This is a genomic window from Mycolicibacterium vinylchloridicum (assembly GCF_013404075.1).
Classification (GTDB): domain Bacteria; phylum Actinomycetota; class Actinomycetes; order Mycobacteriales; family Mycobacteriaceae; genus Mycobacterium; species Mycobacterium vinylchloridicum.
Genome location: NZ_JACBJQ010000019.1, coordinates 53746 through 109246 on the forward strand (window position 1 = coordinate 53746; position 55501 = coordinate 109246).

The 55501-nt window shown below is 66.4% G+C and carries 61 protein-coding genes (2 of these 61 running past the window's edge); 30 read left to right on the plus strand and 31 right to left on the minus strand.

What is annotated here, in order from left to right; all coding sequences use genetic code 11:
- Both HPC46_RS17360 and HPC46_RS17365 read right to left on the minus strand, forming a co-directional pair.
- Window positions 1–267 carry the beginning of an SDR family NAD(P)-dependent oxidoreductase gene (locus tag HPC46_RS17360; protein WP_179472065.1) on the minus strand. 453 nt of this gene lie to the left of the window's left edge, so 267 of the gene's 720 nt are visible here — the first part of the coding sequence; its start codon is at window positions 265–267; its stop codon lies off the left edge, out of view.
- A 60-nt stretch (window positions 268–327) separates the two neighbouring features.
- Window positions 328–912 carry a TetR/AcrR family transcriptional regulator gene (locus HPC46_RS17365; protein WP_179472067.1) on the minus strand — a complete coding sequence of 195 codons (585 nt, stop codon included), beginning with the start codon at window positions 910–912 and terminating at the stop codon, window positions 328–330.
- Window positions 913–1055: 143 nt separating this feature from the next.
- Here HPC46_RS17365 and HPC46_RS17370 point away from each other — a divergent pair, with 143 nt between their 5' ends.
- Window positions 1056–2306, plus strand: coding sequence for a cytochrome P450 (locus tag HPC46_RS17370; protein ID WP_179472207.1), 1251 nt, complete (start codon window positions 1056–1058; stop codon window positions 2304–2306).
- Window positions 2303–2494 carry a ferredoxin gene (locus tag HPC46_RS17375; RefSeq protein ID WP_179472069.1) on the plus strand — a complete coding sequence of 64 codons (192 nt, stop codon included), beginning with the start codon at window positions 2303–2305 and terminating at the stop codon, window positions 2492–2494. Before HPC46_RS17370 ends, HPC46_RS17375 begins: the two co-directional genes overlap by 4 nt.
- Here HPC46_RS17375 and HPC46_RS17380 read toward each other — a convergent pair.
- Window positions 2488–2775, minus strand: a complete 288-nt coding sequence (locus tag HPC46_RS17380; RefSeq protein ID WP_179472071.1) for a hypothetical protein — start codon at window positions 2773–2775, stop codon at window positions 2488–2490. The genes HPC46_RS17375 and HPC46_RS17380 overlap by 7 nt on opposite strands.
- Before the next feature lie 50 nt (window positions 2776–2825).
- On the opposite strand from HPC46_RS17380, the gene HPC46_RS17385 reads away from it, so the two are divergent.
- The 5 genes from HPC46_RS17385 (at window position 2826) to HPC46_RS17405 (ending at window position 7019) form a co-directional block, all read left to right on the plus strand.
- Complete coding sequence (locus HPC46_RS17385; protein ID WP_179472073.1) at window positions 2826–3632, plus strand: helix-turn-helix domain-containing protein; 807 nt, start codon at window positions 2826–2828, stop codon at window positions 3630–3632.
- 106 nt (window positions 3633–3738) lie between these two features.
- Complete coding sequence (locus HPC46_RS17390; RefSeq protein ID WP_179472075.1) at window positions 3739–4986, plus strand: cytochrome P450; 1248 nt, start codon at window positions 3739–3741, stop codon at window positions 4984–4986.
- Window positions 4987–5015: 29 nt separating this feature from the next.
- A complete protein-coding gene (locus HPC46_RS17395) occupies window positions 5016–5561 on the plus strand; it encodes a YceI family protein (protein WP_179472077.1) in 546 nt (181 codons plus the stop codon).
- Between the two features lie 52 nt (window positions 5562–5613).
- The gene (locus HPC46_RS17400; protein ID WP_179472079.1) at window positions 5614–6336 is read left to right on the plus strand and encodes a FadR/GntR family transcriptional regulator; all 723 of its coding nucleotides are present in this window, start codon (window positions 5614–5616) and stop codon (window positions 6334–6336) included.
- Window positions 6333–7019 (plus strand): sterol desaturase family protein, encoded by a 687-nt coding sequence (locus HPC46_RS17405; RefSeq protein ID WP_179472081.1) that lies wholly within the window; start codon window positions 6333–6335, stop codon window positions 7017–7019. Before HPC46_RS17400 ends, HPC46_RS17405 begins: the two co-directional genes overlap by 4 nt.
- Here the strand turns inward: HPC46_RS17405 and HPC46_RS17410 are convergent.
- From HPC46_RS17410 to HPC46_RS17440, 7 genes are all read right to left on the minus strand, one after another.
- On the minus strand, window positions 7009–7764 hold the full coding sequence (locus HPC46_RS17410) for a L,D-transpeptidase (RefSeq protein WP_179472083.1): 756 nt from the start codon (window positions 7762–7764) through the stop codon (window positions 7009–7011). The genes HPC46_RS17405 and HPC46_RS17410 overlap by 11 nt on opposite strands.
- Window positions 7765–7912: 148 nt before the next feature.
- Window positions 7913–9109 (minus strand): DUF7159 family protein, encoded by a 1197-nt coding sequence (locus HPC46_RS17415; protein ID WP_179472085.1) that lies wholly within the window; start codon window positions 9107–9109, stop codon window positions 7913–7915.
- A gap of 246 nt (window positions 9110–9355) precedes the next feature.
- Window positions 9356–9700, minus strand: coding sequence for a ferredoxin (gene fdxA / locus HPC46_RS17420; RefSeq protein WP_179472087.1), 345 nt, complete (start codon window positions 9698–9700; stop codon window positions 9356–9358).
- 97 nt (window positions 9701–9797) lie between these two features.
- A complete protein-coding gene (locus tag HPC46_RS17425) occupies window positions 9798–10367 on the minus strand; it encodes a lipoprotein LppJ family protein (RefSeq protein ID WP_179472089.1) in 570 nt (189 codons plus the stop codon).
- Between the two features lie 3 nt (window positions 10368–10370).
- Window positions 10371–10898 carry a hypothetical protein gene (locus tag HPC46_RS17430; RefSeq protein WP_179472090.1) on the minus strand — a complete coding sequence of 176 codons (528 nt, stop codon included), beginning with the start codon at window positions 10896–10898 and terminating at the stop codon, window positions 10371–10373.
- 210 nt (window positions 10899–11108) lie between these two features.
- Window positions 11109–11963 carry a cyclopropane mycolic acid synthase family methyltransferase gene (locus tag HPC46_RS17435; protein WP_179472092.1) on the minus strand — a complete coding sequence of 285 codons (855 nt, stop codon included), beginning with the start codon at window positions 11961–11963 and terminating at the stop codon, window positions 11109–11111.
- A 183-nt stretch (window positions 11964–12146) separates the two neighbouring features.
- On the minus strand, window positions 12147–12398 hold the full coding sequence (locus tag HPC46_RS17440) for a hypothetical protein (protein WP_179472094.1): 252 nt from the start codon (window positions 12396–12398) through the stop codon (window positions 12147–12149).
- Between the two features lie 187 nt (window positions 12399–12585).
- Here HPC46_RS17440 and HPC46_RS17445 point away from each other — a divergent pair, with 187 nt between their 5' ends.
- Entirely contained in the window at window positions 12586–13659 is a 1074-nt protein-coding gene (locus HPC46_RS17445; RefSeq protein ID WP_179472096.1) for a S1C family serine protease, read from the plus strand.
- Here the strand turns inward: HPC46_RS17445 and HPC46_RS17450 are convergent.
- On the minus strand, window positions 13637–14488 hold the full coding sequence (locus tag HPC46_RS17450; protein WP_218894300.1) for a class I SAM-dependent methyltransferase: 852 nt from the start codon (window positions 14486–14488) through the stop codon (window positions 13637–13639). The genes HPC46_RS17445 and HPC46_RS17450 overlap by 23 nt on opposite strands.
- On the opposite strand from HPC46_RS17450, the gene HPC46_RS17455 reads away from it, so the two are divergent.
- Window positions 14487–15056: a chorismate mutase gene (locus tag HPC46_RS17455; RefSeq protein ID WP_179472098.1), complete on the plus strand. Its 570-nt coding sequence runs from the start codon at window positions 14487–14489 to the stop codon at window positions 15054–15056. The genes HPC46_RS17450 and HPC46_RS17455 overlap by 2 nt on opposite strands.
- Here the strand turns inward: HPC46_RS17455 and HPC46_RS17460 are convergent.
- Together HPC46_RS17460 and HPC46_RS17465 are read right to left on the minus strand one after the other, a co-directional pair.
- Window positions 15053–16063 (minus strand): DUF4331 family protein, encoded by a 1011-nt coding sequence (locus HPC46_RS17460; protein WP_179472100.1) that lies wholly within the window; start codon window positions 16061–16063, stop codon window positions 15053–15055. The genes HPC46_RS17455 and HPC46_RS17460 overlap by 4 nt on opposite strands.
- An 18-nt stretch (window positions 16064–16081) precedes the next feature.
- Window positions 16082–16957: a TIGR03854 family LLM class F420-dependent oxidoreductase gene (locus tag HPC46_RS17465; RefSeq protein WP_179472211.1), complete on the minus strand. Its 876-nt coding sequence runs from the start codon at window positions 16955–16957 to the stop codon at window positions 16082–16084.
- Window positions 16958–17087: 130 nt separating this feature from the next.
- Between HPC46_RS17465 and HPC46_RS17470 the strand changes: the two genes are divergently transcribed.
- From HPC46_RS17470 to HPC46_RS17480, 3 genes are read left to right on the plus strand one after another with little or no spacing between them, the layout of a single operon-like run.
- The gene (locus HPC46_RS17470) at window positions 17088–17915 is read left to right on the plus strand and encodes a polysaccharide deacetylase family protein (RefSeq protein ID WP_179472102.1); all 828 of its coding nucleotides are present in this window, start codon (window positions 17088–17090) and stop codon (window positions 17913–17915) included.
- A 10-nt stretch (window positions 17916–17925) separates the two neighbouring features.
- Window positions 17926–18381 carry an SRPBCC family protein gene (locus HPC46_RS17475; RefSeq protein WP_179472104.1) on the plus strand — a complete coding sequence of 152 codons (456 nt, stop codon included), beginning with the start codon at window positions 17926–17928 and terminating at the stop codon, window positions 18379–18381.
- Window positions 18382–18422: 41 nt separating this feature from the next.
- Complete coding sequence (locus tag HPC46_RS17480) at window positions 18423–18926, plus strand: nuclear transport factor 2 family protein (protein WP_179472106.1); 504 nt, start codon at window positions 18423–18425, stop codon at window positions 18924–18926.
- A 12-nt stretch (window positions 18927–18938) separates the two neighbouring features.
- On the opposite strand, the gene HPC46_RS17485 is transcribed toward HPC46_RS17480, so the two are convergent.
- Window positions 18939–20018, minus strand: a complete 1080-nt coding sequence (locus HPC46_RS17485) for a pyridoxal-phosphate dependent enzyme (RefSeq protein WP_179472213.1) — start codon at window positions 20016–20018, stop codon at window positions 18939–18941.
- Between the two features lie 2 nt (window positions 20019–20020).
- Window positions 20021–20689, minus strand: coding sequence for a YoaK family protein (locus HPC46_RS17490; RefSeq protein WP_179472108.1), 669 nt, complete (start codon window positions 20687–20689; stop codon window positions 20021–20023).
- Window positions 20690–20760: 71 nt separating this feature from the next.
- On the opposite strand from HPC46_RS17490, the gene HPC46_RS17495 reads away from it, so the two are divergent.
- Together HPC46_RS17495 and HPC46_RS17500 are read left to right on the plus strand one after the other, a co-directional pair.
- Window positions 20761–22041 (plus strand): cytochrome P450, encoded by a 1281-nt coding sequence (locus HPC46_RS17495; RefSeq protein WP_179472110.1) that lies wholly within the window; start codon window positions 20761–20763, stop codon window positions 22039–22041.
- Window positions 22042–22082: 41 nt separating this feature from the next.
- On the plus strand, window positions 22083–23393 hold the full coding sequence (locus tag HPC46_RS17500; RefSeq protein WP_179472112.1) for a cytochrome P450: 1311 nt from the start codon (window positions 22083–22085) through the stop codon (window positions 23391–23393).
- On the opposite strand, the gene HPC46_RS17505 is transcribed toward HPC46_RS17500, so the two are convergent.
- Entirely contained in the window at window positions 23346–23759 is a 414-nt protein-coding gene (locus HPC46_RS17505) for a hypothetical protein (protein ID WP_179472114.1), read from the minus strand. The genes HPC46_RS17500 and HPC46_RS17505 overlap by 48 nt on opposite strands.
- A 40-nt stretch (window positions 23760–23799) precedes the next feature.
- Window positions 23800–24936: a glycosyltransferase gene (locus HPC46_RS17510; protein WP_179472215.1), complete on the minus strand. Its 1137-nt coding sequence runs from the start codon at window positions 24934–24936 to the stop codon at window positions 23800–23802.
- A 101-nt stretch (window positions 24937–25037) separates the two neighbouring features.
- Between HPC46_RS17510 and HPC46_RS17515 the strand changes: the two genes are divergently transcribed.
- Window positions 25038–25388 carry a hypothetical protein gene (locus tag HPC46_RS17515; protein WP_179472116.1) on the plus strand — a complete coding sequence of 117 codons (351 nt, stop codon included), beginning with the start codon at window positions 25038–25040 and terminating at the stop codon, window positions 25386–25388.
- Here the strand turns inward: HPC46_RS17515 and HPC46_RS17520 are convergent.
- Entirely contained in the window at window positions 25385–26296 is a 912-nt protein-coding gene (locus HPC46_RS17520; protein ID WP_179472118.1) for a dienelactone hydrolase family protein, read from the minus strand. The two genes, HPC46_RS17515 and HPC46_RS17520, sit on opposite strands and share 4 nt — an antisense overlap.
- 67 nt (window positions 26297–26363) lie before the next feature.
- Between HPC46_RS17520 and HPC46_RS17525 the strand changes: the two genes are divergently transcribed.
- From HPC46_RS17525 to HPC46_RS17540, 4 genes are all read left to right on the plus strand, one after another.
- The gene (locus tag HPC46_RS17525) at window positions 26364–26876 is read left to right on the plus strand and encodes a flavin reductase family protein (protein WP_179472120.1); all 513 of its coding nucleotides are present in this window, start codon (window positions 26364–26366) and stop codon (window positions 26874–26876) included.
- On the plus strand, window positions 26866–27783 hold the full coding sequence (locus HPC46_RS17530; RefSeq protein WP_179472122.1) for an SDR family oxidoreductase: 918 nt from the start codon (window positions 26866–26868) through the stop codon (window positions 27781–27783). The genes HPC46_RS17525 and HPC46_RS17530 overlap by 11 nt, the downstream gene beginning before the upstream one ends.
- A 66-nt stretch (window positions 27784–27849) precedes the next feature.
- Window positions 27850–29643: an N-acyl-D-amino-acid deacylase family protein gene (locus HPC46_RS17535; RefSeq protein WP_179472124.1), complete on the plus strand. Its 1794-nt coding sequence runs from the start codon at window positions 27850–27852 to the stop codon at window positions 29641–29643.
- Window positions 29633–30103 carry a nuclear transport factor 2 family protein gene (locus tag HPC46_RS17540; protein WP_179472126.1) on the plus strand — a complete coding sequence of 157 codons (471 nt, stop codon included), beginning with the start codon at window positions 29633–29635 and terminating at the stop codon, window positions 30101–30103. The genes HPC46_RS17535 and HPC46_RS17540 overlap by 11 nt, the downstream gene beginning before the upstream one ends.
- Window positions 30104–30161: 58 nt before the next feature.
- On the opposite strand, the gene HPC46_RS17545 is transcribed toward HPC46_RS17540, so the two are convergent.
- On the minus strand, window positions 30162–31190 hold the full coding sequence (locus HPC46_RS17545; protein WP_179472128.1) for a hypothetical protein: 1029 nt from the start codon (window positions 31188–31190) through the stop codon (window positions 30162–30164).
- Between the two features lie 559 nt (window positions 31191–31749).
- Here HPC46_RS17545 and HPC46_RS17550 point away from each other — a divergent pair.
- Complete coding sequence (locus tag HPC46_RS17550; protein WP_179472130.1) at window positions 31750–32148, plus strand: hypothetical protein; 399 nt, start codon at window positions 31750–31752, stop codon at window positions 32146–32148.
- A gap of 3 nt (window positions 32149–32151) precedes the next feature.
- Here the strand turns inward: HPC46_RS17550 and HPC46_RS17555 are convergent, their stop codons facing one another.
- Genes HPC46_RS17555 through HPC46_RS17565 form a run of 3 tightly spaced genes read right to left on the minus strand, consistent with a single transcriptional unit; the run spans window position 32152 to window position 34994 of the window.
- The gene (locus HPC46_RS17555; RefSeq protein WP_179472132.1) at window positions 32152–32529 is read right to left on the minus strand and encodes a YidH family protein; all 378 of its coding nucleotides are present in this window, start codon (window positions 32527–32529) and stop codon (window positions 32152–32154) included.
- Window positions 32530–32555: 26 nt separating this feature from the next.
- Complete coding sequence (locus tag HPC46_RS17560) at window positions 32556–33662, minus strand: amidohydrolase family protein (protein WP_179472133.1); 1107 nt, start codon at window positions 33660–33662, stop codon at window positions 32556–32558.
- A complete protein-coding gene (locus HPC46_RS17565) occupies window positions 33663–34994 on the minus strand; it encodes a type I glutamate--ammonia ligase (RefSeq protein ID WP_179472135.1) in 1332 nt (443 codons plus the stop codon). It lies immediately after the preceding gene.
- Between the two features lie 153 nt (window positions 34995–35147).
- On the opposite strand from HPC46_RS17565, the gene HPC46_RS17570 reads away from it, so the two are divergent.
- Window positions 35148–40043, plus strand: coding sequence for a beta strand repeat-containing protein (locus HPC46_RS17570; RefSeq protein WP_179472137.1), 4896 nt, complete (start codon window positions 35148–35150; stop codon window positions 40041–40043).
- Window positions 40044–40195: 152 nt separating this feature from the next.
- Here HPC46_RS17570 and HPC46_RS17575 read toward each other — a convergent pair whose 3' ends face one another.
- Window positions 40196–40693, minus strand: a complete 498-nt coding sequence (locus tag HPC46_RS17575) for a carboxymuconolactone decarboxylase family protein (protein WP_005148022.1) — start codon at window positions 40691–40693, stop codon at window positions 40196–40198.
- Window positions 40694–40837: 144 nt separating this feature from the next.
- On the opposite strand from HPC46_RS17575, the gene HPC46_RS17580 reads away from it, so the two are divergent.
- Window positions 40838–41686 carry an FkbM family methyltransferase gene (locus tag HPC46_RS17580; RefSeq protein WP_179472139.1) on the plus strand — a complete coding sequence of 283 codons (849 nt, stop codon included), beginning with the start codon at window positions 40838–40840 and terminating at the stop codon, window positions 41684–41686.
- A 13-nt stretch (window positions 41687–41699) separates the two neighbouring features.
- Here HPC46_RS17580 and bfr read toward each other — a convergent pair whose 3' ends face one another.
- A complete protein-coding gene (bfr, locus tag HPC46_RS17585; RefSeq protein ID WP_005148020.1) occupies window positions 41700–42179 on the minus strand; it encodes a bacterioferritin in 480 nt (159 codons plus the stop codon).
- A 156-nt stretch (window positions 42180–42335) separates the two neighbouring features.
- Here bfr and HPC46_RS17590 point away from each other — a divergent pair, with 156 nt between their 5' ends.
- Entirely contained in the window at window positions 42336–42593 is a 258-nt protein-coding gene (locus HPC46_RS17590) for a (2Fe-2S)-binding protein (protein ID WP_179472141.1), read from the plus strand.
- Between the two features lies 1 nt (window position 42594).
- On the opposite strand, the gene HPC46_RS17595 is transcribed toward HPC46_RS17590, so the two are convergent.
- The 5 genes from HPC46_RS17595 to HPC46_RS17615 all read right to left on the minus strand — a co-directional run bounded on the left by HPC46_RS17595 (window position 42595) and on the right by HPC46_RS17615 (window position 46630).
- Window positions 42595–43350 carry an enoyl-CoA hydratase/isomerase family protein gene (locus tag HPC46_RS17595; RefSeq protein WP_179472143.1) on the minus strand — a complete coding sequence of 252 codons (756 nt, stop codon included), beginning with the start codon at window positions 43348–43350 and terminating at the stop codon, window positions 42595–42597.
- Window positions 43351–43428: 78 nt separating this feature from the next.
- Window positions 43429–44799: an HNH endonuclease signature motif containing protein gene (locus tag HPC46_RS17600; RefSeq protein WP_179472145.1), complete on the minus strand. Its 1371-nt coding sequence runs from the start codon at window positions 44797–44799 to the stop codon at window positions 43429–43431.
- A 36-nt stretch (window positions 44800–44835) separates the two neighbouring features.
- Window positions 44836–45279 (minus strand): TIGR03618 family F420-dependent PPOX class oxidoreductase, encoded by a 444-nt coding sequence (locus HPC46_RS17605; protein ID WP_179472147.1) that lies wholly within the window; start codon window positions 45277–45279, stop codon window positions 44836–44838.
- The gene (locus HPC46_RS17610) at window positions 45276–45986 is read right to left on the minus strand and encodes an EthD domain-containing protein (RefSeq protein ID WP_179472149.1); all 711 of its coding nucleotides are present in this window, start codon (window positions 45984–45986) and stop codon (window positions 45276–45278) included. Before HPC46_RS17610 ends, HPC46_RS17605 begins: the two co-directional genes overlap by 4 nt.
- A gap of 20 nt (window positions 45987–46006) precedes the next feature.
- Window positions 46007–46630 carry a PaaI family thioesterase gene (locus HPC46_RS17615; protein ID WP_179472151.1) on the minus strand — a complete coding sequence of 208 codons (624 nt, stop codon included), beginning with the start codon at window positions 46628–46630 and terminating at the stop codon, window positions 46007–46009.
- A gap of 154 nt (window positions 46631–46784) precedes the next feature.
- Here HPC46_RS17615 and HPC46_RS17620 point away from each other — a divergent pair, with 154 nt between their 5' ends.
- The gene (locus tag HPC46_RS17620; protein WP_179472153.1) at window positions 46785–48371 is read left to right on the plus strand and encodes a SulP family inorganic anion transporter; all 1587 of its coding nucleotides are present in this window, start codon (window positions 46785–46787) and stop codon (window positions 48369–48371) included.
- Window positions 48372–48448: 77 nt separating this feature from the next.
- On the opposite strand, the gene HPC46_RS17625 is transcribed toward HPC46_RS17620, so the two are convergent.
- Complete coding sequence (locus HPC46_RS17625; protein ID WP_179472155.1) at window positions 48449–48832, minus strand: cupin domain-containing protein; 384 nt, start codon at window positions 48830–48832, stop codon at window positions 48449–48451.
- Window positions 48833–48902: 70 nt separating this feature from the next.
- Here HPC46_RS17625 and HPC46_RS17630 point away from each other — a divergent pair, with 70 nt between their 5' ends.
- Genes HPC46_RS17630 through HPC46_RS17645 form a run of 4 tightly spaced genes read left to right on the plus strand, consistent with a single transcriptional unit; the run spans window position 48903 to window position 53114 of the window.
- Window positions 48903–50591, plus strand: a complete 1689-nt coding sequence (locus HPC46_RS17630; RefSeq protein WP_179472157.1) for a tetratricopeptide repeat protein — start codon at window positions 48903–48905, stop codon at window positions 50589–50591.
- 17 nt (window positions 50592–50608) lie between these two features.
- On the plus strand, window positions 50609–51316 hold the full coding sequence (locus HPC46_RS17635) for a rhomboid-like protein (RefSeq protein ID WP_179472159.1): 708 nt from the start codon (window positions 50609–50611) through the stop codon (window positions 51314–51316).
- Between the two features lie 11 nt (window positions 51317–51327).
- Window positions 51328–51807: a nucleoside deaminase gene (locus tag HPC46_RS17640; protein ID WP_179472161.1), complete on the plus strand. Its 480-nt coding sequence runs from the start codon at window positions 51328–51330 to the stop codon at window positions 51805–51807.
- The gene (locus tag HPC46_RS17645) at window positions 51804–53114 is read left to right on the plus strand and encodes an alpha-amylase family glycosyl hydrolase (RefSeq protein ID WP_179472163.1); all 1311 of its coding nucleotides are present in this window, start codon (window positions 51804–51806) and stop codon (window positions 53112–53114) included. The genes HPC46_RS17640 and HPC46_RS17645 overlap by 4 nt, the downstream gene beginning before the upstream one ends.
- Here HPC46_RS17645 and HPC46_RS17650 read toward each other — a convergent pair.
- Window positions 53109–53528, minus strand: a complete 420-nt coding sequence (locus tag HPC46_RS17650) for a DUF1810 domain-containing protein (protein ID WP_179472165.1) — start codon at window positions 53526–53528, stop codon at window positions 53109–53111. The two genes, HPC46_RS17645 and HPC46_RS17650, sit on opposite strands and share 6 nt — an antisense overlap.
- Before the next feature lie 226 nt (window positions 53529–53754).
- Here HPC46_RS17650 and HPC46_RS17655 point away from each other — a divergent pair, with 226 nt between their 5' ends.
- Window positions 53755–54753, plus strand: a complete 999-nt coding sequence (locus HPC46_RS17655; RefSeq protein ID WP_102806490.1) for an esterase family protein — start codon at window positions 53755–53757, stop codon at window positions 54751–54753.
- A gap of 132 nt (window positions 54754–54885) precedes the next feature.
- On the plus strand, window positions 54886–55501 hold the 5' portion of the coding sequence (gene lon, locus HPC46_RS17660) for an endopeptidase La (protein ID WP_179472167.1). Its footprint extends 1742 nt past the window's final position; 616 of the gene's 2358 nt are visible here — the first part of the coding sequence; it begins with the start codon at window positions 54886–54888; its stop codon lies off the right edge, out of view.

Genomic DNA, 55501 nt, shown 5'->3' on the forward strand with positions numbered 1-55501 from the left:
GAAGGTGAGGTCGAGGAATCGGCGAAAGCTGTCCTTGCCCGCGGCGTTGACCAGGATGGTAACCGGCCCCAGCGCGGCATGGATTTCGGCCAGTGCGGCGTCGATCTGCGCGCGGTCGGTGACATCGGCGACGTAGGAAAAGTCCGAGTCCGTCGGATTCAGGTCGACGATGGCCACGTTGTAGCCGTCGGCCCGCAGCCGGGCGGCGATTGCCGCACCGATCCCCGAACCGCCACCGGTCACCAATGCCGTCTTCGTGGTGGACACAAGCGTCCCCTTTCCGGCGGCCGGACCGCCTGCTGAACCTGAACCAAAAGTGTTGTGGAGCTATGACGTTCGCCGAGGCGTTCGCAATCCCAGCGCACGCCGGCCCGCGTCGAGGAGTTGGCCGTGCAGCCACTCGTCGTCGGTCTCGCGTTTGGGATCGGCCGAACCGGCGATCCCGGCGAATACGAATTGCGCCCGGACGAACCCTTCGGGGCCGGGATGCACGTCGGCCAGAAGCGCCATCTGGCGCGAGATGATGTGCGTCCACTCGCGGTTGGCCTTCAACACGGTGTGCACGCTCGGGTCGGACGCCAGCACCGAAACCAGCATCGGACTCTGGACCGCCAGCCGGGCATAGCCGTCGATCATGCGTTCGGCGCGGGCGTGGACACCGCGCTGCTGTTCGGCGTCCTCGACCACCGCGGCGACCTTGTCGATGATCGGCTCCAGGATCGCCGTCAATAGCTGCTCTCGGGTCCGAAAGTGGTGGTAGATAGCAGCTTTGGTGAAGCCGAGCTCGTCGGCGATCATCTGCAGCGACGTGCCCGCGAAGCTGTGCCGGATGAACAGTGCGATGGCCGCGTCGATGAGCCGCTGCCGGGTATCGGGGGCCGGGCCCGTACTGACCACCGCGACTGCGCTCATCGCCGCCTCCCTTCGCCCAACTTTACGATCGGCTAGTAATCTACCATACGATCGGCTAGCATTCTCCTAGTCGATCGTATGGCAGCGTTGTGACGCTATGAAGGGATTCCTCAGTGACTGATGTCGATAGCGTGAACTTCTTCATGGATCGCGACGTGGTGGCCGATCCATATCCCTATCTGGAAGCGCTGCAGGCCCGCTGCCCGGTGTCCCGGGAGCCGCACAAGGGCGTGTGGATGGTCACCGGCTGGGAAGAGTGCACCGAGGTTGCCGGTGACGCCGACCGCTTCTCGTCCTGCATCGCGGTGACCGGCCCTTTCCCCGGCTTCCCGGTCCCGGTCGAAGGTCGCGACGACGTCGCCGAACTCATTGCCGCACACCGCGATGAGCTGCCGTTCAATGATCAGCTGCCGGCGCTGGATCCCCCGGTGCACACCGATCACCGCGCTCTGCTGATGCGGCTGATCACGCCCAAGCGTCTCAAGGAGAACGAGGACGCGATGGAGACGATGGTCGACCGCGCGCTCGACGACTACCTCGTCGGCTCAGGCGGGGAGCTGATCGCAGGCTTCGCTCAGCCGTTCACACTGATGATCATCGCCGACCTGCTCGGTGTACCCGACAAGGACCGTGACGAGTTCGTCAAGGAGATGGCCAGCGGCGCGCACCACGGTGGCGGCATCGGCAGCGTCAAGGGCGAGAGCCTGGCCAAGTCCCCGCTCGAGTATCTCTATGACAAGTTCAGCGCCTACATCGAGGACCGTCGCGCCAACCCCCGCGGGGATGTGCTGTCCGAGATGGCGGCGGCGACCTTCCCTGACGGCTCGGTGCCCGATCCCGGCGACGTCGCCCGCGTCGCCGCCAATCTGTACTCGGCGGGTCAGGAGACGACCGTGCGGTTGCTCAGTGCCGCGCTGCAGATTCTCGGCGACAATCCCGAATTCCAAGCGCAACTGCGGGCGGATCGGGCAGGAGTGAGCAACTTCATCGAGGAGGCGCTGCGCTTCGAGAGCCCGGTCAAAGGCGACTTCCGGCTTTCCAAAGAACCGGTCACCCTCGGCGGTGTCGAGGTGCCGGCCGGGGCCACACTGATGGTCGTGCAGGCCGCCGCCAACCGCGACCCGCGCCGGTTCACCGATCCCAACACCTTCGATCCGTTGCGCTCGAACGCCCGCCAGCACATCGCGTTCGGCCGTGGTGTCCACACCTGCCCGGGTGCTCCCCTCGCGCGTGCCGAGGCGCGGGTCGCGCTGGAACGGCTGCTGGATCGCACCACCGACATCCGGATCAGCGAGCACCATCACGGGCCCGCCGGCGCGCGCAGGTACACCTACGTGCCCACCTACATCCTGCGTGGGCTCACCGAATTGCATCTGGAGTTTGATCTCGCATGAAAGCCAGCATCGACGACGGCCGCTGCCGCGGCCACGGCGTCTGCACCACGATCTGTCCGGAGGTCTTCGCCATGACCGACGACGGATATGCCGAGGCCATCCTTGACGAAGTGCCCGACGGACTGCAGGACAGCGCGCGTGAAGCCGCTGAGGCCTGCCCGGAGAACGCCGTCGTCCTGCATCAGTAGTTCACGATCGAGCGCCAATAGTCCTCTGGTATCTCGGTATTCGAGCGCAGGACCATCGCGAGTCCCGTGGCCATCGCAACACCGAGCAGTCCCAGCCACAGCCCGGAAAGCCCGACGAGTACCCACACGGCCACGGTCAGCGTGGGCCACGGGTTGACCAGGAGCAGCAGCGGCGCGAGGAAGAAGCCGGAGCCGACGAACCACGCCGAGCCGGCGCGGTCGGACTTGAGCACGAAGCGAAGCCAACTCGGGACCGGGGACGGGTCGCTGTTCGTCGTCATGCTGTCCACGGTCCTCCGCGGCAGTAAGTGAAGCAATTACCTGTCAGGTAATGGCATCGCGGCTCTTCGTGAGAGATGCTGGCGGAGTGGGCGACACGGCGTTCGGCGAGCTGTTGCGGGATTGGCGGCGCCGGCGCCGGTTCAGTCAGCTCGACCTGGCCCTGGAGGCCGATGTGTCGGCCCGGCACGTCAGCTTCGTCGAGAGCGGGCGTTCGGCCCCGAGTCGCGCGATGGTGCTGCGACTGGCCGAGGCCCTGGAGGTTCCGCCCCGTCAGCAGAATCAGCTGCTGCTCGCCGCGGGACTGGCGCCGGCGTATGCCGAACGGGCCGTGACGGATCCGGGAATGGCGGCGGTGCGCGCCGGCATCGACCGGGTGCTCGGCGCCTACGACCCATACCCGTGTCTGGCGGTGAATCGCAACTGGGATGTGCTGCAGGCAAATTCGGGCACGGCCGTGCTGCTCGACGGAGTCTCGGCTGATCTACTCCACACGCCCAACGCGCTGCGCATCGCGCTGCACCCCGACGGGCTGGCGCCGCGGATCCGCAACCTCGCCCAATGGCGGCATCACCTGCTGAGCCGCCTGCGCCGCGAGGCGGGTTCAGGTGGGTCGGCGCAACTGCTGGCCGAGATCGAGTCCTACCCCGGCGGCGAGGACTCCTCGACCGATCTCGGCGGGGTCGCGGTTCCGTTGGAGCTCTACCGGCTCGACGGGGTGTTGCTGACGTTCATCTCGATGGTGACGACGTTCGGAACCGCGCTCGACCTGACGGCCGCGGAGCTCAGCATCGAGGCGTTCCTGCCTGCCGACGACGCCACCGTCCAGGCGTTACGACCGGCGTCCGCGCCGGTGTAGAACACGTTTCAGTTATCAGTTTCCCAAAGCTCTACCGAGGCCTCCGTGCGTGGTGTAGGCATGGATCACCGGGCACTAGATGACTTCGTATGGAGGTGCGCTTTTTATGCCCAGTCCCAACCTGCCCCCTGGTTTCGACTTCACCGATCCCGATCTGAACAACGAGCGGCTGCCCGTCGAGGAACTCGCCGAGCTCCGCCGGGTCGCGCCGATCTGGTGGAACGAGCAGCCACGCAACGTCGGTGGTTTCGACGACGAGGGTTACTGGGTCGTCAGCAAGCACAAGGACGTCAAGGAGATCTCGCGGCGCAGCGACGTCTTCTCCAGCCTGGAGAACACCGCCCTGCCCCGCTATCCGGACAACGCGGCGGTGTCACACAAGGACACCGGCCAGTTCATCCTGCTGAACATGGATGCGCCGCGGCACACCCATCTGCGCCAGATCGTCTCCCGCGCGTTCACGCCGCGGGCCGTCGAGACGTTGCGGGAGAACTTGAGGGAGCGCGCCCAGGCGATCGCCAAGGCCGCCGCGGCAGAGGGTTCGGGCGACTTCGTCGAACAGGTGTCCTGCGAGCTGCCGCTGCAGGCCATCGCCGACCTGATGGGTGTTCCGCAGGACGAACGAAAGAAGCTGTTCGACTGGTCCAACCAGATGGTCGGTGAAGCGGACCCCGAGTTCGCCCGTAACGACCCGCAGGGGGCCGCCGGCGAGTTGATCATGTACGGGATGCAGATGGCCGCCGACCGGACGGCCAACCCCGGCGACGATCTGGTGACCAAGCTGGTGCAGGCCGATGTCGACGGGCACAAGCTCTCCGACGACGAATTCGGCTTCTTCGTGATCCTGTTGGCGGTGGCCGGCAACGAGACCACCCGCAACTCGATCACCCACGGCATGACGGCCTTCGCCGATTTCCCCGATCAGTGGGAGCTGTACAAAGCGCAGCGCCCGGTGACCGCGGTCGACGAGATCGTCCGGTGGGCAACCCCGGTGACGTCGTTCCAGCGGACTGCCACCGAAGACGTCGTACTGTCGGGTGTGCAGATCAAGAAGGGTCAGCGGGTGGTGATGTCCTACCGCTCGGCCAACTTCGACGAAGAGGTCTTCGACGATCCGCTGCGCTTCAACATCCTTCGTGACCCCAATCCGCATGTCGGCTTCGGCGGTACCGGCGCGCACTACTGCCTCGGCGCCAATCTGGCCAGGATGACGATCGATCTGATGTTCAACGCGATCGCCGACCACATGCCGGATCTGACTCCGCTGGCCAAGCCGGAGCGGTTGCGGTCGGGCTGGCTCAACGGCATCAAGCACTGGCAGGTCGACTACACCGGAGCCGGCGCCGGTAAGTAGCTTGTGGCACAGGCCGATACAGTCGAGGCGTGACTGAGACAGCCTGGACACTGACCGCGGCCGAAGGCGAACTGCAGATATTGACCGGCGTGACCGGTCCGGCCGCCAAGATGGGCCACCGGCTGACCATTGCAATGGCGTCCTGGCGCGCCGACGTCCAGTGGCGCGATAAGCGGCCGGTCGCCGCCGAGCTCGTGGTCGACGTCGATTCGCTGCAGGTCGTCAAGGGTGAAGGTGGCGTCACGCCACTGACGGGACCGGAGAAGGGGGTGGTCCGGTCCAACGCGCTCAAGGCACTGGACGCCAAGAAATATCCGACCGTCACGTTCAGCGCCGACGACATCACCACGACCGAGGACGGCTACCGGCTCGCGGGCGAGGTCGAGATTCACGGCACGTCACGGCCGAAGACTGTCGACCTGGCGGTCGAGGATTCCGGTGATGTCTGGGTGATGTCGGCCGAGGTTCGGTTGCTGCAGACGCAATTCGGCGTCAAGCCGTACTCGCTGTTCGTCGGGTCATTGAAGGTTGCCGACGAGGTGACGCTGACGTTCACCGCGCGCCACCCCAAGTAGGCAACTGGTCTGACCACTTGACCTCTGGCCTCTTGGTGGGCATGCTGGGGGCATGGTGTTGCAGCCCGTGAATCGGCGGTCGGTCCCCGAGGACGTCTTCGAGCAGATCCTGTCCGACGTTCTCAGCGGCGAAATGCAGCCCGGCGAGCCACTTCCCTCGGAACGGCGGCTGGCCGAGGTGCTCGGGGTGTCCCGTCCGGCGGTCCGCGAAGCCCTCAAACGCGTCGCCGCCGCGGGCCTGGTCGAAGTCCGCCAGGGTGATGCCACGACGGTGCGCGATTTCCGCCGTCACGCCGGACTCGACCTGCTCCCCCAATTGCTGCTGCGCAACGGCGAACTCGACGTGTCAGTGGCCCGCAGCATCCTCGAAGCCCGCCTGCACAACGGGCCGAAGGTGGCTGAGCTGGCTGCGGCGCGGCGCCCGGCGGGGTTGGCCGACCTGCTGGCGGAATCGATCGCAGCGCTGGAGTCGGCCGACGATCCGCTCGAGCAGCAACGCCACGCCCTGGCCTTCTGGGATCACGTCGTCGACGGCGCCGACTCGATCGCATTTCGGTTGATGTTCAACACATTACGAGCCGCTTACGAACCCGCACTGCCCGCGCTGGCCACCCTGATGGCCGCCGAGGTCGGGCAGACCCAGGCGTACCGCGCCGTCGCCGCCGCCATCGCGGCGGGCAAGCCGGCCGCCGCATCGGCCGCCGCCCGTGAACTTCTGGAGCCCGCGACCGCCGCGCTGATCGCGGCATTGACCGCATTGGAGGACCGGCGGTGAGCACACCGACGAACACCCGCCGCAGCTTGACACTCGCCGAGGCCGGCCGGCAGTTCTGGCGGCATCCCACACCATGGCTGTTCACCGCCGCGTTGGCCGCCGCGGTCATCGCCCGGATCATCGTCGGCGATTGGCAGCTCACCGACGCGGTGGTACCGTTCGCGATCGCCGCTGGATTTCCCTTCTTGGAGTGGACCATCCACGTGTTCGTATTGCATTGGCGGCCGCGCCGCATCGGCAGGATCACGCTGGACACGTTGCTCGCCCGCAAGCATCGCGAGCACCATGTCTCCCCGCGCGATGTGGACCTGGTGTTCATCCCGTTGCAGTCCGCAATCGGCGCGGTGGCCGCCGCGGTTGCGATCGCCCTTCTGGCGTTCCCCCGAACCGGTATGGGGCTCACGTTCTTGGTGGTGATGCTGACCTTCGGCCTGCTCTACGAGTGGTGCCACTATCTGATTCACACCGACTACAAGCCGAAAACGGCTGTCTACCGGGTGATCTGGCGCGACCACCGGCTGCACCACTTCCGCAGCGAGCACTACTGGTTCGGCGTCACGACACCCGGCACCGCCGACCGGGTCTTGCGAACCTATCCCGATCCCGCCACGGTGCCCGCCTCACCGACCGCCAAGAACCTGCACGCTGGCGATACCAAACCCGTTGGGGCGCCTAGGCGTTGATCACGATCGGGTCGCCGATGTGGACCTGGTCGAAATACCACGAGGCGTTGTCGGGGCTCAGATTGATGCAGCCGTGGCTGACGTTGGCGTAGCCCTGTGAACCGACCGACCACGGTGCGGAGTGCACATACACCCCACCCCAGGTGACCCGGACGGCGTCATTCACGGTGAGCTTGTAGCCCTCCGGGTCGCTCAACGGGATGCCGATCGTGCGCGAGTCCATGACCACCACAGACTGCTTCTCGAGGGCGGTGAAACTGCCCACCGGTGTCGGATGTCGGGGCTTGCCCATCGACGCGGGCATCTGACGCGCCACCTGGCCGTCGATGCTGACGGTGAACGTATGCGCCGAGATATCGCCGACACCCAGCACGATGGCGCCGGTGCCGAAGGTCCGCGGCATACCACCGGCCATCATCGTGATCTCGGAATGCGCAGGCCAGTACTGGGCCGGTACGAACTGAACCGTCTTGTCGTCGAGCCAGTCGTAGCGGCCGGCCACATTGGCCGGCGAGGTGACCCTGATTGATTGCTGGGCCGCCCAACGGTCGATCACCGGTTTGGTGAACGTCACGGTGATCGGCATTGCCACACCCACGACCTGGCCATTGGTGGGCTGGACGGAGGCGACGGTCCCGCCGTCAAACGATGGCGCGACCGCGGCCACGCCGGTCTGCACCGAAGTCGCCATCGCCAGCACCGCGATCCCTGCGGCGGCTAATGCTCGTCGAACTGCTCTGGCCATGGCTCCCGTCCTCATGTGGGCGATCAGCAAAGGCCCAGTCTAAAGGGTTGGCGTCGATGCGCCCGCCAAACATGCGGGGACGTGCCGCAACTGCGCCGGGGTGGCCGCCCGTGGGGTGCCAAGACGGACTGTCAGCGAAACTCGGCGGCTATCCGCCGTTGATCCCCTGCAGCCGCTCCCGCAGACGGGTCCGCAGCGACGGCTTCTCCGGGACCGGCGGCGGCGCGATGACGGGCGGCGGTGCCGCGGGCGCCATCGCTTCGACCGGGGCCCCGGGGACAGGGGCGAGCGGCACATCGGCCGGCGGGGCCTCGGGTGGTGGCATGTTCATCGTCATTGCGACGACCGGAGCGGCGTCGAACGTGGGCTCGGCTTCCGGTAGCGGAGCCGGCCGGGATTGTGCTTCTTCAGGTGCTGCGAGTGCCGCAGTGGCTGGGGACGGTGCCTCGGGAGCGCTGTCGGGCCGCAGGGCGGGCGTCTCGGCGGTGTTCACCACGTCGCGATGCTCGGGACGCGGGCCGTGGTCGGGCAGCAGTTCCAGGCCCACCGCAACCGACGCCGACACCACGAACGCCACCACACCGCCGGCCAGCAGCGCCGTCGCGGCGCGCATGGACTTGGACTCCCGGCGTGACGCGACCGGAGGGGCCGGGAAGGTGAACAGCGGGTCGTCGAACGCGGCGATGCTGTTCACCGAGGCCAGAGCCGCGCCGCGGGCCAACGCGAGTTCCGCCTCGGCCGGTGCGAACACCGGGATGCCCTGGATCTCCTCGAGACGGCGGGCGATCGAGTCAAAGTCGTCCCCGGAGCCCAGCAGCACCAGCCCGTCGGGCTGCCATTCGCTGGCGCTCAGGATGCCGGACAACCAGCTGATCAGGTCCTGGTCGGTTTGCAGGTCATAGCTGATGGCGGTCTGCACCGCACCTTCCTGGGCGTCCACCACCAGCGTGACGACGGCTTCGGGCTCGACTACACACACCGCGGTGACGTCGGAGCCGATCACCTCGCCGATACCGCGGGCGAAGGCTTCGGTGGCCTCCGGCAGACGGATCGGGATCACGTTGTCGAATCCGGAGTCGGCGAGCGAGTCGAGCAACAGCGAGGCCTCGACCGAGGCGTCATCGCTCCAGGTCACGCCAATGGACTGCAGGCGCTGACCCCCGGCGATGGCCTGGGTGCGCGACAGCGCCTCGGCGACGAACTCCGACGTCGTGACCGGGCTGAACCCGCCGCGGCGCACCTCGAACGTGTCGTGCCCCTTCGTGGCGCCGTCGACTCCGTCACCTTGGACAAGGACGAGTCCGACGGTGGTCGGGGTCATCGACAGTCCCAGGACCGTGTCCAACTGAAGCACTCCTCTCCGGTCCTGTCTTCGCCGGCTTCACACAGCAGGCGCAGCGGCACCGAACATCTGGTGCGGTACGTCGCGCTGGAAGCGCCGGAAGCGAACCGGGACAGCGTGGTCGTCTTCGATCTCCGTGGAGCCTACCCGCAGTCGCGTATACCGGCGAATGAGCGCTGTGCGGTCCCGCTACGGAGACGATCCGATAACGGCCGAGACCCGGAATTCACTGACGAGGAGTGGCTGGCATCAGTCCTGGTGGTGCGGCAGGGCGGCCACCATCGGGGTGTCCACGCCGACCGGGCCGAGTTCGCAGGCTCCGCCCGGGTTCCCGATCGGGGCATCGCGGCCGGGCAGGATGTCGGTGAAGAAAGCGGCGTTGTCGGCCAGGAACTTCTTCTCCTCCTCGGGCAGGTCGCTCTCGAAATAGATGGCGTCGACCTCGCACAGGATCCGGCAGGCGCCGCATTCCACGCATTCGGTGGGATTGATGTACATGGTCCGGTCGCCCTCGTAGATGCAGTCGACCGGGCATTCCTTCATGCAGGCCTTGTGTTTGATGTCGACACACGCACTGCTGATCACGTAGGTCATGGGCCGAAGCCTATCTGTGACTCGCCGTACCACACATGCGCTGGAGGACCCGTTCCGCAGGGACCAAAGTCCCGAATCTGCCGGTGAGCTCAACCCGTCAGCGGGGCAATGCGGCGGTGACGTCGACCCATCCGGTCGGATCCGCCCGATGGTCGGTGGTGTTACGGCATTCGCCATAAATCTGCATGGTGGCGCGGTTGTCGGAGTCGGTATTGCGGAAGAAGATGACCGTCACGCCGTTGCGGGTGAAGGTCCGGCCGCCGGGGTGCCGGCCCGGCGGCATCGCCTCGGTCCACCCGTTGGCCGCCATGGCCGCCGCGATCGACGCGAAGTACTGCGGGGTGTCCATGACGCCGGGCACGTCGAAGTTGAGGTAGACCGCGCCCTGATAAGGCGGTTCGTCGGCGTTCGTGCACGACATGAGCAGATAGCTCGCGCTGACGCCCTTCAGCTTTCCGGTACCGGCGATCTCCCGTGCCGGCTCGAGAACCTGGAGCTTGGCTTGCTCGTCGGTCAGCGGGTGCGCGACCGGATCGACCGCCGCGCCGCGCATATCTCGGAAATAATGCAGCGCAACAAAACTCACGCCCAACACCAGACCGACGAGCAATGCGGCCGCAATCAGCAGCTTTGCGGGTTTGGAGCGAAGGCCGGTCGCGGCAGGCATACGTCAGGACAACGGTGTGCAGCTGTAGGGCTTCTGGTCGAAGAAGTGCACTGCGGGCATGCCGTCGACGTAGGTGTATTGCACGCCGGGCCCCCAGGTCGTCCCGGGAACCACCCACGGCGGGACGCCGGCCGGGTAGGCGACGGTGAAATCGGTGAAGAACGCCGCGTTGTCCGGGCAGCCGGGCGCGCCGGCAACAGGGTTCCACGCGTGCACCACGATCGGGTTGTACAGGTGCGGCCCCTGCGCGCAATTCGGTTGGCAGGCAACGGCATTGTCGGTGCCGGTGCCCCTGGCGCCGTCGGCGCCCCACGAACTCCACGTCATGTTCTCCATGACGCTGGTGGAGTCACACCCGTAGACCACCCGCTCGGGCTGTTCCAGCAGGGGCTGGCTCGGGTCGTAGCAGCTGCCGAACATGTAGACGGTCGCGCCCGGGTCGGCCAGGGCGTCGGGCGCACCGAGAGTGCATGCCACGCCGGACAGCATCATGACCAGGGCCGCGCCACCACGTGCCACTGCGCGGACCATTGCATCTCCTCATCGACACCGACTGCGCGCGCATGCTAACACCCGGCTGAGGACCAATGGCCCTACGAGGTGTGGGCCTTCGACTCGCGACGCCGCCGGCGCAGAGCCCATAACGTCGATGACGACATCGAGAATATGGCGCACACCGGGGGATGCGTCGAGGTGTGCCCGTTCACCTGGCTAGGTGAGGCGAAGGGCTGGCGGTCGCCGTCAGCCCTTGGCCAGGGTGAACTGGCAGATATCGGTGTAGCCGTCGCGGAACAGCTCGGCGCAGCCGGTCAGGTACCGCATATAACGGTCGTAGACCTCGCGAGACTGCAAGGCCACGGCCTCTTCTTCGTTGGCCTCCAGCGCCGCCGCCCACAGGTCCAGGGTCCGGGCATAGTGCAGCCGCAGCGGGTGGACGCGGTTGACGGTGAACCCGGCGCGGGTGGCGTGGTCTTGGACGTCGGTCACTTTGGGCAGCCGGCCGCCCGGGAAGATTTCGTCCATGATGAATTTGAAGAACTTCAAATGCCGCATGGTGATTGGCATTTCGCGCGCAGCAAAATCTTCGTCACTCGGCAGAACGATGGTGTGCAGCAACATCACGCCGTCGGCGGGCAGCGCCTCGTAGGCCATCTTGAAGAATGCGTTGTAGCGGTCGGATCCGAAATGTTCGAATGCGCCGATGGACACGATCCGGTCGACCGGCTCGTCGAACTGCTCCCACCCTTCCAGGAGGACCCGCCGGGACCGCGGGCTGTCGGATGCGTCGAACAACTCCTGGACGTGCAGCGCCTGATTCTTGCTCAGGGTCAGACCGACGACGTTGACGTCGTAGCGCTCGAGCGCGCGCATCATCGTGGCGCCCCAGCCGCAACCGATGTCGAGCAACGTCATGCCGGGCTGCAGGCCCAGCTTGCCGAGCGACAGATCGATCTTTGCGAGCTGCGCTTCTTCCAGCGTCAGGTCGTCGGGCTCGAAGTAGGCGCAGCTGTAGGTCTGCGTCCTATCCAGGAACAGCCGGTAGAAGTCGTCAGACAGGTCGTAATGGTGCTGCACGTCGTCGAAACGTGGCTCCATGAGATCGACCTCTTCTGCGTGTGCGGGTGAATTGAGCAACGAGATTTCCTGTTCTTGCGTCTGCACTCCGGCCAACCCCGCTTGACCGGTCACACTCCCCTGGTGACGTAACCCCGGTAGCCTACGCGACCAAACCGGTTCGTCCCCACTCGAGCAAACTGTGAAGCAGCTAGGTGTCGGCTGTTATGACGAATGTCCGGCATCGTCGTCCTTGCCGTAAATGGGCCGTCCTTCGTCGTCGAGCCACTCGTTCACCGCGGTTCCGGTGACGGTGTTGTCCGATCCTGGCAACACCGCGGTGGGCCGGTCCTCGTACGCCCTCATCATGTCTCTCGCCTTGGTCTTCGCATCCTCGCTCACCACCGGTTTCCCGGTCCGGTCTTGCCGCTCGGAGCCCTGGTCAGCGAGGCTTTCGGCAGGGTCTGGAGTGCTCACGTCGGGATTCCCTTCTTCTCCGCTGCTGGTGTTGAGACGGGCTGGCCGATGCGGGGAGTCGACGCTGTGGAAGGGACTGCCCAAATGTGTGGTCCGCCAAACCGTGACGTTTCGCTCAGCAACAACACGAGCGGCCAGAACGTGGTCTCCAGTGCCATGCGGGCCGCTTTTCAGGCAAAGTTGAGCTATGGACGCAAAGCTTCCGCTTCGCCACGGCCGCCGGCTGATGACCCTGCTGGCGGCCCTTCTTCTCGTGCCGGGTCTTCTCGCGGGTCCCGTGCACGCGGCGCCGGCGCCGGCGCGCCCGGTCCCCCTGGCGCCGCTCGACCAGTCCGCGGTACTCGGGCAGGTCACCCCGGGACTCGTCGATATCAATACGACGCTGAATTATCAGAGCGCGGTCGGTGCGGGCACCGGCATCGTGCTCGACCCCAGCGGTGAGGTGCTGACCAACAACCACGTGATCGAGGGCGCCACCGGGATCACGGCCACCAGCCTGGCCAACGGACGCACCTACCCTGTCGACGTCATCGGCTATGACCGGGCCAATGACATCGCCCTGGTCCGCTTGCGTGGCGCCGGCGACCTTCCCGTCGCGACACTGGGCACCTCGTCCGGCATCGCGGTCGGTGACCCGATCGCGGCGATCGGCAACGCCGGCGGGGCAGGCGGTGCCCCGAGCTTCTCACCGGGCACTATCACCGAACTCGGCGCATCGGTGCGCGCCTCCGACGAATCCGGTGGCGGGACAAGGGAACTCAGCGATCTGATCCGGGTGGCTGCCGACGTCCGGCCCGGTGATTCCGGTGGCCCGTTGGTCAACGCGGCCGGCCAGGTGATCGGGGTCAACGTCGCCGCCACCCTCACCTACCGGATGGGCAACGTCCGCGGCGGCGAGGGTTTCGCCATCCCGATCGACCGTGCGCTCGGCATCGCCAATGCCATCCGGTCGGGCGGCGGACCTGGCGTGCATATGGGTGACACCGCCTTCATCGGTGTCGGCATCGCCGACGCGGACGGCGGCGGTCCAGCCGGAGCGGTTGTGCGCCAAGTACTTCCCGATACCCCGGCCCGCGGCATCGGCATCGCCAGCGGTGACGTCATCGTGGCGGTGGACGGCATCACCGTCAACACCGCCACGGACCTGTCCAACATCATGGATGCCCACCACCCCGGTGACACCATCACGCTGAGCTGGATCGACCGCGAAGGCAATCCGCGCACCGCGCCGGTGGTGCTCAGCGCTGGGCCGGTCGGCTGACCGCACTGGTGTGCAGCTCGGCCCGCAGTTGCATGAACCGGAACAACCCGGGCCGGCCGACCACCGGCTCGTAGGCGCCCACCAAGTCGTCGACGAACTCGGCACGCTCGGGCTCGGGGATGTGGTCGGTCCAGGCCGTGCAGCCGACCGTGCACCATGCCGTGAACTGCTCGGTGGTCCCGAAATCCCACTCGCGATCGCGCACCGTCACCGAATCCACCTGAAGCCCGCTGCGCTGCGCCAGCTCACCGAATCCCGCCGGGTCGGGATGGGTGAACGGCGCGCTGAAACCGGTGAAGTACGGCGCCCACCGCGCAGCGCCCGCCACCTGCATCGCGGTGGATTCGATGCTCGGACGCGGACTGCCGCAGACCATCTGAATCAGGGCCCGTCCGCCGGGGCGCAGTACCGTGGCGATACCGGCCAGCGCCTCGCCGAGCCGCGGCACCCAGTGCAGGGCGTTGAACGAGACCACCATGTCGAAGGTGCCGGCGAAGGGCAGCCGTCGAGCGTCGGCGCAGACGAACACCGGACCGGCGGCCGCCGAGGCTCCGCCTTCCCCGGCGGCGGTCACCATTCTCGGCGAGGCGTCCACGCCGACGATGTAGCCGCCGGTGAGTCGATCGGCGATCTGCCGGGTGAGGAAGCCGTCGCCGCAACCGATGTCGAGCACCCGCTCGGTGCCGTCGACGACGAGTCCGGCCAGGGTCTCGGCGGCCACGGAGCGTTGCAGGCTGCTGACCCGGGCATAGTCCCTGCCGCTCCAGTCCGCCACCGACACAGTTAACGTCAAGGCCGATATCGGCGGCAATAGGAGGATGGAACTCATGGCCACTGCCCTGGCGCGCGGCGCCGCAGCGATGATCACGATGCTGGCTGTCGCGGCCGCCGCTCCGGCGTCGGCTGATTCGCCCGAACCGCTGTACAACCTGGTCGATGCCGCGGCGCAGCGCCTGCAGACCGCCGATCAGGTGGCTGCCAATAAATGGCTGACCGGTGGTCCGATCACGGACCCGGCCCGGGTCAAGGTGGTACTGGACGCAGTCGCAAAGGATGCCGAATCACGCGGTGTGGCAACGGATTACGTCACGCAAGCGTTCACCAACCAGATCAATGCCACCGAGGCGATCGAGTACGCCAGGTTCGCCGGCTGGAAATTCGACCCGGCAGGCGCACCGAGCGCAGCGCCGGATCTGTCGGCGTCGCGCGCGGTCATCGACGGGCTCAATCACCAGATCGTCGAACAGTTCTCGGTGCAGTGGCCGCTGCTGAACTCCCCCGGCTGCCGGCCGGCGCTGGACGCGGCCAAGAACATCGTCGCCGGCGAGCGGCAGTTCGACGATCTCTACCGGACCGCGCTGGATGTCGCGACCAGGTCCTACTGTCCCGCAGGCTAGCTCGCCGGGTGCGGGTTGCCCAGATACGGAAAGACGTCGAGGGTGTCGGTGTGTGGAGCCAGCCCGCTGGGCGGGCAGTCGCCCTTGGTCAGGAACGCCAGTCGGTAGTCGATGACATCGTCGGTGAACACCCGGCCGTTGGGGTATTTCGCCGGCTTGCTCGGGTCGAAATGCAACATGTCGGGAAGCGTGCCCTCGCGGTCGATCTCCGCCTCGGCCTCCTCCTCGGTGTAGCTGCCGGTGTGCCCCATCAAGTGGACGAACTGCGCGGTCCAGCGCGCCCGGTCGTTGACCGGCACGCTGGCGTTGTACTCCAGCTTGGTGTCGTCGGTGTTGAAGAAGCTGCTCACCGAGGGATGGCCGGCGCGGTCGACATGCACCAGTTCGCCGTCCTGCTTGACGCTGCACCGCCCCCAGATCCGGATGTCGGGGTCGGCGCCCAGTTCGGCGGTCGGCAGCTCGATGGCGATGGAGAACACGTTGGCCGTCAGGTTGGAGTCAACCCCGGTCCACGGTGACGTGTCGCCCAGATGCAGGTCGGTGAAGTTGCGCTTACCGCTGGTGTCGAACAGGTTCTTGATGCCGTCGAAATCGAAGAAGAACGCGTCACTGCGCGCGCCCGCGGCGAACGTATAGTGCCCGGACGTATGCACGTTGGCGGTCGGACCGAACGACACCTCCACGGCGTCGAAGATCTTTTCTCCCAACGGAAGTGGTGATTCCGCCTCGTCGCCGACGGCCATGAACACGTCGACGGTCTGGCGCCCGTCCGTGGGCTCGGAGAAGACGAAACTGAACGCGATGTCGTTGAGCAGATCCCCGTCGTTGTCCACCGCCAACCGGTAGATGGCGTCGGGGTGCAGCGCGTCGGCGTTCGGGTTGGCGTTGAGGATCAGCACCGTGCGCGACGGGTCGGCCGGCGAGACGAACGCATACAGGTCGCACAGATCCAGCCGCTGATCACCGAGTGGCGGCCCCAGGCTCAGGCCGGTGAAATGATTCGACACCAACGAAACCTTGCCGGATCAGTTCTGCCGGGGCAACAGTTCGGTGATGAAACGGTCGATGAACTCGTCGGAGGGGGTGTCGCCGACAGGCCGGATGACGAACTTGCTCAGCCCTGCGGCGATGAGACCATCGAGCTGCCGATGCAATTGGGACCAGTCCCCCGCGACCAGATCGGCCGGATCCGCATCGGGCCTGCGGGAGCGGATGGCGGCGGCGATCTCGTGACCCAGGCCCCCGTCCGCGACGCCGAGACTGAGGCCGAAGTGGTCGGGTTCGATCGTGCGGCCGGCCTGGGCGGCTGCGCGCTCGATGCTGTCGCGGGCGACCCTGGCCTCGTCCGGGGTGAGGAAGCTGCCCAGCCAGCCGTCGGCGAGGCGGCCGATGCGGCGAAACGCCGCCGGTGCCGACCCGCCGAGCCAGATGTCGACCGGCGCCGGCGGGCGGATGCCCAGTGACGCGGCGGTGAGCTGAAAGAACGTGCCGTCGAAGCTCACCTCGTCGCCCGTCAGCAGTGCGCGCACGACCTGCAGGGCTTCGTCGAAGACCGCGGCGCGTTTCCCGTCGGGCACGGCAAACAGGTCCCATTCCGCCGGCGATGCCGGGCGCAGCCCGAACGCGGGCAGAACCCGCTTGGGGCCGAGTGCGGCCAGTGATGCCAGTGCCTTGGCGACCAGGACCGGGTTGCGGCCGGGCAGCACCGCAACCGACGTGCCGACCTTGAGGCGATCGGTGCGACCGAGCGTGTAGGCCATCCCGGCGAACGGGTCGACCGCCGGGGTGTACACCAACTCCGAGAACCACAGTGAGTCGACGCCGGCCGACTCCAATCGGTCGATGACCCGGGGCAGCTCCTCAACCCTGTTGCCCAGACTGACTCCGAACCGAAGCTTCACCTCGTCCACCCCGCCACGGTAACCCGCGCGAATACGGCGACACAGGCGCGGATGTGCGTCGTTTCGGGGGGCGCCGACCTTACCCTGAGGGTGTGACGGATGTGACGGATGTGGCTTCTGGGACCGGCACGTGGCCGAGGTAACCCGACGCCAGTTCGTCATCGGGCTGCTTGCTTCGGCCGGCCTCGTCGGGACGTCCAGTGCGATCGCGATGTCGCAGACCACTGCGCCGCTGGCGGCAACCAAGGCTCCCCCGCCGCCGATCGGCGCGGCACCGTTGCTGCCGCCGCCGGCCACGGCGGCCCGCGTTCCGCTGCCGGGTGGTGGCGAGCTGACCAAGCTGCCGGGCAAGGGCGACCTGCTGGCGATCACCGTCGACGACGGGGTGAATTCCGAAGTGGTACGTCTCTATACGCAGCTGGCCAAGGACACCGGGATTCGCCTGACGTTCTTCGTCAACGGCGTCTACGACTCCTGGCGCGACAACGCCGCCCTGCTGCGCCCCTTGGTGGACTCCGGGCAGATCCAGCTCGGCAACCACACCTGGTCGCATCCCGACCTGACCACGCTGCCGAAAGAGCAGGTCGCCGATCAGTTGCAGCGCAACGACCGCTTCCTGCGCGCCACGTTCGGTGCCGACGCCACACCGTATTTCCGCCCGCCCTACGGCAGCCACAACGACGACGTCGATGCCGTCGCAGCGGATCTGGGCTACCGGGTTCCGACGCTGTGGTCGGGATCGCTCGCCGACTCCACGCCGGTGGCCGAGGACTACATCGTGAAGATGGCCGACCAGTACTTCATCCAGCAGAACATCGTCATCGGCCACCTCAACCATCTGCCCGTCACGCATGTCTACCCCGCGCTGGTGGACATCGTCCGCTCGCGCAATCTGCGCACGGTCACGCTCAACGACGTTTTCCTGCAGCCGGACATACCGCACGTCACGTCTGCTTAGGATCACGGTCATGGAAGGCTCCGTGACCGTGCGCATGGCCGCACCGGCCGACAAGATCTGGAATCTCATCACCGACATCACCAGGACCGGTGAGTTCTCGCCCGAGGTGTTCGAGTCCGAATGGCTCGACGGCGCTACCGGACCGGCGCTGGGCGCCAAATTCCGGGGCCACGTCCGCCGCAACGAGATCGGGCCGGTGTACTGGACCACCTGCAAAGTCACGGCGTGCGAGCCGGGACGCGAATTCGGGTTCGCCGTCCTGGCCGGCGACCGTGCGCTCAACAACTGGCACTACCGTCTCGAGCCCAGCGGTGACGGCACCGACGTGACCGAGTCTTTCTGGATGCCGAAGTCCGCGCTGATGCAGGTGTTCCGGGTGTTCGGCGGATTTCTGCGCGAGCGGCGCAACAAGCGAGACATGCGCACCACGTTGGAACGAATCCAGAAAGTCGTTGAGAACGACTGAATTTCGGTCGCGCCCGCCGATCGGTTTGATACAACCGGTGCATGGGTCAATGGTCACGCGACGAAATCGAGACGGCGTTCGATGAACACCGGCAGGTGGTTGTGGGTATCGCCGACAGCTGGGACTGGGGTCGGTTCGCCGACCAATTCACCGAGGACGCGATCTACGTCGAACACTCCTACGGGACGTTCCGCGGGCGCGAAGCGATCCGCAATTGGATCGTCGGCACCATGAACACATTTCCGGGCACCGAGATGCCGTTCTTCCCTGCGACCTGGTACTCCATCGATGTCGACAAGGGTTGGGTGATCTGCGAATTCCAGAACCGGATGCGCGATCCCGGCGACGGCAGCATCCACGAGGAGCCCAATCTGTCGGTGCTCAAGTACGCCGGAAACGGGCTGTGGAGCTATGAGGAAGACGCCTACAACCCGATGAACTTCATGCCGATGGTGAAGGGCTACATCGAGGCGTCGAAGAAGCTCGGAACCATCTCCGACGACGCGGTGGCATTCGCCAAGAACATGGGCTGGGATCTGGGCTGAGACACCGAAGTCTCACTCACCGGGATGTTTGAGTCCCGCACCGCATAGCGGGATGACGACATCGTCGTTGGCCAGCAGCTCCCGCACGAGCGACCAGCCCGGCCCGGTGCGGTTCGCCGCGCCTGCCGCCGCGGCGTAACAGACTGCCGCGGTGGGCTCCACGAACAGACCCTCGCGCTGTGCCAGCGCCCGGCGCCCGGCGACCACCGCGTCGTCGTCTATCGCCACGATGGTGCCACCGGAAGCGCGCACGGCAGCCAGGATCTGGGCGGCCCGCGGCGGTGCGGTGATCGCGATGCCCTCTGCCACCGTCGGTGCGGGCGGGTATTCGTGGCCCTGCCATTGCGCTGCCAGCGGCGCGCAACCCGCAGCCTGCACGGCCAGCAGCGCAGGCATCCGGTCGGCAAGGCCGGCCGCGACCAGCTCGCTGAACGCCAGATAGCAGCCCAGCAGCAGAGTCCCATTGCCGACCGGGACCAGTACCGCCGAGGGCAGGCTGTCGTTGTTCTGCCGCCAGATCTCGTAGCCGTAGGTCTTCACGCCGTGCATGAAGTACGGGTGATGGACGTGGCTGGCGTAGAACACACCGGGGCGGGCAGCGATTTCGGCGGCCGCGGCTGCCGTGTCGGCGCGGCTGCCCGGCACCAGGGTGAGTCCGGCGCCGTGTGCAGCGATCTGGGCGAGCTTCTCCGGCGACGTCGACGCCGGTACCAGCACCTGGCAGTCGATGCCGGCCCTGGCGAAATAGGCGGCCGCCGCTGTCCCGGCATTGCCGCTGCTGTCGACCACCGCCGTGCCCACCCCAAGGTGGGCGGCCAGTGACGCCAGCACCACTGCCCCGCGGTCCTTGAAAGACAATGTCGGACTGAAGAATTCGAGCTTGAAGCGGGCCGCGGGCAGAGTCTTCGACCGCACCAGCGGGGTGTTGCCCTCGCCCAGGGTGATCGAGTCGGCGACCGGGATGGGCAGCACCGCATCCCGAGTCGGCCGCCACCGTCCGCTGACGTCCAACAAACCGCCGCAGGGGCAGCGCCACACCAGATCCGCGACGTCGAATTCCCGTCCACACGAGGCACATTCCAGCGGTGGCATCCTCACGGCTCGACGCCTTTGCGCTCGTCGACGATGAACAGGAGCAGTGTGACGAACAGGACGCCGGCCGGTATCCAGATCGCATGCACGTGCCAGGCGTGGGTGGCGAAGGCGCCGGCCAACGCGCCGCCGGTGAAGAACAGCGTGAGCGCGCCGTAGGTGGTGAACGCCCGCCGTGCCGTTGCGTCGTGGTCCACGAACCCGGTATAGCCGGATTCGACCAGTCGCATCAAATTTCCGGTGGTGGCCACCGGCAGGTACACCAGATCCCCGATATTGCGGAACAGCCCGATCTGCATGGCCGCGACGAACGAGATCGGCACCGTCGCATAGGTGTGGGCCACGGTTGTCGGCACGAAACCGATCACGAAAAAGACGATCCCCTGCGCCAGCATGGTCCAGCGCAACGGATGCTTCAGATAGCGCTCCGCCCGACCCGACTTCAGATAGGAGGCCAGCCCGACGCCGGCGATGAACGCCAGCAGTGGCCAGACGTGGGCCAGCGCGCTGACGACTTTGCCCTGACTCATGTTGAGCGCGAAGAAGATGACGTTGGCGGTCTGCACGTTGGCGAACACCCCGCCGCGGGCGATGTAGGTGTAGGCGTCCAGGAAGCCGTTGGCCGTCGTGAGCAGCAGGCCGAATCGCAGTGTCGTCGAGGTGCGAGTCATCGTGGGAGCAAGCTTGCCTGAATCGGGAAACGATCACGACCGTTGGTGGTCAGACTCTACTGTCGTCTCCCATGGGCATAGCCACACGAGTGAATGGTCAAGCGCCTCCCGAGATGGCGCTCGAGGACATCAATCTGGGCACGTTCGAGTTCTGGATGCTCGACGATGCCGTCCGTGACGGTGCGTTCGCAACATTGCGCCGGCAGGCTCCGATCACGTTCTTCCGCGAAGTGGAGTACGAGGGTGTGCCCGCAGGCCCGGGACATTGGGCGCTGACCAAACTCGACGACGTCTTCTACGCCAGCCGTCACCCCGAGATCTTCAGCTCGTACCCCAACATCACCATCGGCGACCAGGTCCCCGAGGTCGCCGAATATTTCGGCTCGATGATCGCGCTGGACGATCCGCGGCACTCGCGGCTGCGCAACATCGTGCGCAGCGCCTTCACCCCGAAGGTCGTCGCCCGCACCGAGGCCTCGGTGCGCGACCGCGCGCAGCAATTGGTGTCGGCCATGCTGGCCAATCATCCCGACGGCAACGCCGAACTGGTGACCGAGCTGTCCGGACCGCTGCCCCTGCAGGTCATCTGCGACATGATGGGCATCCCTGAGGAAGACCACGACCGGATCTTCAGCTGGACCAACATCATCCTGGGCTTCGGCGATCCGGACCTGACCACCGACTTCAACGAATTCCTCCAAGTCGCACTGGACATCGGTGCCTACGCGACGGCACTGGCCGAGGACCGGCGGGAGAACCCTCGCGAGGATCTCACCACCGCGCTGGTGGCGGCCGAGGTCGACGGGGAGCGTCTCACGTCCGCAGAGATCGCCTCGTTCTTCATCCTGCTGGCGGTCGCCGGCAACGAAACCACCCGCAACGCGATCAGCCACGGTGTGCTGGCCCTGACTCGCTATCCCGAGCAGCGCCGCGTCTGGTGGGACGATTTCGAAGCCGTCACCGACACCGCCGTCGAGGAGGTGGTGCGGTGGGCGTCACCGGTGATTTACATGCGCCGCACCCTCACTCGCGATATCGAGCTGTCCGGAGTCAAGATGGCCGAGGGTGACAAGGTCACCATGTGGTACGCCTCGGCCAACCGCGATGAGGACAAATTCACCGATCCGTGGATGTTCGATGTGAAGCGCACGCCGAACCACCATGTCGGATTCGGCGGCGGCGGCGCGCACTTCTGCCTGGGCGCCAATCTGGCCCGCCGCGAGATCGCGGTGGTGTTCGAAGAGCTGCATCGCCGCATCCCGGACATCGCCGTCACCGAGGAACCGGCCATGCTGCTGTCGGCGTTCATCCACGGCATCAAACGTCTGCCGGTCAGCTGGGCGCCTGCCTGAGGTGGTGGCGCGCACGCTCGAGCACTCGTAGCGTGATGAGCATGAAGCAGCGGGTGCACTGGTTGGTGATGCACGGCGTGATCCGAGCGGTCGCCAGGGTGGCAGCCCGGCGCGGTGATCCGCAGGCCCGGATGGCGTTCGACCCGGCGGTGCGCGCCGACCCGGTCTCGTTCTTCGACGAGATGCGCGATCGCGGGCCGATGATCCCCACCCGAGTGGGTTTCCTCACCCTCGATCACGCCGTCGCCCACGAGCTACTGCGGTCCGACGACTTCCGCGTGATCATCCTGGGCGGCAACCTCCCCAAACCGCTGCAATGGGTGGAACGGCGCACCCGTGACGACCTGTTGCACCCGCTGCGCCCGCCGTCACTGCTGGCCGTCGAGCCCCCTGAGCACACCCGGTACCGCAAGACGGTCTCCTCGGTGTTCACCTCGCGGGCGGTGACGGCGCTGCGCGACCGGGTCGAGGACAGTGCTGCCGCACTGCTCGACGGGCTATCCGAGGGGCCCGGCGTCGTCGACATCGTCGAGCGGTACTGCTCGCAGTTGCCCGTCGCGGTGATCGGCGACATTCTCGGTGTGCCCGACACCGACCGGCCGCGGATCCTGGAGTTCGGTGAGCTCGCCGCACCCAGCCTCGACGTCGGCTTGTCCTGGCCGCAGTACCAGCGGGTGCAGAAGGGCCTCGCCGGCTTCAACGAGTGGCTGTCCGCGCACCTGCAGCATCTGCGCGAGCACCCGGGCGACGACCTGATGAGCCAGTTGATCGCGGCATCGGACGACGGCAGGCACCTCGACGAGGCCGAGCTGCAGGGCGTGGCGGGGCTGGTGCTCGCCGCCGGGTTCGAGACCACAGTGAACCTGCTGGGCAACGGAATCCGGCTACTGCTGAACTCCCCCGACCAGCTTGCGAGGCTGCAGGAGGACCCGACGCTGTGGCCGAACGCGGTCGAGGAGATCTTGCGGCTGGAATCGCCGGTGCAGTTGTCGGCACGCATTGCGTTGCGAGACACCGAGGTTGCCGGCGCCACCGTGCGAGCCGGTGAGATGGTGGCGATCTATCTGGCCGCCGCCAACCGCGATCCCGCCGTCTTCGCGGACCCGCACCGATTCGACATCGGGCGAGCCAATGCCGGTAAGCACCTTGCCTTTTCGGGCGGTAGGCACTTTTGTTTGGGCGCGGCGCTGGCGCGAGCCGAAGGCGAGGTCGGGCTACGCAGCTTCTTCACGTACTTTCCGGAAGTGCAGCTGGCCGGCCTCGGCAGCCGGCGCGACACCCGGGTGCTGCGCGGTTGGGCCGAGTTACCGGTCAGCCTCGGCGCGCCCGGTCTGATCTCCTCGCGGGACTGAACCAGCGCGATCGTCGTCGCTGACCCGCGGGTCGAGATCGTCAGCGTGTGACCACTTCTCGTCGAGCTCTTCGCGGTGAGTGGCCGCCTCGGTGCGGTGCTTTTCCGCGTTCTCCTGCAGGCGGGCCGCCTCGGCCGCCTTGGCTTCGGCTTCGGCTTGCGCCGCACGAGCTTTCGCGGCGGTCTCCTCGGCCAGTGCCTCGCGGCGCTGCACCTTGACGTGATCCTGGCGCACTCCCTCGCGGATCTCCTCGGCCTGCGCGACTCGGCGGCTGAGCTGACGTTTGCGTCCAACCCACACCAGGGCGGCGACAACGATCAGCGCTGCGACCACGGCGACGACAATCCACACGGTATTCGAGGCCATCTCGGGCTCCTTCATCGAGCGGGCCGCGGATACGGCACCGTCAAATAGCGGCGTTCCCGTCACGGCCATGCGCCAAACCGCTCAGTGCGGTCAGCATTCCCGCGGCCGCGCGCGGCCAGGTGAAGGTTTCGGCCCTTCGTCGTGCACAGAACCGTCGTTGTTGTTCGGGACGGTCGATGACAGCGGCGACGGCCGCGGCGATGGCCTGGGGATCGTTGTCGGCACACGCACCGCTGTCGGAGGTCAGGATCTCGGTCAGCGCGGACGTACGTGACACGACCGCCGGTGTGCCGCACGCCAGCGCTTCCAGTGCGGCCAGCCCGAACGTTTCGTGCGGGCCGGGCGCCAGCGCGACATCTGCGGTGGCCAGTAGCGTCGCCACCGCGTCGCGCGATTCGATGAAGCCGGTGAAGTCGACCGGCAACCGTTGGGCCTGCCTCTGCAGTCGTGCCCGCATCGGTCCATCGCCTGCCACCACCAGCCGGGCGTCTACTCCCGAATCACGCAGCGCGGCAAGGGCATCGATGCTGCGGTCGGCCCGCTTCTCCACCGACAACCGGCCACAGTGCACGAGCAGCACCTGCTGCGGAGCGGCCCAGCGGTTGCGGGTGAGCGGGCAGAACCGGTTGGGGTGAAACATGTCGAGGTCCACCCCCAGCGGCACCGTCATCACGTTGGCGGCGCCGATCCGGTCGAACTCTTCGCGGGCAAAGCTGGTGGTACACAGCACGGTGTCGTAATTGGCCGCGGTTCGGCGATTGGCAATGTCGGCGATGCGGCGCGCCAGCCGCTTGGGCATGATCTGGCCGGTCAACCGGTCCAGTCGCTCGTGAGAGATCATCACCGTCGTGACACCGTGGCGCGCTCCCCAGCGGCCCAGGGAACGTAGCGTGAACCGGTCGGACACTTCGACGGCGTCGGGAGCCAGCTCCTCCAACAGTGCGGTCACCGGCGCCGGCAGGACCGCGCGGTATCCCCCGGTGAACGGAATCTGCTTGGCGGGAACGGTTATTCGGGTGACCCCGGTGGCCAGCATGGTGTGGGCCGCATCGGCTCCCGGAACGATGAGGAAGACTTCGTGCCCGGCGGCGCAGTATTCGGCGCCGAGCCGATCGACCGCGGTGCGCAACCCGCCCGACCGGGGGCCGTAGAAGTTCGCGACCTGCGCGACCCTGATCATGGCCCAAGCTGAACCCGCTGCGGTGTGCGCATGGCGACCGCCGCCCTTCGGTGTCCTGAACACGCGGTGAACAGCCACAATTGGGTACCGTTCATCACGTGCAGATTTCGGGCGTGTTCCAGGCGGCAGCGCGCGTCGTGAACCGAAGTGCCACCGCCTTGATCACCTCACCGCGTTGGGGCCGCATCGTCGGACTGGGGCTGACCACAATCCGGTACACCGGCCGGCGCAGTGGGCGCATCGTCGAGCTGCCGGTCGGCTACCGCCGCAAGGGCGAGGACATCCTGATCGGGGTGGCGATGCCCGACGGTAAGAAGTGGTGGCGGAACTTCACTGGTGAGGGCGGTCCGCTCACCATTCTGCTGGGCGGCATCGAGCGACCCGGCCATGCCGTGGCCACCAGGGACGCCCGCGGCCGGGTCACGGTCACCGTCCGGTTGGACAACTAGAGGTTGCGAGCGAACCAGTCCTGCAAGCGAGTCCACGCATCGGCGGCGGCGACGGCGTTGTAGCGCGGCCCCGAGTCGTTGAAGAACGCGTGGTCGGCGTCGGGCTCGACGACGAGCTCGTTGACCACACCGGCCTGATCCAGCGCCGCCTTGGCGGCCGGTTCCGACGAGGTGACGCGTTGATCCAACGCCCCGTAGAGACCGAGCACCGCCGCGTTCTTCGACCCGGAGAAATCCGGATTGTCCGGCAGCGGCCCGTAGAACGGCACCGCCGCGGCCAGCCGTGGCTCACCGGAGGCCAACAGCCGCCACACCAGTCCCCCGCCGAAGCAAAAGCCGACGGCCGCGAGTTTTTGACCCGGTGACCGGCGGGCCACCTCGTCGAGGCCGGAGCGGAGATCGGCGATGAACCGGTCGGGCGCGATATTGCCCAACGCCGCGGTCGCGGCGGCCGGGTCGGTGAACGTGCCGGTGCCGCCTTCCTCGGAGAGCAGGTCGATGGCCAGTGCGGAGTAGCCGATTCCGGCCAGCCGGCCGGCGACCGAGCGGACCCAGTCGTTGAGGCCTTTGTTCTCGTGGATGACGAGGACCGCTCCGCGCGGGTTGGCGGCCTGCGCCCAACTGCCCTGCAGCTGCCCGTTCGGACCCGGCCAGGTGATGGGTGTGGTCGCCACGGCGCTCGCCATCCCCGGCGCCGGCACCGCAGACGTCGGTGCGGGCGATGACGGCGCGGACGAAGCCGGCTCGGTCGTCGTTTTGTCGGTGGCGCAGGCGGTGATCAATGCACTGGCGGCGGCGGTACCCACACCCAGCAGCGCCAGGCGCCGCAGGGCTTCACGGCGGCTCAGCAGGCCGTCGACGTGATCGGTGGCGATCTCTTCGGCGATGTAGCGCTGTAGTGGAGTCACCCACGCGAGTATGCGCCCAGTGGGTAAGCGTGGGCTGTAAGCATGATCGGCGACGGAGGTGGCAAACATGGCCGAACACGAAGTACTACCCGGTGCGGAGGCATTCGAACGGGTGGTGGGGCTGCTGGATTACCCGATGTTCGTCGTGACGACCCGTGTCGGGGACCAACGCGCGGGCTGCCTGGTGGGATTCAGCAGTCAGGTCTCGATACATCCGCCGCGCTATCTGGTCGGCCTGTCCAAGAAGAACCACACCTACCGCGTCACCGAACAGGGCGCGACGCACCTGGCGGTACATCTGCTGGCCGAAGAACACCGGGACTTGGCGCGACTGTTCGGCAGTGAGACCGGTGACCGGATCGACAAGTTCAGTCGGTGCCGGTGGTGGGACGGCCCGGAGGGGTTGCCGATCCTCACCGACGCCGCTGCGTGGTTCGCCGGGGCCATCCTCGATCGGTTCGACCTCGGTGATCACGTGGGGCACCTGACCGAGCCGGTGGCCGGCGCCGCACCCGACCGGTTCGGGGACCTGGTGACGTTCGCCGACGTCAAGGACTTGGAGCCGGGCCATGAGGCCTGACCGGTTGACGGATCGGATCGCGGTGGTTGCCGGCGCGACCAGGGGCGCCGGCCGGGGAGTCGCGGCCGCCTTGGGTGAGGCGGGAGCGACCGTCATCTGCACCGGTCGCAGCAGCAACAGGGGCCGTGGCGGATCCGACTATGACCGGCCGGAGACGATCGAGGGCACCGCCGGACTCGTCGACGAGGTGGGCGGCAGCGGCGTGGCCGTGCAGGTCGACCACCTCGACCCTGAGCAGGTAGCCGGGCTTGCCGATCGAATCCGCGCCGATTACGGCCGGATCGACGTGCTGGTCAACGACATCTGGGGTGCGGAGATCCTCAAGGGCGGTCCAACCAGCTGGAACCGCCCGATCTGGGAACACGACATCGACGACGGGTTGCGCATTCTGCGTCTGGGGATCGACACCCACTTGATTACCGCACACGCACTGCTGCCGCTGCTGGTTGCGCAACCCGGTGGCCTGCTCGTCGAAATCACTGATGGCACCGCCGAATACAACGCCGGGAATTACCGGCTGTCGGCGTTCTACGACGCGGTGAAATGCGCGGTCAACCGGATGGCCTTCGCCATCGGACACGAACTGACGCCCTACGGCGCGACCGCCGTCGCCATCACGCCGGGGTGGCTGCGCTCGGAGATGATGCTCGACAACTACCGCGTCAGCGAGGACACCTGGCGGCAGGCGCTGGAGTCCGATCGCGCCGACGGCGGCCCGACCGCGCCGCCCGGCTTCGCCGAATCGGAGTCGCCGCGCTATGTCGGCCGGGCCGTTGCGGCCGTCGCCGCCGACCAGCAACGATCGCGCTGGCACCAGCGCTCGGTGACCGCTGCCGAGCTGGCTCGCGAGTACGGTTTCACCGATATCGACGGCCGGCAGCCGGACGCCTGGTCACAGCATCAGTAAACACATCTAAAAAAGTGTCCACTAAATCGTTGACACTCGTCCTGGCAAACGGTTCTATTGACGCTCGTGACATACGACACGATCATCCGTAACGGTCGCTGGTTCGACGGGACGGGTGCGCCATCCGGGATCAGGGACATCGGCATCCGGGACGGCCGGGTCGAAACGATCAGCCTGCGCCCGCTCGACGTGACCGGCTGCGAGGACGTCGTCGATGCTGCCGGCAAATGGGTGATGCCCGGCATGGTCGACGTCCACACCCACTACGACGTCGAGGTGTTGGGCGGCCCGGGCCTGCCGGAGTCGGTGCGCCACGGCGTCACCACGGTCCTGCTCGGTTCCTGTTCACTGTCGACGATCCATGTCGGTGGCAGCGACGCCGGCGACCTTTTCGGACGGGTCGAGGCGATCCCGCGCGAGCACGTCATCGCTGCCATCGATGGCGCCAAGACATGGCAGAGCGCCGAGCAATACGTTCAGGCGCTGGAGTCCCGGCCGCTCGGCCCCAACATCGCGGCGTTCATCGGCCATTCCGATATGCGGACCGCCGTCATGGGATTGGACCGCGCAACCCGAAAAGATGTGCGGCCCAACGCCGGCCAGCAGCGCGAGATGGAGCGCATGCTCGCTGAAGCGCTGGACGCCGGATTCGTCGGGCTATCCTCGCAGCAGCTGCTGTTCGACAAGATCGACGGCGAGACCTGCCGGTCCCGGACGCTGCCGTCCACCTACGCCAAGCCGCGCGAGTTGCGCCGGCTCAAGACACTGCTGCGCAAGCGTGGCCGGGTGCTGCAGTCCGGGCCGGACATCCAGAATCCGTTGAACCTCATCTCCCAAGTGGCGCAATCGCTTCCGGTGCTGCGCGACAAGCTCAAGACCAGCCTGCTTTCGGCCGCCGACGTCAAGGCCAACCCGTTCGCGATCCTGATCATGGGCCCGCTGGCCAGGGTGGCCAACAAGTTCGGCGGTGACTTCCGCTGGCAGCACCTTCCGGTTCCGTTCGAGGTCTACGCCGACGGTATCGACCTGGTGGTGTTCGAGGAATTCGGATCGGGTGCGGCCGCGCTGCATCTGCGTGACGAGGTCGAGCGCAATGCACTGCTGAGCGACGAGAACTACCGCCGCCAGTTCCGCAAGGACTACGACAACAAGTTCGGGGTGCGGGTCTGGCACCGCGATTTCTTCGACGCCGAGATCGTCGACTGTCCTGACGAATCCGTGGTGGGCAAGTCCTTCGGCCAGGTCGGCAAGGACCGCGGCGGGTTGCATCCGGTCGACGCGTTCCTGGACCTGGTGGTAGAGCACGGCGCCAAGCTGCGCTGGCGCACGACCATCTCCAACCACCGCCCCGAAGTGCTCAAGAAGCTGGCCAAGGATCCCGGCATCCAGATGGGCTTCTCCGATGCCGGTGCGCACCTGCGCAACATGGCGTTCTACAACTACGGCCTGCGGCTGCTGCGACACGTGCGCGACGCCGACCGCAGCGGGCGTCCGTTCATGTCGGTCGAGCAGGCCGTGCACCGGATGACCGGCGAACTGGCCGACTGGTATCAGATCGACGCCGGCCACCTGCGCGTAGGTGATCGCGCCGACCTCGTCATCGTGAACCCCGGTCAGCTGGACAGCCGCCTCGACGATTACGCCGAGAGCCCCGTCGAGCAGTACGGCGGATTGGCCCGGATGGTCAACCGCAACGACGACGCCGTCGAGCTGGTGCTGATCGGTGGGCGCGCGGTGGTCCGCAACGGCGAACCGACCGACGTGCTCGGCGCCCAGCGCACCGGAAGCTTCCTACGGGTGGGCCGGCCGACGCCCGCACCCCGAACGACAACGGAATCGGAGCTGGCCCATGTCAATTGACACCTCGGCGGTACCCACTGAAATCGCTCATACCGTGCTGGGCATGTGGAAGGCGTTGTCCAACCGGGACTGGGAGACACTCAAGACATACCTGGCCGACGACTGCATCTACGTCGACATGCCGGTCGGGCCGATCGCGGCCGCGCGCGGTCCCGAGGACATCGTCAAGCGACTGAAGATCGGCCTGGAGCCGTTGGCCGGCTACGAAAACCACGACGGCGTCCTGGTGAGCAACGGCGTTGACACGATGTACGAGCACTCCGAGACGTGGACGTTCAAGACGGGCGAGCAGGGTGTGCTGCGCTTTGTCACCGTGCACAAAGTCGAGGGCGGCAAGATCACGCTGTGGAAGGACTACTGGGACATGAACGGGCTGACGGGTTTCGCCCCGCCGACCTGGCTCGAGGACCTGGCTTCTGCTGACATGTCGTGGATGTTCGACGCCACCGGACTGATCTGATCTGAGCTCACGGTGGCCGTCACGGTCCTGTGACGGCCACCGCGAACACCCCCGAACGTCAGGCTGCGCCGTGATGGCGCGCCGAACCGCCCTTACCGCTGGCCTTTTCGCCGTGCGTGGTCGAAGAGCCGGTGGCCTTCTTGCCGCTGCTGGCCGCCTTGCCGCCGGACGTCGCCGGGCTGTGCGCCCTTGACGACCTCGCTGTGGTGACCGACGACGTTGCGCCAGTTGAGCTTTCGTCCGTCTTCGTGGACGTTGTCGTCGCCTCGGCGGGCGCGGCGACCTTCGCCGACAGCGTCTTGGCGGCCGACGCGGGAGGCGTCGGCGCAGTGATGGCGTCGGCAATGGCGTCGCGCAACTTCAGCAGTGCCGCGATCGCACCGCCCCCGCCGACCCCGTCCAGCGGGGTAAGCAGACCGGGCGTCATCTCGTCACCATTGAGGAAGGCGTTCACGAGTTGCGCCGGCGCGTTGATGAGTGCGCTTGCCGCCGTGACGAAGTCGCCCGCCTTGACCGCGTCGACCACCGCCTGTGCCGAGTTGCCGAACTGGGTGATGGTGGCATAGATCGGTGAGATCACCGCGATTCCGGTCAGCAGCAGATTGACCCCGCCCAGTGCTCCGATCACATTGGCGACGTTCTGCACCGCGTTCTGAACGATCGGGATCGCCGCGCTGATCGGGATGATCGCCAGGAATGCGGGTGGCAGAAGCACATTGCCCCAGATCGTCTGCACGGCGTCTGCCACCTGTCCGGCGGCGAGCTGTTGAGCGGCGGTGAAGAACGCCTGCGGCATGGCGGTGAAGGTTGCGACCGCTTGGCCGAACGTCTGCGATGCGGTGTCGACGATGGTGTTGGCGTTGGCGAGCAGGTTGGCGGCCAGCTTGCTCAGGATGGGCGTCGGGTCGGTCTGCACCTGGGTTCCGAGCGCGCTGAGGTTGGTGAAGCTCGTCCCGATGACCTGGACCCATTCCTCGATCGGGTTCACGAAGGCCGCCATCTGGACGTCGGCCGACCGAAGAGACGGTAGCTGCACGGCAGGCGAATACGCCACGACCGGAGTCAGGGCGATGGCGCTCGCGCCCACGAGGGCAACTCCCGTGGTGACTGTTCTATTGAGGGCTGACTGCATTGTGTGCTCCTTCATCTGATCCACAAGGCCCCCGGATTCGGAACCTACCCGCGAGTAAGTACGCGAGTTATGTCTTTTGTGAAAATGGTCGCTCGTGTCAGTGAAGTTTTTACATCGTGAATACGGCCGGGAGTATGTCCTCAAATAGCCTGTACGCCAACCTGATTGAATGCTGTGAATGGCTGACGCACGCGCAAATTAATTGACAGCAAGTTTCCAGGAATTTACTTGATCCCGCGAGTAATTAGCTAAACGAATAGATCTGTTGACGGAATCGACAGTTTCGATTGACGGACGCGACGGTCGCCGGGCACGGCTCGTTCGCCCCCACCACCTGCCCTTTCAACTGTCCGGTTGGCTCGTTCCATTCGATCGTCGACAGTGGCGCAGTCGTGACGAACGGAAGTTTGCCAACTCCGTAGCTCGGTGGTCTGGACAAAGCCAGGCCGACAGACCCGCCGCAGCGCTACGCTGAGCGAGCCGGAACGGCCGGCCCGAACGTCAGGAGGCAGAGATGCACGGGATCGTCATTGCGCCGCTGATCGCGGGCACCTTCGTGGCCGCGACGATCTCGCTCGCCGGCCCGTCATCGGCCACTTCGTGTCACTCGGCGAGCTGCGTGCCGAATGTGGCTCAGAACGTCGTCGGCGGCACACCCTGCACGCCGAGCCCGTCATTCGTGTTCGGGATGGATGCCCAGAACGGGACGCTCATCTGCGCGGCCAGCGGCGTGTGGATGCCGACCGGCCCGCTCGTCGGCGAGGCTCAGAACGCCCTGCCCTGCACGACGCCGGGTACCACCGCGCAACAACGGATGGCCGGTGACGAGTGGGAGGTCAAGGTGCCAGGGGTGCCCCTGATCTGCAGCGGGCCGGCCGACATCGCCCGCTGGATTCACTTCCCGCCCGCCTAGGGGTCACAACCGCCAGAGCACCACGACGAGCGCGACGAGGCCGAGCACCGCGATCAGGCCTGCCATCACGCCCGCGATCGAAAATGGCATGGGCCCCAACAACTGTCGGAGTGCCTTCATTTCCTGGTGGTGCTGAATCCAGGCCAGCGTCAGCGCGATCAGGCCGAGCAGGATCAATGTCAGTCCCACGACCCAGGGGCTGACGATCGGGCTTCGGCGGTGCTCCTGTTCGGCCAGATATTGGAAGAACTTGAAAATCGTGAAGCCGAACGCGATCAGCGAGGTGCTGGTGCGGATCCACGCCATCAGCGTTCGCTCCTGCGCCAGGCGCGTGCGTTCGGCAGCCAGTCGGGTTGAGGTGTCCAACTCGCGGTCCGGCATCGGTCCCCCTGACATTCCGTCGTGCATTACAGCCGGTAGATCCGTCTGGCGTTGTCGCGCCCGATCAGGTCGACCACCCGGATCGCGTCGGCCTGCGCCCACTGCCCCCGTGCGACGAATCCGGTCAACACCGCGGCCATCCCGGTACGCCACAAGGCCGAACCCAGGTAATGCAACTCCGCGGGCCCGAAGGCATCCGAGGAGTAGAGGATCTTGCGAAACGGCGCCAACTCCAGGGTCCGCGCGATGAACGCTTCGGCGCGCGCACCCAGATGGTTGATGCTCAGGCCGACATCGAGATACACGTTGTTGAACGCCTGGGCCAGATAGCCGGCCTCACGCTCGTACGGATAGCAGTGCAACAGCACGATCGGCGTCGCGCCCGACTGACGTAGGAAGTCCAGCAGCAGCATCGGATTGGTCCGGTGCAGATCGCAGTCGCGGTCGCCGAGACCGACATGGAACTGCAGCGGCTTGCCGAGCCGCAGTGCTTCGTGCACCCCGAAGCGCAGCAGCACCCGGTCGGTCAGCCGCACTCCCCCGGCATCGCGCCACCGGGCCGCCGCCTCGCTGACGGCGCGCTCGTCTGGTTCGGACAGATCGCCGTCGAACCCGCCGCGATAGGCCAGCACCGTCTTCGTCGCAACTGCGGTCGCGGTGCGCTCGTGCAGGATCCGCCGGAACGCGTCGGCGTAGTCGCCCGGCGATGCGGCCGCCTGCTCGGCCATCTGCTCGAGTCGCACGATCTCACCGACTCTCCCGCCGGACGCCTCGGCCATCTCGGGCAGACCGGCGATCGCACCGGGAAGGCCGGTGTCCACCAGCCAGTCGCTGATCCCGGAGGCCGGTAGGAAGATCCGCGCCAGCTGGTCTTCGGTCAACGCGTGGCGGCGGTCCCAATACGCTTGCGGATCGGCATGTTCGGGTAGACCGAGTAGTGGTGAGCAGTGCGCCCGCACCGCAAACCCGAGCTGAGTGTCGAAGCCGGAATCGAAGTCGGCCAACGGCTCGATATTGGCCTCGTTGAGGCCGTTCTCGAAGCGCCGACGATCACCGGCTGTCTGCCAGAATCCGTGAACGTGGTTGTCCACCAGGCGCACACCGGCGATGTGATCGGTCAGCGCGGACGGCATCTATAAACTCCAGGCCATCCGGAACTTCTCGGTCAGCGCGTCGGGATCCAGATGTGAATACGTCTCGTGCTCGTAGCGGCGAACAGCGACCAGCGCGTTGACGCCCGCATCGCCGAGGATCGTCCGCAGCCGGGCGGAGCCGTCCAGCGCGGCGATCTGCTCGGCCTGGTCGCCGCTGAGCGCGACGGTTCCTGCGCTTGCGCGTTCGTTCTCCGACAGCACGGCCGGATCGACCGCGGTTTCCGGCGGCAATACGGCGCTGTGCTCGATACCGTCGAGTGCCAGGCCCAGGATCGCGGCGGTGGCGAAATAGGGATTGGCCGAGGGGTCGACGACCTTGACCTCCACGTTGGCCCCGTACGGATTTCCGTGCGTGCCCCGCACGAAACGTACCGCCGCTTCCCGGTTTTCGGTGCCCCAGCAGGCGTAGGCGCCCGCCCAGTTGCCCGGCTTCATCCGCAGCCCGGACACGATCGATCCGCAGAAGATCAGCTCTGCCTGCGGTAGCCCGCTGACGATCCCTCCGATCGCGCTCTCCCCTTCTGTGGTCATGCCTTGCGCTCCGGTGCCGCCGGAGAACACCGGCGCATCCCCGCGCAGCAGCGAAAAGTGTTGATGAGCGCCCGAACCCACGCTCCCGGCGAAAGGCACCGGGGACAGGCTCACCCGGACACCGTACTTGCGGGCGACCCGGCCGATGACGATCCGGGCCAGCACCAGCTGATCGGCGGCGGCCACCGGCGATTTCGGTGTCAGCGAGATCTCGAACTGGTTGATGCCGTACTCGGGATGGAACTGTTCGATACCTACGCCTGCCGCTCCCGCCGCGACGGTCACGTCCCGGACGAAACCCTCATACTCGAGCACGCCGGCAAGCCCGTATTGCGCCCAGAGATTGCCCGGCAGCCGGTTGCCGTCGGGATCGACGAGCAGGAACTCGATCTCGTGGCCGACACGAGCCTGCAATCCGGCCTCGGCCAAGCGGGCCTCGATGCGCGCCAACGTTCCGCGGGCGCACGCGGGGATCGGATTGCCGTCCTGATCGAAGAACGAGGCCGGTGCCCACGCCAGGCCGTCGCCGATGATCCGGAGCGCATCCAGGTCGATCCGGATCCGTTCGTCGCCGACGACGGTGATCCCTTCGGTCAACGCGATCCCGGCGCGGTCGATGGCGAACACGTGGGTGACCGGACTGAACCCCAGCCCCGGATCGGCAAAGGCGTCGAGGCGGCGGACGGGGACGGTCTTGGCGTGCGTGAGCCCGGCGGCGGTGACGACCGTGCCGATGACGGTGCTCACGCCGCCGGCTTGCAATTCAGCCGGTGTGGTCATAGCCGCTATTGTGCCGACCCGACCCGGCGCCGGGCGCGTCAAACGTGGGGTCCATCAAATCTGAGAATCCGGTAAGACTTTCCGGGTGGATGCTTGCGGATGCGCTGTGAATCGGCTCGAATTTGTCGCATTCGTAAATATTTGGGGGGATGCATGGCACGGTCACGTCGTCGTTCGGCGCGCACACGGGTTCCGTTCAGCTGGCTCGGGGCGAGCGCGGTCACAATGGGACTGGGTGCCGCCGTCCTTAGCGGCTCGGCGGTAGCCGCCGCTGATGACGGCGGATCCGGTTCGGCCACAAAGCATTCCGGCTCAGCGCATGCCGCGCCGCGTGGGACTACCGACCATCGGGCGCCCACGGCGACGTCGAAGCGCAAGCCCACCCCGGCGGCGGGGGCGACGACGCGTGGGCGCTCCAGCGCCGAGCGGGGCGTCATCGTCCGCCCAGATACTGACATCCCGTCGGCTGCGGTGCCTACCGCTGCCGCACCGGACGATACGGCTGCGGTGGTCACCACCAAACCGGCCAACCCGCTGATCAAATCGGCCACCTCCGCGGTGACACCGACCGCCAACGCCGCGGTGAGCCCGTTCGCCGGATTCCTGCGCAGCGTCAGCTCCCTACTCGGTGTGAACCGGCCCACCGCGCCTGCGAACCCAATCGGTGCACTCCTATGGGGCCTGATGCAGCAAGTAGCCGCCGCGGTCGGGGTGAAGCCCAAGGCCGGCACCCCGACGGTCAGCACCCCGGTCGGCACCACCGGTCTGGTCACCGGCACCCTTGGCTTCACCGACAGCAGCGGTGCGACCCTGACCTACACCCACACCGACCCGGCCAACGGCACCGTCACCGTCAACGGCGACGGAACCTACAGCTACACACCGACATTGGCGGCCCGTCTCGCTGCTGCCGGCGGAACCGGGCCGACCACCGACAGTTTCAGCGTCACCGCGTTCAACGGCATCACGTCGGCCAAGGAAACCGTGACGGTTCCGATCAGTCCGGATACGCCGGCCATCGGCACCCCCACTGTCGGTACGCCGAACTCGGTCACCGGGGCCATCACCGGTGGCATCACCGCCACCGACCCGGCCGGCCAGCCGCTGACCTACAGTGTCGGCACCGGGCCTACCAAGGGCGCCGTCACCAGCTTCAACAGCGCCACCGGTGCCTTCACCTACACCCCCACGACCAGCGCCCAACTGGCCGCGGAAACCGCGGGTGCAGTCGGTGCTGACTCCTTTACCATCTCCGTCAGCAATGGCGCCGCGACGGTCTCGGTGACCGTGCACGTCGTCGTCGATCCCGGTGCCCCGCAGGCCGGGACGCCCACCATCGCCACCACCAGCACCGCGACCGGGACCATCACCGGCGCAACAGCATTCACCGACCATGCCGGCGGGCAACTGGTGTACAGCGTCAGCGGCACGCCGGCCAACGGAACCGCCACCGTTTCCGCGGATGGAACCTACAGCTACACACCGAGTTTGGCGGCCCGACTGGCTGCTGCCGGCGGAACCGGGCCGATCACCGACAGTTTCACCGTCACCGCCGGCAACGGCGTGCACACCACCAGTCAAACCATCTCGGTCGCGATCAGCCCGGATACGCCGGTCGCCGGCATCGCCACCGTGGGTGCCCCGAATGCGGTCACCGGAGCCATCGCCGGTACTGCGACGGCCACCGATCCGGCGGGCCAGCCGCTGACCTACAGTGTCGGCACCGGCCCGACCAAGGGCACTATCACCAGCTTGAACACCGTCACTGGCGCCTTCATCTACACCCCCTCGACCAGCGCTCAGCTCGCAGCGGAAGCCGCCGGCACCGTGGGTGCCGACACCTTCACCATCTCCGCCAGCAACGGCGCCGCGTCCATCTCGGTGACGGTGAATGTTGTGGTCGACCCCGGCACGCCGCAAACCGGCACCCCGACCGCCGGCACACCGGTCACCAGCACCGGACTGGTTAGTGGCGCTCTCGGATTCACCGACCCGGCCGGCGGCACACTGACCTACACCCACACCAATCCTGCGAGCGGGACCGTCACCATCGCCGCGGACGGAACCTACAGCTACACACCGACTGTGGCGGCCCGCCTCGCTGCCGCCGGCGGAACCGGACCCGTCACCGACACGTTCACCGTCACGGTCACCAACGGAATTCACACCGCCAGCCAAACCGTCACCGTCGCGATCAGCCCCGATACGCCGGTTGCCGGCACTCCGACCGTGGGTGCGCCGAATGCGGTCACCGGCGCGATCACGGGCACTGCGAGTGTCAACGACCCGGCCGGCCAACCGCTGACCTACACCATCACCAGCGGACCCGCCAGCGGCACCATCACCAATTTCAATTCCAGCACAGGGGAATTCACCTATACCCCCACCGACACCGCCAAACTCGCGGCCGAAGCCGCCGGTGCCCTCGGGGCTGACGCCTTCATCATCTCCGCCAGCAACGGTGCCGCGTCGGTTTCGGTTACTGTGCATGTCGTTGTCGACCCCGGCACCCCGCAGACCGGTACGGCCGTCATCGGCACCGTCGACACCAAAACCGGAATCGTCACCGGCACAACAGCGATCACCGACCCTGCCGGTGGGCAGCTGGCATACACCGTGAGCGCGGGCCCCGCGAGCGGAACGGTCATCGTCAACAGTGACGGCACCTACACCTATACCCCGAACGCCGAGACCACCGAGGTTGTCGACAGCTTCACTGTCACCGCCACCAACGGCATCCACACCACCAGCCAAACCATCTCGGTGCCGATCAACACCCAAGACGCGATCGTCGGGACGTGGCAGGTCACGGGCAGCGATCCGGCGCCCGCACCGTATCCGGAGAACTGGGTCGCGACGATCACCCGGGTCGGCGATGTGTACACCCAGAACATCACCGTTACCTACGACGGTGTCACCGACACATTCGAGTACGGAAGGTTCACCCGCACCGGCGCCGGTGTCTACACCGCCGTCGACGGCAGTTACGGGTGGTCCGCTGACCAGGAGCTGGAGTATCTCCAAAACCTGTATGGCGAGGACGCCGTCATCAGCGACCTCGTATACAACCCGTACGCAGTCTGGTCACTGAACGTTTCCGACGACGGCCAGACGATCACTGAGTTCCACAACGTCACCGACACCTACACGGTCACCCTCCCCGCGAGCCATACGCTGGAGGGCTTCGGCGAAACGTCATTCACCACAGATGGCGTCACGAATGTCTACACCTTCGACGACTCATGGTCGGAGGCAACGTTCATCGCCAAATTCTCGGACAGCACCGTGCTGGACATTCCCGAACTCGGTACTCCGATTGTCGGCAACCCGGACCCCGACACCGGGGTTGTGATCGGCAACGCGGTGATTATCGATCCGGAAGGCGTCACGCTGGTATACAGCGTGTCGACCAACCCGGCCAAGGGTGTCATCACGGATTTCGACACCAGCACAGGGGAATTCGTCTACACCCCGGACGTCGATGCCACTGGCGCCACCGATACCTTTGCCGTCACTGCCACCAACGGCGTGTACCAGGCAACGCAAACCATCTCGGTTCCGCTCAACCCCATCGCACAGGACGCGATTGTCGGGACCTGGATCATCGCCAGCGCAACGGGCCAGACAATCTCGACCATCGATTATCTCGACGGGTCGGGCCCGCAAACCACCGATTCGGGCCCGCAGGAATTCGTGGCGGACATCGACATCACCGTCACCAAATCCGGCGACGAATACACCCTCAGTGGAACCGGAGTCGGTGGCACGATTGGCACGATTGGGGGGGTCCTGACCTCGACTGGTTCCGGAATTTACGAGGGATCGCTGACCACCGGCGGCGTCACCGCCGAGGCGTACCGCCAGTTGCTCGAACAACAAGGTTATGTCGATGTCGATGTCTCCATGACATCCACCGCGACGCTCTCCGAAGACGGCCAAACCATGACCTACGTCGGCGTAATCCACCTCGCTGCCACCGGGCCCTACGGCGAGGAAAGCGCCATCGCACGCTTCGGGTCCGACTCGATCATCACCTACACCGCCACCAAGGCTGTCGTCGTCGCGCCCGAGCCGGCCGGAACCTGGGACGTCAGCTATATCGTCTACAACGGGGGTGCTGGTTATCCCTCCGAACCCGGCGACGTCACCATTACCCTCGTCGCGACCGCCAACGGCTACACACCAACCGTCACCGGTAACAATGTGTTGCCCTTCGAAATCGATGTGCTGACCGAAACCAGCCCAGGCGTCTACACCGGATCGATCAGCCCCGAAGGTGTCGAGCAATTCCGGCAATTCGTCATCGCCTCGTACCTCGGCGAATCGCCGGACGTTTCCGTCGACGCCAGCAACTTCAACGTCGACGCGTCAGCGACCGTCACCTTCTCTCTCGACGCGCAGTCCATGAACTACACGATTGCGTATAGCCTCGGCGGCACTATCGCTGTCACAATCGACGGCGACACGGAAGAATTAGCTCCCTTTGGCGAGGGCGTCTCAGGCTCCATCAGCTATACCGCCACCAAGGTTGTGGTTGTCGCGCCCGAGCCAGCCGGCACCTGGACCGTCTCGACCGTCGATCACGCTGACCTGGACGGCTCCAACCCCTACAGCTATTCACCCGAACCCGGTGACAGCATCATCACCGTCACCGAAACCGGTACGGGATACACTGCCACACTGACCCAACAGGCATCGGACACCGGCATCATCAGCCTGGAGATCAGTGCGCTGACCGAGTCCAGCCCGGGCGTCTACACCGGATCGATCACCCCCGAAGGTGTTGAGCAGTACCGGCAAGCGCTTGTCGACTCGACGATGAACTCGCCTTACATAGACGCCATCTCGGCCGACGCCAGCAATGTCAATGTCGACGTGACATCGACCGTCACCTTCTCCCCTAACGGACAGACGATGACCTATACCGTGGTCACGATCTTCAGCGGCACCTACAGCGTCACCACCGCCGAGGGCACCACCGAACAGGCCTCCGACTTCGCCTACACGGAGACCTACACCGCCACCAAGGCCGGCGTCATCCTGACCTGAAACATTGTCTCAACGACGGCCAGATCATCGACGAAGTCCAATTGCGCAACCCATTCGCGCAGTGATTGCACGTCCCTGACCACTCGACCAAGACTGTCTAAGTTGCGGCTAGGGCAAGACCCACGAACGCGCCCTCCGCGAGTGTGACCCGACTATGCGCGGCTGGGCAGTGTCAGTTTGCAGCTCTGCCCGATGTCCAACGTGGACAGCATGCGGCCCATCCCGATCCACATCGCGCACGACAACGTCAGGTCGGCCAGTAGCTCGTCGGAGAACTGTGCGTGGGCGCGCTCCCAGAAGTCCTCGTCGTACTTGAGGTTCACATGGTCCATGCCGAACCGGTGGGCGAACTCGGCGGCGACGCGTTCCTGCTCGCTGTAGCCCGGCCAGGTCTGCCACTCGATGGCGTGGTCGTAGAGCTCCTCGTCGACCCCGGCGGCGGGACCGTCGGCGTCGCGGGTGTTCTGACACAAGACGCATTCGTTGTCCAAGGCGATCACCGCGCGGGCCAGTTCGCGCACCCGCATCGGCAGCCGGTTCTTGTCGCTGTAGACGGCACTACTGAAGCCGGCCATGGCCGTTCCGATATCCGGCGACTTGACGATCCAGCCGGCGACGTCGTCTTCAGCGAAATTTCCGATTCGGCTCATGGCGGCGATGGTACGCCGTGAGCCGGCAATCTGGAACGTGTTCTAATTCTTCGCCCGAGGCGTTGTCCGCTCGGCTCGTGGACAATACCTCCGGTGGGCTTTCTTCCCGTCCGACTCAGGACGCCGCCAGACGGTGGTACGCCGGTGACGCTGCCCAACGGCATGCGCATCCAGCACTGGCAGAAGATCGAAACCGACTACCTGTACAAGGAGATCTTCGGCGAGGACTCCGTGTATGCGAAGGGCAACTTCATCGCTTTCCGGCCCGGCGCAGTGATCGTGGACGCCGGCGCGAACATCGGACTGTTCACCCTGTTCGCCGCATTGCGGTGCCGAGGTGAGGCCGAAATCTTCGCCTTCGAACCGATCCCTGCAACCTTCTCGGTCCTGGCGGCCAATGCCGCGGCGGCCCGTCGTGGCGACTTCGCCGCCGCGATGGGTGCCCCGGCCGGTGCGTCGTTGACGATCCATGCGATCAACCGCGGCCTGTCCGACACGGCAGATGAGGTGATCTTCCAGCACCACCCGAACTTCACCATGTGGAGTACGCAGGACGCCGATTTTGCCCGCCAGCGGCTGGATCGATTCGTGGCCGACGTGGCCGGTCTGGTCCGCTTCGCCCCCGCAGCCCTCCGGCGAGCCGCGGTGCGACCGGTCGTCGCGTGGATGGGCCGCACCACGAAGGTGGCGGCCTCGCTGGTCCCGCTGTCGTCGGTCATCGAGGAGTATCGCATCGAGCGCATCGATGTCCTGAAGCTCGATGTCGAGGGCGCCGAAGTGGCAGCGCTGCAGGGAATCGCGCCCGCCCACTGGGACATCGTCCGTCAGGTGGTGTTGGAGGTGGAGTTCTTCCTCACCAAGGATCGGGTCATCGAGATGCTCGAAGCGCACGGGTTCGAGACGTATTGGTACGCCAGCGAGCGCGAGCGCTACAGCACTGCGCGCAGCGAGGTGTGCATGGTCTACGCGTGGCGGGGAGAAGACCGCCGCTAAGCTCCGGGTGGCGTCAGCTCGGCGGGCGCGACACGCACTGTGCGGAGTAGAGCTCCACGCCGAGCTTGTCCATCAACTCGAGCTGGGTCTCGAGATAGTCGATATGGTGTTCTTCGTCGGCCACGATCTCCTCGAAGAGGTTGGCCGTGGTGGAGTCCTGCTTCTCGCGGCACAGGATGATGGCCGGCTTCAAGCGACCGACCACCTCGTACTCGATCGCCAGATCGCTCTCGAACTGCTCGCGCAGGGTCTGGCCGACGCGCAGCGAGCCGAGCCGCTGATAGTTGGGCAGACCGTCGAGGAGCAGGATGCGGTCGGTGATCGCCTCGGCGTGTCGCATCTCGTCGAACGATTCGTCCCGGGTGTGCTTGGCCAGCTCGGTGAAACCCCAGTTGTCCTGCATTTTCGAATGCAGGAAATATTGATTGATCGCGGTCAATTCGCTGGTGAGCTGCTCGTTGAGCAGGCGAAGAACTTCCGGATCACCTTGCATGACGTCTCCCCGGGTCGGCTGTGCCACCACCCTAATGCAGGCCGGACGACAGCCTGAGCAGGCTCGAACGAGGTGGGTGTTGTAGGCACGCCTAACTAAGGTTAGTCTCCACTAAGAAGTTCGACGCACCGCCGCCTACGACGAGAGGAAGCACCCATGTACGTGTGCCTCTGCGCGGGGGCGACGAGTGCGACCGTCAAAGAGGTCGTTGCCGGCGGGGCGTGCACGTCCAAGCAGGTCGCGGCGGCCTGCGGCGCGGGAGGCGATTGCGGCCGGTGCCGTCGCACCGTGCGGGCGATCATCGAGCAACATTTTGCCGACACGGCCGGCGCCCCGCCGTGCCGGCAGTGCACCGGCAATGTGTTCTGCCAGCTGCACAGCGGTGCCCGTCGTAGCACCGCGCGAGCGAGCTGACCTACGACTTGCCGCGGTGAAAATCGGCCAGCGCCTCAGCGTTGGCGGCCGCACCCATCAGCTTCTCGAAGAAGGCGTTCTCCCGCGCGGTCGCATCCGCGATGCCCGCGCGTAGCGGTTCGACCATGGTCTGCTTGACGGCGATCAGGCTTGAAATGGGCCGGGAGGCAAGGACTTCAGCGTGCCTACGGGTGTCGGCGATCAATTCGTCGGGTTCGCACACCCGCCAGACCAGGCCCATGCGCAGCGCTTCGGTGGCATCCACCCACTCCGAGGACATCAGCAACCAGGCGGCGTTCTGCCGACCGATCAACTGCGGCAACAGATATGACGAGGCGGCCTCGGGGGCAACGCCCAGGCTGGTGAAGGGGCACTTCAGCCGTGCCGTCGAGGACATGAACGCCAGATCGGCGTAGCCGAGGATGGTCGCGCCGATGCCGAGCCCGACACCGTTGATCGCACAGATCAGCGGCTTGGGAAAGCGGCTCAGCGCGGTGATCAGTCCGGGGAAGCCGTGCGCGCCCGCAGCGAAGTCGGGATCGGTGATGCGAGCCTGCATATCGCCGAGGTCCTGGCCCGCGCTGAACGCGCGACCGGCGCCGGTGATCACGACGACGGCGACCTCGGGATCATCGGCAGCGGCCAGCAGCGCTTCGGCGGTGGCATCGTAGAGCGCCTCGTTGAAGGCGTTGAGAGCCTCCGGGCGATTGAGGGTGATCGTGCGGACCCGGTTCTCGTCTTCGATGAGCAGCGTCACGCGCGGAAGCCTAACGGGGCGATCGCGCGTGATGGGCGGCCACGCCCGGCAGATGAGACCTCACCCGCCCTTGTCGCGCTACGCGGCGTCGTTGTCCGAGTCCTCGGACGGCGGGTCATCACCCAACAACCGTTCGGGGTGGTGGTAGTCGTTGACGCCGCCGCGGAGCATGGGTAGGTCTGGTGGTGGGATCCATTCGGTGTCGCCGCCTGGGAGTTTTCGGGTGTTCCAGCCGCCGGTTTCGACGAGTTGGTTGTCGGGTGGGCAGGCCAGGGCCAGATCGACGATGTCGGTGTTGCCGCCGTTTTTCCAGTCTTTGGCGGCGTGGTGGACCACGCTGTGGTAGCCGGGGGCATCGCAGCCGGGCCGGGTGCACCCACGGTCCTTGCCGTGCAGCATGATTCGCTGATCCGCCGTGGCGATCCGTTTGGTGCGGCCCAGCCATAACGGTCGCCCATCCACGCCGTCGAACAACGCCAAATAGTGGTAGGCGTGTGCGCCCAGTCGGATGACGTCGCCGATGGGCACGACCGCGCCGCTGGCGCTCACCGCCTGCCCAGACTGGGCTTGAATGTCCTGCAGGGTCGCGGTCACGATCACGGTGACCGGTAACCCGTTGTGCTGCCCGAACTTCGGATCCCCCAACTGACCGCGCACCAGTGCCTTCAACGCGTCATGCTGACGCTGCCCACAACTACGCAGATCACGCTCGACGGTTTCCTCGGTCGGCGTGGTGGTCGGATACTGATCGGCGGGGTTGCACATTCCCGCAGCGGCGAACTTCGCCATCCAGGCATCCAACTCCGCCCGCAACTCCGGATCGGCGATCAACCGGCCCACACTCATCCCGTCGATGCCCTGGCCGCCAATCCAGACGAACCCCCGCTTGCGCGCCCGGTCCTCATCGGAGAACGTGCCGTCGGGATTCAAGTGCAGGGCCAGCCGGTGGGCCACCCGCTCCAACTGATCGGGGCGCAGCACCGCCGCCTTCTCGGCCAACGAGTGTTCGGCCTTCTCCCTTTGCGCCGGTGGGACGTGATCGGGCAGTTCGCGGAAGAACTTCTGGATCACCCGCAGATGCTCACCGTCGAGCTGTCCGGCATGCCACGCCTTCGAGGTCTCCGGCAGCTGCGGGGCCAGCGGCTGCCCGGTCAGTGTCGTGCGCGGCGCCAACTGCCCGGCGTCCCGGATCCGCCGCCTGGCCTCGGTCGGGCTGACCCGCAACACATCGGCCAGCGTGATGCCCACCGGCGGACACCCCTGGAACTGCTCCAACCGGGACACCCAGGACAGCGACACCGCCGCGAGCAGCCGCCGCACCGTCTCGAGCTTCTCGACCGCCACGAACCGCTGCGCCGGGGACAACGCCTCGATATCGACCGCACCCAAGGCCTCGGCGTGACCGACGAGCGCCTCCAACTCGCCACTCGAACACACGTTCGAATCCATGAATCAGAGACTACGCCAGACCCCCGACAAGAATCGTCAGTCGTTGCTGTAGACCCGCGTCGGCGCGACCAACACCGCGACGCGACCCTGCTCGACCATCGTCGCGTCGTACTCGTCCCAGTTGTCATGGGTGCCACCGCAAGCGGTGAACACCTCCCGCAGAAGCAGGCGCAGCTGATCCGGCCCGCCCAACCACCCCGGCTCATCGTCGGGACCCGCGAGCTCGGCTCGACCCTCCACAGTCGCCCATTGCCAGCCGTCCCGGAACGTCAGCGTCACCGCCGGCCGTGCCCGCAGATTCGCCAGCTTGACCCGGCCATAGGTGACGAACGCCAGCACCGGCTCGCCGCTGCTGGGATGCGCAATGATGCCGGCGTTGATCAGCGAGGCCTGGATCGTGCCGTCAGCGCGCAATGTCGAGACCACCGCCAGACCCCGGTCGGCGTTGGCGAGTGCGACGGCGTCGTCGAGAGTGGTCATGGCTGCTCGCCCATAAACGGGCTGCGATACACGTACCGGCTGGTGGGCACCGCGTCGATGTTGACGTTGGCTCCGAATGCCGCTGTGCTGGCGACCATCTGCTCCATCCGGCTCTGCAGATCGGCGTCGTCGGCGGCGCCGAAGAACGCGTGCAGGCTGCTCACGGACTCGATGGGGAAATGCTCCTCGACGATCGCGTTGATCACCGGCGCGTCCTCGGTGAGCGCACGCACCACGTAGTTCTGGACGTAACTGAACGTCGACTGGGTGGCGATCGCTACCGGCGTGTGGTTGCCGTGCCAGCGGGCCAACCACGTCGGCTCGTCCATATCGGCCGGCCGCCGCAACAGTGCCATATTGGCCAGGCCCGGCGACCGCTCCCCGAACGGTGTCACCGGCGGAGGCAGCGGTGCCGATTCCGTCACCAGATAGGCGGCGATGTACTCGGCGTAATGGCCGAGTAGCTCGAGCGCCATCAGGACCTGATCGCCGTAATACTGTTGGGTCCACAGGCTGACCAAGGCTTGCACTGGCGGATCCAGCGTCGTCAACGTCATCAGCGAATCGCGGACGTCGGCGTCGCGCACGTTGACCGCCAGCCCGGGCAATCCCAACGCCAGCAGTTCACCGGCCACCGGACCGCGCAGCTGCTGCGCCCACTCGTCGTCGGCGGCGCTGGTGCGCAGCGTGACAATCACCTTCTCCATGGCGCAAGAACCTACCGCAGTCAGTCGCGCAGCCAGCGCGGAGTGATGAAGACGCCGTCAGCCTCGACGGTGATGCCGTCGGCGTCGGAGATATAGCCGGACGCAAAGGTTTTCACGCCGTCGACCCGGGTGATCTGAGCCTCGGCGTGCAGCGGGCCGAGCGGGCACGCCCGTGGATAGCGCACGGTGATGCTGCCGGTGAAGCGGGGCTTGCTGTCCGGGCTGGCCGCCTCGCCGAGTACATGATCGAGGATCAGCGCCGACACTCCGCCGTGCACGTGCCCGGGCGGGCCCTCGTAGGCCGCGCCGAGATGGAAGTCGGTCCAGTACCGACCGTCGTCGTCCCGTTGGATCACCAGCGGCGGGGCGCTCGGGTTACGCAGTCCGATGACGGCGTTTCCCCAACTGATGCTCCGCCCCGAGGGCGTCCGCCGGACACCGAAGGCGCCGTCGATCTGATTGCTGCGCAACCTGGCTGTCGCCGCGTCAATTTCGGCCTTCACCGCGGCAACGGTCTCGGCGTCGACCTGAGTGCGGATCGTCGCGTCGACCAGATGCCGCACCGAGATGGCCAGCGGCTCGTAGATCGAACGCAGGCGCTCGATGTCCTCGGCGGTGATGTCCTCGACGGTGAATTCCAGCACTCCAGCACTAGAGCACGGGGCCGGCGCGGTGTCGAACCTGGGTCTCGCACGGGCTAACACGAATGACACACAACGGACCCCTGGTTGGAACTCAAATGTCGAGAATCTCCTGTTAGCGACGGACGTTCCGGCGCGTCCAGCAGGAGGCCTGCCGATGAGCACTGACGTCACCGAGCCCGCACCGCCGTCATCGAGCGAGTTGAAGATCCCATGGTGGACCCGCGGTGATCTCAACGCGTTCTTCGGTCTCGGGTTCAACATCTTGGTCAACGTCTTGACCCTGACCACGCTGATGATCGGCGTGATCAAGATGCCCGCCGACGATGTGCTGGGCACCGTGCTGCCCGCGCTGGGCGTGGCGCTGGTGTTGGGCAACCTGTATTACACGTTCCTGGCGCGACGGTTGGCGCGCAAGGAGAACCGCACCGACGTGACCGCGCTGCCGTATGGCCCGAGCGTGCCGCACATGTTCATCGTGGTCTTCGTCGTCATGTTGCCGGTGTATCTGGCGACCAAGGATCCCGTCGAGGCTTGGAAGTCCGGTCTGGCCTGGGCGTTCATGATCGGCATCATCGTCATCATCGGCGGGTTCGTCGGCCCCTACATCCGTAAGCTCACCCCGCGAGCGGCGATGCTGGGCACCCTGGCCGGTATCTCGATCACGTTCATCTCGATGCGGCCAGCCGCGCAGATGTGGGAGGCCGCGTGGATCGGCCTGCCCGTGTTGGCCATCATCCTGATCGGCTTCTTCACCGATGTGAAGCTGCCGGGCAACATCCCCGTCGGCCTGGTGGCCCTGCTGGTCGGCACCGCGATCGGCTGGATCGGCGGCTTCATGTCGGCACCAGATGTCAGCCAGGCCATCTCCGACATCGCGATCGGCATCCCGGACCTTCGCATCGACCTGTTGGCATCGGGTCTGGCGCATCTGGCTCCCCTGCTGGGCACCGCGATTCCGCTTGGTGTCTACAACTTCACCGAAGCGATGAGCAACGTCGAGAGTGCGGCCGCCGCCGGAGACAACTACAACCTGCGCAGCGTACTGATCGCCGACGGGGCCGGCGCGGTGATCGGCTCGGCGTTCGGCTCACCGTTCCCGCCCGCGGTGTACATCGGGCATCCCGGGTGGAAGGACGCCGGCGGGCGGGCCGGCTATTCGCTGGCCAGCGGTGTGGTCATCGGGTTGCTGTGCTTCCTCGGTTTGTTCGGCGTGCTGGCGGCTGTCCTGCCGGTGCCCGCGATCGTGCCGATCCTGCTCTACATCGGCCTGCTGATCGGAGCTCAGGCGTTCCAGGCGGTGCCGCGACTGCATGCGGTGGCCGTCGTCGCGGCGCTGTTGCCGAACCTGGCGCAGTGGGCCAGCGGCCTGATCGACAACGCGCTGAATGCGGCCGGGACGTCGGCCGCCAAGGTGGGCATGGACGCACTGGGCGGTGCCGGTGTGGTCTACGACGGGCTGCAGACTCTCGGCGAGGGCGCGATTCTGGTCGGGTTGCTGCTCGGCACGATGGTGACGTTCATCCTGGAGAAGAAGTTCCGCTACGCCGCGCTGGCATCGGTGGTGGCCGCGGCGCTGTCGTTCATCGGGTTGATCCATGCACCCGAAATCGCGTGGGCCGCCAATCCCCAAGTGGCGCTTGGCTATCTGTTCTTCGCGGTGGTGTGCCTGGCATATTCGCTCCTGCCGGGCGCCAAAGATCCGGTGACCGTCGACGAGTCCGATATCGTCGCCGGGCACTAGGTTTCCACCGCGAGCAGACGCGAGCACCCCCATTTTGGCCAGATTTTGGGGGTGGTCGCGTCTGCTCGCCGGGGGAACTAATCCGCGACGAACGGGACCTCGGCGCCGTCGGCCAGCACGACGTAGAGCCGTCGCCACGGGTCGTCGCCCACCAGGTGCCACCGGTGCCCGGATCCGACGGTGTCCTCGGCCAGCAGCACGTCGCCGGGCGCCAGGGTGAATTCCTCGCCGTCGCGGGTGGTGAACACCAGCGTCCCGGCGAGCGTCACGACGAGCTGGCGTACCGGTGCGGTGTGCCAGGCCAGCGTGCCGCCGGTGGCGGTCTCCTCCGCGGTCACCCGAGACGACGCCATCGCCACCGACACCAGGTCGTCGTTTCGTCCCGGCGCCAACTCGAGGCGGCCGATCTGGACGTGGGACTGCTCGTCGGCTCCGGTGAACAAACGCACGCAGCGAATCACGGTGTGCACCTTTCGTTCGGGTCGGTTGCAACGCTATCCGGACCGGGCGAGCTCACCTAAGGTGAGCTGCATGGCGGTTCCGCTCGACGACACCGAGCCGTACTACGACCTCGGTAACCACCATCGTCCCGTCGACACGCCCTCGCCGCAGGCGCAGGTCTGGTTCGACCGCGGACTGGTGTGGGCCTATGCCTTCAACCACGAAGAGGCGATCAGCTGCTTCGAGCGAGCCTTGGCACTTGACGCCGATCTTGCGATCGCCCGGTGGGGCATCGCCTATTCGATCGGGCCCAACTACAACAAGGCCTGGGAGGCGTTCGACCCCGTCGACCTGGCCGCGTCGTTGGCGCGGGCCCGGATGGAACTGGAGTTGGCCGCCGCCGGGCGCGGCAGCGCCGTCGATCACGCGCTGATCGCCGCTCTGGCCACCCGGTTCCCCACCGACGATCCGTCTGACGAAGATGCGCTCGCGGCGGGCCACGCCGCGTACGCCGACGCGATGGCCGAACTGGCCCAGCTGTATCCCGACGATGTGGACGTGCTGGCGCTGGCCGCCGACGCTCTGGTGAACGTCACCGCATGGGCGTTGTGGGACACCACAACCGGCGAGCCCGCCCCCGGCTCGCGGGTGGTGGAGGCCATGGCGCTGATGGACCGGGCGCTGAGCACCGGTGCCGGCCGCGCGCACCCGTTCGTGCTGCACCTCTACATCCACGCCATGGAGATGTCGGCGCATCCCGAGGATGCGCTGCCCGCCGCCGATCTGCTGCGCGGCTTGGTCCCCGACGCCGGCCACCTGCAGCACATGCCGTCGCACATCGACGTGCTGTGCGGCAACTATCGAGATTCGGTGCTGGCCAACCAATCCGCGGTGGTCGCCGACCGGCGGTTCGTCGAACATGGCGGGCCGCTGAACTTCTACTCGCTGTACCGGGCCCACGATCTGCATTTCATCGTGTACTCGGCGATGTTCGCCGGCCAGTCGCAGATCGCACTGGCTGCCGCCGACGAACTGTCCGGGCAGCTGACACCGGAGCTGCTCTCGATCGAATCCCCGCCGATGGCCGACTGGCTGGAAGCCTTCGTTCCGCTGCGGGTGCATGTGCTGATCCGCTTCGGCCGATGGGACGACCTGATCGCCGAGCCGTTGCCAGAAGATGCCGAGTTGTATTGCACCACAACGGCAACCATCCACTACGGACGAGGGGTCGCGCACGCGGCCAAGGGTCAGCTGGCTCAGGCCGAGGCAGAGCGGGCGGCGTTCGCGGCGGCCTACGCGGCCGTGCCGGACTCGCGCTACCTGTTCAACAACACCAGCCGCGACATACTGGCCGTCGCCGCGGCCATGCTGGACGGTGAGATCGCCTACCGTAGAGGTGATTTCGACGTGGCGTTCGAGCACCTACGGCGTGCGATCGCACTCGACGACGCGCTCCCCTACGACGAACCGTGGGGCTGGATGCAACCCACCCGGCACGCCTACGGTGCGCTGTTGCTGGAGCAGGGACGGGTCGAGGAGGCAGCGGCGGTGTATGCGGCCGACCTCGGACTCGACCCGGCGTTGAGCCGGCCGTGTCAGCATCCGGGCAACGTCTGGAGCCTGCACGGCTATCACGAATGCCTGCAGCGGCTGGGCCGCGCGGACGAGGCGGTGATCATCGGACGCCAGCTGGAGCTGGCCAAAGCCCGTGCCGACGTGCCGATCCTGGCGTCGTGTGCCTGCCGACTGGAGGTCTTCGCCGAGGATTGCTGCCACTGACGCCGTAATCTCAACACGTGCACGACGAGTCAGAACGGGCCGCGTCGGCCGTTCCCCCGGCGCGCGGCGCGTCGCGGCCGATCGCGCACTTCATCGGCTCGGCGCCGGTGACATTCACGTGGTTGGCGGTGCTGTTCCTGACGACGGTCGCTCAGCATCTGCTGCCCCGCTGGCATCTGATCGTGCTGCTGCGCAAGGATTCGACCAACCTGCACCAACTGGCAGCCGATCCGATCCGGGTGCTGATCACCAGCCTGCTGTGGCTCGACGGCGCCGCCTGGTGGCCGTATCTGGTGATGTTCTGCCTCTTCCTTGCGCCGGCCGAACGCTGGCTGGGCCATGTGCGCTTCGTGATCGCCGGGCTGATCGCCCACGTGGTCGCCACCTACCTCAGCGAGGGATTCCTGTACTGGCAGATCCAGGAGGCGGCCGTCTCGCCGCGCTACCTCAATGCCCGCGACATCGGGGTGAGCTACTTCGTAGTCGGCATCATCGGCCTGCTGACCTATCACATCGTGCGACCGTGGCGGTGGGTGTATCTGATCGCCGCATTCGCCTGGTTCATCGGCGCGGTGCTGATCAACCCCACGTTCACCCCGGTCGGACACCTGGCCGCGTTGATCGTCGGACTTGCCTGCTACCCGCTGGCGCGCGGACGCCCCGGCCCGCCGGTGGATCCCTCGTGGCTCCTACGCAAACGCCGCCATTCGCCGCCGGCTGCGTAAAGTGAGACAGCGTGGCGCTCGACGACGAGGACATCCGGCGGCTCGGCCGCTGCGTCGAACTCGCCCGCGCCGCCCTGGCAGCGGGTGACGAGCCGTTCGGCTCGATCCTCGTCGATGCCGACGGCGCGGTCCTGTTCGAGGACCACAATCACGTCGCCGGCGGTGACGCCACCGCACACCCCGAGCTGGCGATCGCACGGTGGTCTTCTGCCAACCTCTCCCCCGACCAGCGGGCCCGCGCCACCGTCTACACCTCCGGCGAGCACTGCCCCATGTGTTCCGCCGCGCACGCATGGGTTGGCTTGGGCCGCATCGTGTTCGCCGTCGCCGGTGCACAGCTGGCCCGGTGGCTGACCGAATGGCGGGCGCCACTTCCGCCGGTGGCGCCGCTCCCGATCACCGCGGTCGCCCCGCAGCTGGTGGTCGACGGGCCCGCGCCTGGGTATCAGGACGAGATGATGGCCCTCTACAAAGCGAAGTTCGCGCCATGAGCGCCGACTGGGTTCGCCACGCGATCTGGTGGCACGTCTACCCGCTGGGATTCGTCGGCGCCTTTCCTGCCGACGATCCGCCCGGCGCGGGAGAACACCGCCTGGGCCGAATCGTCGACTGGCTCGACCACGCCGTCGAACTCGGCACCTCCGGCATCGCGCTGGGCCCTGTATTCGCCTCGCGCACCCACGGTTACGACACCACCGACCACTTCCGCATCGACCCGCGCCTTGGTGACGACGCCGACTTCGACCACCTCGTCACCGAGGCCCACCAGCGCGGGCTGCGGGTACTCCTCGACGGTGTGTTCAACCATGTCGGAACCGATTTCGGCCGCTATCGACGCGCCGTCGACGACGGCGACGCGGGGTCGATCGGATGGTTTCGCGGCCGTCCCGGCCGCTTTCACACCTTCGAAGGCCACGGCGAACTCGTCGCGCTCAACCACACCAACCCGGCCGTCGTCGACTACACCGTCGACGTGATGAACCACTGGCTGGACCGCGGCGCCGACGGCTGGCGCCTGGATGCCGCCTACGCGGTCCCCGAGACGTTCTGGGCAACGGTGTTGCCGAGGGTGCGCAAGGCACATCCCGACGCGTGGTTCGTCGCCGAGGTCATCCACGGTGATTACACCGCGTTCGTCGATGCCTCCGGTGTCGACTCGGTGACCCAGTACGAGCTGTGGAAGGCGATCTGGAGCAGTCTCAACGACGGCAATTTCCACGAGCTGGACTGGGCACTGCAGCGCCACAACGACTTTCTGGCACGCTTCGCTCCGCTGACGTTCGTCGGCAATCACGACGTGACCCGCATCGCCAGTCAGCTGCAACAGCCCGAGCAGGTTGCACACGCGCTGGTGCTGCTGTTCACCACCGGCGGGGTCCCCTCGATATATGCCGGTGACGAACTCGGTTTTCGCGGGGTCAAGGAAGATCGGGCCGGCGGCGACGACGCGGTGCGACCCGAATTCAGCGCGCCCCCGCTTCCCCTCGACGCCGCCGGGCGCGAGACCTGGAATCTGCACCAGTACCTGATCGGGTTGCGCAGGCGCAACCCGTGGCTGCATGAAGCCAAAACCACTGCGCTGCATGTGGACAACCGCGGCTATGCCTACGAGACCCGCAGCGGTGACGACGCCTTGATCGTCGCGCTCAACATCGATGACACACCGATGCCGCTGCCGGTGGCCAAGCTGACCGGTGGTCAGGCCCGGTTGGTCGGCGGCACGGCGGCACCCCCGGAAGAGATCGTCAGTGAGGTGGTCGTTCCGCCTCAGGGCTGGCTGGTCCTGCGCCCGCTATAGCAGCTCCAGCGTCCGCGCGTCCGGCTCCCCGCCGTAGAACGTGTCGAGCACCGCCACGAAGTCGGCATTGTCAGCAGTGGCGTTGGCGAACAATGTCATCGAGGAGCGCACCTTCAGGTTGTCCGGCCAGCCAAAGATCGCGTCGATCGGCGTGTCTGTGATGGCGGCCACCAGCCGGGCGCACTCGCGCAGCCGGGGCCCCAGTATGGGGTGGGCCAGGTAAGCCTGCGCCTCGGCCAGTGATCCGATGCCGAAACGCTTTGCCGTTGAACTATTTCCGAGCTCGGCCAGCTGCGGGAAGATAAACCAGATCCAGTGGCTGCGTTTGGCGCCGGCGCGCAGCTCGGCGAGCACCCGATCGTAGACGCGATCCTGGGCGTCGACGAAGCGCTGCAGATCGAAGGGGTCGGCCATGCCACAACGGTATCGTTGCCGGACCGTGACCGTGCTGTTATGGATTACTGGTCCAAAGTTGTTGGGATGCCGCAGATCCCGAGTCCGGCGCGTCTCCTGATCGTTAGCGAACCGCGATATGCCACACCGCTGCGCGTACCGAGTCGGGCCTGCCGCGCGTGATTAGCTACCGGCACACAGCTCACCTCCGGTTGTGAAACACGTACGAAAGGTGATGGTTTCCGTCATGAAGATCGTCGATAAGTTGCGAGGCACTTGGTTGCGCCGCGTGGCCGCAGCCTTTGTGGCCGCACTAGCTCTGCCCGGCCTGATTGGTGTCGTCGGCGGGTCGGCGACCGCGGCCGCCTTCTCCAAGCCCGGACTCCCGGTTCTCTACCTCGATGTCCCGTCCGCCGCGATGGGACGCAATATCCGAATCCAGTTCCAGGGTGGCGGCCCGCACGCCGTGTACCTGCTCGACGGTCTCCGTGCACAGGACGACTACAACGGCTGGGACATCAACACCCCGGCATTCGAGTGGCTGTACGGCTCGGGCCTGTCGACCGTCATGCCGGTGGGTGGACAGTCGAGCTTCTACACCGACTGGTACCAGCCGTCGCAGGGCAACGGTCAGAACTACACCTACAAGTGGGAAACGTTCATGACCCAGGAACTGCCGGCCTACCTGGCTGCCAACTACGGTGTCGACCCGAACGGCAACGCCGTCGTCGGTCTGTCGATGGCCGGTAGCGCGTCGCTGACCTACTCGATCTACTACCCGCAGAAGTACACCTACGCGGCATCGCTGTCGGGCTTCCTGAACCCGTCCGAGGGCTGGTGGCCGATGCTGATCGGGCTGGCGATGAACGATGCCGGCGGCTTCAACGCGCAGAGCATGTGGGGTCCGTCGTCTGATCCGGCGTGGCGACGCAACGACCCGATGGTCAACATCAACCAGCTGGTTGCCAACAACACCCGGATCTGGATCTACTGCGGCACCGGTACGCCGTCGGATCTGGACACCTCCGGTGGCGGCGGTAACCTGATGGCCGCTCAGTTCCTCGAAGGCTTCACGTTGCGGACCAACAAGACCTTCATGGACAACTACCTCGCGGCTGGTGGACGCAACGGCGTGTTCAACTTCCCCGCGAACGGCACCCACAGCTGGGGCTACTGGGGACAGCAGCTGCAGCAGATGATTCCGGACATGCAGCGCGTTCTGGGGGCCACCCCGTCCGCCGGCTAGTCCGACTCACAAACAACAGCGAGCCTGTCGCCTCCCCCCGGCGACAGGCTCGCTGCTTTGTGCGGGAACAAGCCGGGGAACAAACTGGAATCGGTCAAGGTTGAGTCGGTCAGACTGAACTTTGGAGGACTGATGGCTGAAGCCAAATCTGTGCCGGTGTTGTTTGTCAGCGACCCGATCGTGCTGCCGGGAATGGTGGTGCCGATTGCGCTGGACGACGCCGCCCGGGCTGCCGTCGACGCGGCACAGCGCACCGGCGGGCAGGAGCGAAGCGACTCGGGGAGCAACCCGGACACCGGCAAGCTCCTGATCGCCCCGCGCTTGGACGATCGGTATCCCACCTATGGCGTGATCGCGTCGATCGTGCAGGTCGGCCGCATTCCCGGTGGGGGTGCGGCAGCCGTGGTCCGGGGTGAGGGCCGCGCGCACATCGGGTCGGGGACAACCGGCCCTGGCGCTGCGCTGTGGGTGGAGGTGACCGAGGTCGCCGAGGATGAACCCACCGAGGACACCAAGGCGCTTGCCGCGGAGTACAAGAAGCTCCTGCTGGCGATGCTGCAGCGCCGTGAGGCCTGGCAGATCGTCGACGTGGTCAACAAGATCACCGACCCCTCGGCACTGGCTGACACCGCCGGCTATGCGTCATATCTGTCCGACGTGCAGAAGCGCCAGCTGCTGGAGACCGAGGATGCGGCCGAGCGGCTGCGCATCCTGATCGGCTGGACCGGTGATCTGCTGGCTGAGGTCG

What these genes read in the sequence shown, in the direction of transcription:
- HPC46_RS17475 (WP_179472104.1), top strand. Translation starts at nt 17,926, where the DNA reads ATGGAAGGCTCCGTGACCGTGCGCATGGCCGCACCGGCCGACAAGATC.
- HPC46_RS17610 (WP_179472149.1), bottom strand. Translation starts at nt 45,986, where the DNA reads ATGGAGAAGGTGATTGTCACGCTGCGCACCAGCGCCGCCGACGACGAG.
- HPC46_RS17645 (WP_179472163.1), top strand. Translation starts at nt 51,804, where the DNA reads ATGAGCGCCGACTGGGTTCGCCACGCGATCTGGTGGCACGTCTACCCG.
- HPC46_RS17425 (WP_179472089.1), bottom strand. Translation starts at nt 10,367, where the DNA reads ATGCCTGCCGCGACCGGCCTTCGCTCCAAACCCGCAAAGCTGCTGATT.
- HPC46_RS17600 (WP_179472145.1), bottom strand. Translation starts at nt 44,799, where the DNA reads ATGGATTCGAACGTGTGTTCGAGTGGCGAGTTGGAGGCGCTCGTCGGT.
- HPC46_RS17540 (WP_179472126.1), top strand. Translation starts at nt 29,633, where the DNA reads ATGTCAATTGACACCTCGGCGGTACCCACTGAAATCGCTCATACCGTG.
- HPC46_RS17590 (WP_179472141.1), top strand. Translation starts at nt 42,336, where the DNA reads ATGTACGTGTGCCTCTGCGCGGGGGCGACGAGTGCGACCGTCAAAGAG.
- HPC46_RS17655 (WP_102806490.1), top strand. Translation starts at nt 53,755, where the DNA reads ATGAAGATCGTCGATAAGTTGCGAGGCACTTGGTTGCGCCGCGTGGCC.
- HPC46_RS17455 (WP_179472098.1), top strand. Translation starts at nt 14,487, where the DNA reads ATGGCCACTGCCCTGGCGCGCGGCGCCGCAGCGATGATCACGATGCTG.
- HPC46_RS17385 (WP_179472073.1), top strand. Translation starts at nt 2,826, where the DNA reads ATGGCATCGCGGCTCTTCGTGAGAGATGCTGGCGGAGTGGGCGACACG.
- HPC46_RS17555 (WP_179472132.1), bottom strand. Translation starts at nt 32,529, where the DNA reads ATGCCGGACCGCGAGTTGGACACCTCAACCCGACTGGCTGCCGAACGC.
- HPC46_RS17490 (WP_179472108.1), bottom strand. Translation starts at nt 20,689, where the DNA reads ATGACTCGCACCTCGACGACACTGCGATTCGGCCTGCTGCTCACGACG.
- HPC46_RS17565 (WP_179472135.1), bottom strand. Translation starts at nt 34,994, where the DNA reads ATGACCACACCGGCTGAATTGCAAGCCGGCGGCGTGAGCACCGTCATC.
- HPC46_RS17480 (WP_179472106.1), top strand. Translation starts at nt 18,423, where the DNA reads ATGGGTCAATGGTCACGCGACGAAATCGAGACGGCGTTCGATGAACAC.
- HPC46_RS17450 (WP_218894300.1), bottom strand. Translation starts at nt 14,488, where the DNA reads ATGAGTTCCATCCTCCTATTGCCGCCGATATCGGCCTTGACGTTAACT.
- HPC46_RS17650 (WP_179472165.1), bottom strand. Translation starts at nt 53,528, where the DNA reads ATGGCCGACCCCTTCGATCTGCAGCGCTTCGTCGACGCCCAGGATCGC.
- HPC46_RS17370 (WP_179472207.1), top strand. Translation starts at nt 1,056, where the DNA reads ATGGATCGCGACGTGGTGGCCGATCCATATCCCTATCTGGAAGCGCTG.
- HPC46_RS17630 (WP_179472157.1), top strand. Translation starts at nt 48,903, where the DNA reads ATGGCGGTTCCGCTCGACGACACCGAGCCGTACTACGACCTCGGTAAC.
- fdxA (WP_179472087.1), bottom strand. Translation starts at nt 9,700, where the DNA reads ATGACCTACGTGATCAGCAGTGCGTGTGTCGACATCAAACACAAGGCC.
- HPC46_RS17525 (WP_179472120.1), top strand. Translation starts at nt 26,364, where the DNA reads ATGGCCGAACACGAAGTACTACCCGGTGCGGAGGCATTCGAACGGGTG.
- HPC46_RS17445 (WP_179472096.1), top strand. Translation starts at nt 12,586, where the DNA reads ATGGACGCAAAGCTTCCGCTTCGCCACGGCCGCCGGCTGATGACCCTG.
- HPC46_RS17500 (WP_179472112.1), top strand. Translation starts at nt 22,083, where the DNA reads ATGAAGCAGCGGGTGCACTGGTTGGTGATGCACGGCGTGATCCGAGCG.
- HPC46_RS17505 (WP_179472114.1), bottom strand. Translation starts at nt 23,759, where the DNA reads ATGGCCTCGAATACCGTGTGGATTGTCGTCGCCGTGGTCGCAGCGCTG.
- HPC46_RS17620 (WP_179472153.1), top strand. Translation starts at nt 46,785, where the DNA reads ATGAGCACTGACGTCACCGAGCCCGCACCGCCGTCATCGAGCGAGTTG.
- HPC46_RS17410 (WP_179472083.1), bottom strand. Translation starts at nt 7,764, where the DNA reads ATGGCCAGAGCAGTTCGACGAGCATTAGCCGCCGCAGGGATCGCGGTG.
- HPC46_RS17380 (WP_179472071.1), bottom strand. Translation starts at nt 2,775, where the DNA reads ATGACGACGAACAGCGACCCGTCCCCGGTCCCGAGTTGGCTTCGCTTC.
- bfr (WP_005148020.1), bottom strand. Translation starts at nt 42,179, where the DNA reads ATGCAAGGTGATCCGGAAGTTCTTCGCCTGCTCAACGAGCAGCTCACC.
- HPC46_RS17485 (WP_179472213.1), bottom strand. Translation starts at nt 20,018, where the DNA reads ATGCCACCGCTGGAATGTGCCTCGTGTGGACGGGAATTCGACGTCGCG.
- HPC46_RS17430 (WP_179472090.1), bottom strand. Translation starts at nt 10,898, where the DNA reads ATGGTCCGCGCAGTGGCACGTGGTGGCGCGGCCCTGGTCATGATGCTG.
- HPC46_RS17575 (WP_005148022.1), bottom strand. Translation starts at nt 40,693, where the DNA reads ATGAGCCGAATCGGAAATTTCGCTGAAGACGACGTCGCCGGCTGGATC.
- HPC46_RS17400 (WP_179472079.1), top strand. Translation starts at nt 5,614, where the DNA reads ATGGTGTTGCAGCCCGTGAATCGGCGGTCGGTCCCCGAGGACGTCTTC.
- HPC46_RS17560 (WP_179472133.1), bottom strand. Translation starts at nt 33,662, where the DNA reads ATGCCGTCCGCGCTGACCGATCACATCGCCGGTGTGCGCCTGGTGGAC.
- HPC46_RS17365 (WP_179472067.1), bottom strand. Translation starts at nt 912, where the DNA reads ATGAGCGCAGTCGCGGTGGTCAGTACGGGCCCGGCCCCCGATACCCGG.
- HPC46_RS17390 (WP_179472075.1), top strand. Translation starts at nt 3,739, where the DNA reads ATGCCCAGTCCCAACCTGCCCCCTGGTTTCGACTTCACCGATCCCGAT.
- HPC46_RS17530 (WP_179472122.1), top strand. Translation starts at nt 26,866, where the DNA reads ATGAGGCCTGACCGGTTGACGGATCGGATCGCGGTGGTTGCCGGCGCG.
- HPC46_RS17550 (WP_179472130.1), top strand. Translation starts at nt 31,750, where the DNA reads ATGCACGGGATCGTCATTGCGCCGCTGATCGCGGGCACCTTCGTGGCC.
- HPC46_RS17570 (WP_179472137.1), top strand. Translation starts at nt 35,148, where the DNA reads ATGGCACGGTCACGTCGTCGTTCGGCGCGCACACGGGTTCCGTTCAGC.
- HPC46_RS17605 (WP_179472147.1), bottom strand. Translation starts at nt 45,279, where the DNA reads ATGACCACTCTCGACGACGCCGTCGCACTCGCCAACGCCGACCGGGGT.
- HPC46_RS17435 (WP_179472092.1), bottom strand. Translation starts at nt 11,963, where the DNA reads ATGGAGCCACGTTTCGACGACGTGCAGCACCATTACGACCTGTCTGAC.
- HPC46_RS17375 (WP_179472069.1), top strand. Translation starts at nt 2,303, where the DNA reads ATGAAAGCCAGCATCGACGACGGCCGCTGCCGCGGCCACGGCGTCTGC.
- HPC46_RS17495 (WP_179472110.1), top strand. Translation starts at nt 20,761, where the DNA reads ATGGGCATAGCCACACGAGTGAATGGTCAAGCGCCTCCCGAGATGGCG.